The following is a 56,633-nucleotide window of genomic DNA, read 5'->3' as shown; positions in this document are numbered from 1 at the left end:
GGGTTTTGCAGGCAGCGACAGACCGTCTTGCCATCCACCAGATGTTTCGCTGCAACCAAAACTTCGTTCGCCTCAAACAACATCGACACACGTTCTTCGCGGATTAGCAAACGGTGCTGTGGCGAAATCAGCAGCCGACCATGTTCACCCAAGGCATTTGGCGCAACCTCGATAGGGGCGTTCTCGGGGGTCACCGCAGTATGACAACTGCCCGCCCAGCGCACAGGCTGGTATCCGTGATCGCGGGTCAGAACCAGATCACCAGCGACCAGCTGCTCCACCGGCAATGGTCCACGTGCAGTATCAACGCGGGTGCCGGCAACAAAACATGGAACAGACGATACGGTGACATACCCCGCAGCTTCTGCGCCAGAGCCATCGACAACGGTATATGTAAAGGTGCTTTCATCATCGACATCAGCGGCTGTGATTTGCAGCGTGCCGTCGGGGTTCAGACTGATCTGTGTGCCAGAGGCCAGCGTAATGACATTTCCCGCCACCAACGGCTGATTGTTGATATGGGTCAGTGTCAGCTGGCCACCATCATAGGTGCTGTCATTTGCAAGGACATCCAGCGTACCTTCGGAACCGACCTGCAGGTCAATTTCATCGTCCAATACCGTAATCGAACTTTGAATACTGTCGGCCTTGATCATCAGGTTGCTGTCATATGCGGTATCGCCTGCGTCAGCGATCCCAATCTCAAGCGTGTTCAACTCACCAGGTTTGACCGGCGCCCGCAGGGTCAGGGTGATGGTCATCCCGTCCATTTCGGTATTGTAGTCACCGTTCGCGTTGTCGATGTACCAGTCGGGATTGCTATCTGGGTTGATCTCATCGATCGAGATTTCACTGTCACCAAGGGTCAATTCTGCCTGCTCGCCGTTGACCCAGATGCCAACAGCATCGTTGAAACCGGAATCGACCCATTCCAGATACTCTTCGGATGAAAAGGTTAGCTGCATCGACAGGGTATTTCCCTGTGGGATAAACTCTGCCTCAAAGATGGCGGCGTCAAAGGTTTCAACGCCAGCGATAGAGTTTAGCCCTGCATGGTTGTCGACACCGTTTGTATCGGTCGTGGTCTGCGTGGATTTGTTTGCAGCCCCCCACGCATTGGTGATCTTGTGCGCCTTGCCAGTGGACAGGATAACGCCACTGTCTGAGGGCGCCACGCCCGGCATTGTCTCATCGGCACCGGAATAGATCCCCGATGAACGGGCATCCCCATGATAGGTGGCGTCCTGAACGGTTACACCAGACCCGAAAATAGCATCGGCCATCTGATTTGCAGAGGCATTTACATTGACGCTCAACTTGCTTGCAGCAACCATTTCAGAACTCGTACGCTTAATTCATGCTAAATATTTATCATTAAAATTTATCATTGATCCGCCGCAAACTCTGCACATCAAACGTAGAGCCCACCCCCCTTTTTTGCTGGCACGATATGGGGGTTTGTTCGTAGCGCACAAATCCCAAAGTTTGGGTTATGAGGAACGCACCCCTGCAAAAGGTGGTGCGCCGCCAATGCAGAAACGAATCCCATAAAAGCGACGGAAACCAAATGGAGCTGCGTATCAGTGGGAAATCTAGCATTAAGAGGACCCCACATGTACCGAATTGCCCTACTTGGCGTTGCCATCATCATTGGCGGCTGTGTTCAATCCTCCAAGGCAGGCAGCGACACCTCGCATAGTCATGAACACGCTCATTACCACAGTGCCAGCCACGTCCAAATGTCGATCAAGGGCGATCAGCGTTGCATTCGCTCACAGGCCACACCCGCACATAGCGTCGGACAATTTCCGACGCGCGGGAACCCGCATAGCTTCCGCCCTCAGGACCTGACTGTTTGTGTCGACGCTACGCCCGAAAAAACCGGCCAGGTGACTCGCAGCACCAGCGCTTCCGGCATCACGCTGTCGGGCATCCTACTGCGCCCCGGCACTGCCGAATACTATGATCCAAACGGGCGCCGCGGATTTTCGCGTGACCGTTCCAGCGGTTGGCGGGTTGAAGGTATGGGCGCCGCCAGCCAATTGGGCATGGATCACGCCAATGCCCACGTCGATCACCGCGGGCTTTATCATTACCACGCCCCAGCGGACATCTGGACAGCAGACCTGATCGGTGGTGATAGCGCCAGCCTGATTGGCTATGCGGCAGACGGATTTGAAATCCACTATATTGGGGATCAGGCGCGCAGCAGTTGGCAACTGAAATCCGGCACCCGCCCCGCAGGCGCGAACAGCCCAGGTGGACGCTATGATGGAACCTACGAACAAGACTATGCCTATCGCGCAGACAGTGGCACGCTAGACGAATGCAACGGCGCAACGGTCGAAGGGCGGTATGTCTACTTTGCCACCGATACATATCCCTTCTTCCCGCGCTGTTTCAAAGGGACTGTTAGCCGTGACCTGCAACGGCGCCGGTAACTGGATACACTGACTAAAGGCCGCGGCTTCGCGCTTGATCCACTGATCCTATCAGCGTATTGGCATGGCCCATGACCGAGAAAAAGAAACAAAAGAAACCGTCGCGCCAGCAGGTCTATACGCTGCTGGTGCAGGTTGGCCGCAAGGATGGCGATGGCCTGCCCGAAGGGGCCACAGGCGGCGCCCTGATGATCTATGCCAGCGGCGTAGACGAAGCAGAAGCTGTGCGTGAAACCGTGGCGATCCTGAAACAGGCCGATCTGGCGCCGTTGGATGTGACCGGCTATGGCACGCTGGACGAACGTCTGGAACAGGGCCACGACATCAATGATGAAGAACGCGCACTCATGGCCCGCGCCCTCGAGGAGAACTCTGTCATTGTGGCGCAAATGACGCCGTTTTTTGATGGCGAAGATCTGAGTGATCTTGACGGCGAAACGGTCCAGTAAATACGCCGGTTGTGCGCGTCTTCAGGCCGCGCGCAACTCTGCCAGCGTGATCGCTTCGAACTGATCCAGCAAGGGACAGCTTGGCGCCAGATGCTCTGGCAAGCGCGCGCGCTCCACCTCGGACAGCAGCGATGCGCGCATTAACGCTGCATCGCGCCGTTTGCGGCCCAAAAACAGGGTTTCCAACAGCGCACCTGCGGCAATACAGGGCTCATTTCCCGGGGTCACGAATTGATAATACCGCAGCGTATCCCCAACACGTGGCCGAATGGCAGACACCCCATTGACCAGATGAGTCGCGGGAATACGCACGTGGGATCGACCAAAAAGATATTCCACAGCCGACCCAGCTGTGCGCAGATATTGTTCCGCACCGACCACCAGATCGCGTTGCAGCCCAAAATAGGGGGCCCGCAACAGAACCGGCGCAAAACTTCCAAGGCTGGGCACTTCGCGAGAAATAACGTGCAGCACAGGCACCAGTTCACCGCTGCCCGTACGCAGCAGGTCACCACGCCGAATGCGCGCTGCGGCGCGATATCCCCGATCGGTCAACACAGGCACCTGTGCTGTCAGGCTGGGCATAGGCCCGATCGGCTCCACGGCATCCGAAACAGCAAAGAACAACACGCTTCGATCCATCTGGCGCTGCAACGGATCCAGCGTCATGACCTGTAGATCATTCAACAACAGCGGCTTGGGGTCATGCAGCTCTTTCAAGAACACACGCCCTGACCGGATACGTTCGATTGCCAAACGCCCCCAGCGGGCAGGCGCATCCCAACTGTAGGTAACGCGCAACTCTTCGGCCTGTGTGACCGCATCATGCTCCAGAACAGTATGAAAAACATCGCGCCCCTGCGTGATGACCAACGCGATGCCACCCGTCGGTAATTCCTGCACAGAGAGCGAGCTGATCCACGGATGGTCGCGGTGATACCCCAGCAAACGGCGTGGACGTCCGTCGCCGGGCAGGCGCATTTCAAACATCAGGGAACCGCGCACCAACAGGCTATTGGGCGAAAGATCATGGCGCACAGGGCGCAGGTCATCCGCTGCCGATGCGCCGATCCCTGCGAGGTCAAATACCTGCCGTGTTTGATCTGATAGCGCGATCCAACCCATGGCTCAGGCAACCTGCTCCTGTGTTGTCGCGGGACCCTCTGCGTCAGGATGCAACAAGCTCGCCTCAAATCGGCGCAGCGCCTTGCGAGCTGTCGGCCCGTACCCCTCACCAGTGGTGGGGTCAATTTCAGGGAACAAGGTGCAGATTTCGTTCATGATGTCCTGTTCCAAAGCACTGGCCATTTGCGGCCCTGGCAGGAAGCTTTCGGTTTCCAAACCTTCTGACCATAGGATCTGATGACGATCGAACATCAGATGCACATAGGTCACATCCCCCCCCGCGATCTGGCGCACGTTGACACCATCCACCAACTCTTTGGCGGCAACCAGCACTTCGGCTTCGCCAAACAGCAGCTCGCTGCGTGGATCGTTCAACATCACCCGATGCAACGGCGAGACCCACAGGTCGCTATGCTCTCCAAAGGTGCCACGCCGAATATGAATCGGGGCAAAATCCCCTTCTGCGGCAACAGTACGGGACCCGATCCAGCGCACTGGCTGTGCGCCATCATCCTTGGTCAAAACCAGATTGCCGACCTGCAAATGCTCTACCGCGATTTCACCCTCTGGGGTTTTCACGCGCGTGCCTTCGACAAAGCAAGGCACCTGATTGATCGTCACAAAGGCCGTATCGCTGACGCCGCCACTAGTTTCGGCGGTGTAGGAAAAGGTTACGCTTTCCAGATCACCGTCTGCCAGCACCGTGAGGGTGCCATCAGCATTCACCTGCAATTGCTGACCTGTCGCCAGCGTAATCACCGATCCCGCCGATACAGCCTGACCGTTGATGTGGGTCAGGGTCAATGTGCTGGTGCCGTCACCATCGTTGGCCAGCACATCAACTGTTTTGGAAAACCCCGGCGCCACATCGACACTGTCGTTGGTCGCTATAAACGCGGTCTGCACGCTGTCGCCGGCAATCAGCAGGGTCGAGTCATAGCTCGAATCGGTCACATCTGCGATGCCGATCCGCAGGGTGTTCACATCACCGACGTTAACGTCCATTTTCAGCGTCATCGTGGCGGTAAAACCGTCCATTTCAGTATTATACTGATCGTTCAGGTTCGAAATGAAGAGCGACTCGTTGTTGCCCGCGTTGATGTTGAGCGGGTCGATGTCCCCATCCCCAATCGCCAGATCAACCTGTTCGCCATTCACCCAAACGCCGATAAAATCCTGATAGAGACTGCTGACGTATTCAGGATATTCCTCGGACGCGAACACAAACTGGATCGTCATCGTGTCGCCGGTCGGGATAAAGGCCACATCCAGAAACGCCGCATCGTAAGTGCGCGTACCAGCCGCCGCATTGAAATCTGCGTTGTTATCAACACCACGCGTGTTTGAAGAGGTGCTACCCGAAGTGTTGGTGTTAAACGAACCACTGCTGCGGGTGAAATTGCTGGTGCGCCCAGTCGACAGAATTACCCCAGTGTCACCCGGCGTGACGCCATCTGACACGTTGTCACCGTCCGAATACGTTCCCGAAGAGCGCCGATCGCCAGAATAACTGGCATTCACCACTGTGACGCCATCACCAAAAATTTCCTGCGCCATCTGAACAGCGCTGGCGTTGTTGTTAATCGGCAGTTCCTGCGCAATCGCCATATGCTCACCCACCCCTTTCAGCGGGCAGCACGCAGCCAGAGCAGCCCAGACATCACGTCTGGATCATCCTTTGAAATCTCTGCTCATCTGGGCCTTTTGGCCTCTGTGATTCTTGCGCCCTGCCTCGGGTCATTTTCTTTGACTATACATACTTTTGAGACTGGCGTTAAGATTCTGTTTACCTTGAAAAAAGTCGCATGGCGTTTGTGACGCTTCTGCATCGCCTGCCCGCAAAGCATGGTTTTGTTGCCCTTTGGCCCAAGACGCGCTAGCCCTTGGCCCAATGCAAGGAGCCCCGTCATGTCGCAATCTCATCCCTCTCCCATTTGTCCGGTTGATCTGTCGGCCAAACTGATTCAGTGCCCTTCGATCACGCCCTTGGAAGGCGGAGCGCTGGTCCTGTTGGAGGAACTATTGAGCGACGCGGGCTTTAGCTGCACACGGGTAGATCGCGAAGGCATTCCAAACCTTTACGCCCGCTGGGGCGATAAAGGCCACGCGCGCAGCTTTGGGTTCAATGGTCACACCGACGTGGTCCCCGTAGGGGATGAAGCCGCATGGACCAAACCACCGTTCTGCGGTGAAGTAGAGGATGGCATACTCTGGGGGCGCGGTGCGACTGATATGAAAACCGGCGTTGCCGCCTTTGCCGCCGCAGCGGTGGATTTTGTGCGCGACAAGGCGCCCGATGGATCGGTCATTCTAGCGATCACCGGCGACGAAGAAGGTGATGCGGATTTCGGCACCACCGCGCTGCTGGACTGGATGGACCAGAACGGCGAAGCAATGTCGGCCTGTTTGGTAGGTGAACCCACCTGCCCCAACCATATGGGCGAGATGATGAAAATCGGCCGTCGCGGCTCGATGACCGCATGGTTCACATTCACCGGCAAACAGGGCCATGCGGCCTATCCTCATCGCGCCAACAACCCGCTGCCCGCGATGGCGCGGTTGATGGATCAACTCGCCAGTCATGAATTGGATCAGGGCACCGATCACTTCGATCCCTCGACGTTAGCGGTGGTGACAATGGACACCGGCAACCCCGCAACCAACGTGATCCCCGCCAAATGCACTGCAGCGGTGAACATTCGTTTCAACGACGCCCACACGGGTGCAGATTTGACGGAGTGGCTGCAAGAGCAAGCAAACAAAATCACCGCCGACACCGGTGTTGAAGTGGATATGGTGGTGAAAATCTCCGGCGAAAGCTTCATCACCCCGCCCGGTCCGCTGTCTGATCTGGTTGCAAAGTCGGTGGAGGCTGAAACCGGCGTTGTGCCGGAACTATCCACCACCGGCGGCACCTCGGACGCACGTTTCATTCAGGCGCATTGTCCGGTGGTCGAATTTGGTCTGGTCGGCAAAACCATGCATCAGGTGGATGAGCGTATCGAAGTGGAGCAGATCCACCAGCTGAAGGCGATCTACAGCCGCATCCTAGCGGACTACTTTGCATGAACTGGCAAATCGCGCCCACCGAGGATCTGACCACCTGCTTCGCCCTGCGCCATGAGGTGTTTGTGCTGGAACAAGGCGTGCCTTTGGCCGAGGAGCAGGATGCACTTGATGCAACCGCGACGCATATCCTTGCCAGCGTAGACGGCACGCCGAAAGGCGCTGCACGCATCCTGTTTAATGGCGATGTTGCCAAGGTGGGCCGCGTTTGCGTGATTCAATCCGCACGCGGCACGGGTCTGGGCGCGGCGATCATCCGCGCCTGCATCGACATCGCGGCAGCGACACCCGACATCCGCACCGTCAAACTGGGCGCGCAGGTCAGCGCCATCGGGTTCTACGAAAAACTGGGCTTCAGCGCCTTTGGTCCGGTCTATGACGACGCTGGCATCGACCACCGCGATATGAAGATGGAGCTCCCCAAATGACAACACGCCGCCCACATCTGGTGATCATGGTCAAGGAACCCCACCCCGGTCGGGTGAAAACCCGTCTGGGCCGCGATCTGGGCATGACCACGGCCGCATGGTGGTTCCGCCATCAAGTGCAGTCGCTGCTGCGCCGGATCGAAGATCCGCGTTGGGACACGGTGCTGGCCGTTGCGCCGGATGTGGAGGGCATGAATAGCCGCGTCTGGCCCGCCCACCTGCCGCGCATTCCACAGGGACGCGGCGATCTGGGCGACCGGATGGGCCGCGTGTTCCTGACCGCGCCGGTTGGGCCTGTTTGCATCATCGGCGCGGATATTCCCGGCGTCACCCGCGCCCATATCGCCCGCGCCTTTGCCGCGCTTGGCAATCATGACGCTTGTTTTGGTCCTGCACCTGATGGCGGCTACTGGCTGGTCGGGATGAAACAGGCCACCCGCCCGCCGCGCACCCTGTTTCAGAATGTGCGCTGGTCCACTGAACACGCGCTGGCGGACACCATGGCCAGCCTGCCCGGCAAACGCATCGCCCTGATTGATGAGCTGGACGATGTGGACACGCTGGCGGACTTGCAGGCGATGGGTAAATAGCACTCGATAGAACGCTTAAGCCTAGCGCCGTTCCGAGGGGGCGGTTCGGGCCGGAGGCACGCCTTTGGCGTGACGCAGCCCAACAGTTCCTGTTGGGCGGGACATCCTTCGCTGGCATTCCGCCTCGCCAAACCAACTCCACTAAAACGCATAATCGCGTGACGCCCCCGCCGTCCCGTGCTACCTGCGCCTTATGAGCAAGCTGCCAACCAAGGCCGAGATCATCGAATGGATCTCGGACAACCCGACCCTCACCTCGAAACGTGACATCGCCAAGGCCTTTGGCATCAAAGGGGCTGCGCGTATCGACCTAAAGCGTATCCTCAAAGAGCTGGAGGCCGAGGGCCACTTGCAAAAGCGCAAGAAAACCTTCCGCGATCCTGACAAACTGCCGCCCGTTTCTGTGATCCAGATCACCGAGGCCGACAGTGACGGTGACCTCTACGCCCGTCCGATGGAATGGCAAGGTGAGGGTGCGGAGCCACGCATTCTGATGAGCCTGCGCGCCTCGGACCCAGCACTTGGCCCTGGGGATCGCATTCTGGGCCGTCTGGCTGAGGTGAAGGGTGAGAACCATCAATATGAGGCCAAGCTGATCCGCCGCATCGGCACCAACCCGCAGCGGGTGCTGGGCGTGTTCCGCAAATCCGCCGAGGGTGGCCGCATCCTGCCCATCGACAAGGGCGACCAAAAGGAATGGCTGGTCCCCGCTGGTGCCACGAACGGCGCCAAAGAAGGCGAGCTGGTCGAGGCCGAACAATCCGGACCCAAGGGTCGCATGGGCCTGCCGCGCGCACGTATCGTGTCGCGTCTGGGTGATCCCAGCGCGCCCAAGGCCGTGTCACTGATCGCCATCCATCAACACGGCATCCCCGATCAGTTCCCTGATGCCGTGATTGCTGAGGCAGACGGCAAGAAACCCGCCGTCCTGACCGGCCGCGAAGACATGCGCGACATGCCACTGGTCACCATCGACCCCGCAGATGCCCGCGACCACGACGATGCCTGCTGGGCGCATGCTGATGATGATCCGAAAAACAAAGGCGGCTATGTCATCTGGGTCGCCATTGCGGATGTCGCCCACTACGTCACGCCCGGGTCTGCACTTGACCGTGAGGCGCGCAAGCGAGGCAATTCCAGCTATTTCCCCGACCGCGTGGTGCCGATGCTGCCCGACCGCCTGTCCGGCGATCTGTGTTCCCTGCACGAAGGCGTGCCGCGCGCCTGTATCGCCGTACGGATGCAGATTGACGCCACAGGTGACAAGATCGGCCACCGGTTTGTGCGCGGCCTGATGCGATCTGCCGCGTCGCTGAATTACCAAGAGGTGCAGCGCGCCCGTGATGGCGACGTAAACGAAAAATGCGCGCCGCTGATGGCAGAAGTGATTGATCCCCTCTACGAAGCTTACGATCTATTGGTCAAAGCACGCGCGCGCCGTCAGCCGCTGGATCTGGACCTGCCAGAGCGCAAGGTGGAACTGTCTGACGCCGGTGAGGTGATCAGCGTCAACTTCCGCGACCGTCTGGATGCGCACAAGCTGATCGAAGAGTTCATGATCCTCGCCAATGTCGCGGCTGCCGAGACGTTGAGTGCGAAGAAATCGCCGCTCCTCTTCCGTGTGCATGAGGAACCAAGTCCCGAAAAATTGGATGCACTGCGGGAAACCGCGCAGACCTCTGGCCTGACGCTGGCCAAGGGGCAGGTGTTGCAGACCGCGCATCTGAACCGTCTGCTGGCAGCGGCGAAGGATGGCGATTTTGCCGAGCTGATCAATATGGCCACCCTGCGGTCTATGACGCAGGCCTATTACAGCCCGGCAAACTTCGGCCACTTCGGTCTGGCACTGCGCAGCTACGCGCATTTCACCTCCCCCATCCGGCGCTATTCGGACCTGATCGTACACCGCGCGCTGGTGTCCTCGCACCAATGGGGCGATGACGGCCTGACCCCGCAGGATGCCGAGGATCTGGAAGGCACCGCCAACCACATCAGCGACACCGAACGCCGCTCGATGATGGCGGAACGCGACACCACAGATCGCTATCTGGCGGCCTTCCTGTCGGAACGGGTGGGCAATGAATTTGCCGGTCGCATCAGCGGTGTGGCGAAGTATGGCGCCTTTGTGCGGCTGGATGATACCGGCGCGGACGGGCTGGTGCCTGTGCGATCGCTTGGGAACGAGTTCTTCCACTTCGACCGTGATAGCGGCACGCTGATGGGGGCCGATAGCGGCTTCACCCTCGCACTGGGCCAGAAGGTCACGGTGAAGCTGACAGAGGCTGCGCCCGTTTCAGGCTCGATCGCGTTGGAGCTGATTTCGGTCGAAGGCGATGAGGTGCCGCGCGGTGGGCGTGGCGGCTACCGCAAGGGACGCGGCAAAGGTGGCGGCAAAGGTCACCCCGGCAAACGCAAGCTGACCCGCGCCAAGAAGAAGACCGCGAAGGTCCAGCGCAAGGTTAGCCGCACCCGCCGCAGCTAAAACGTCACATCTGGCGCGGCACCTGCTGCGCCAGCACTTCCTTCAGGACATTGGCGACCTGATCGCGGCGGGGATCTGTGCCGTGCAGACCCAATGTGATCTGTGGCAACGGATAGGCGCGCATCATCTCGCGGTTGATCCGCACATCTGGTCCAAGACTGGATGCCCCCAACACCGTCACACCAAGCCCAGCTGCAACTGCACTACGGACGTAGCCGACACTATCAGCAATCAACACATCGCTGATTAACGACTGGTCCCGCCCCATCGCTTCGGCGGCGGCAGTGCGATAGGCACAGGGCGCCCGCATCATACATAGTGGCACAGTATCACCGGGGTGCAGTGCGGGACCATCCGCAGGTTCAATCCACACCATCGGATCCGTCCCCAGATAAAGGGATCCACCCTCCCCTGGCTCGTGTAGGGCCAACGCCAAATCAATCTGCCCTGCCGCCAATGCGTCACGCAAAGAGGAACTAAGCCCAACCCGAAATGACAAATCCGCCCCTGGCAAATGCCTCTCCATCGTTTGCAGTAGGTCCGGCATGCGATGCGGCGCGAAATACTCCACAACACCGATCCGCAACGCACCTGACACATCAGGGCCACGCATTTCTGCCAACAGGCGTTCACTTGCCTGCAACATATCCCGTGCTTTGGGCAACAGACGACGCCCCGCCTCTGTCAGCTGCACGTAACGGCTGTTGCGGTTCAGCAAAGGCTGTTCCAGCAACTCCTCGAGCTTGCGAATGCGCACAGACACCGCGGATTGCGATCGCCCTAGGCGCGCGCCTGCCTCGGTGAAGCCGTTCACTTCGGCGACGGTGACAAAACAACGGAGGAGGTCAATATCAATATCTTGCATATAATTTGATTTTCATATTTGCGAGATATGATCAATTCATTTTGTTTATCTTCTAACCCGACGTAATGAAGACTCAAGCAAATCGGAGAAACACAATGCGCGCGATTACATATTCAGAATTTGGCCCAGCAAACGATGTCTTGAAACTGGTCGACCTACCAACTCCGGAACCGGCCCCAGGCGAAGTGCTGGTGCGGCTGAAAACATCTGGCGTGAACCCGTCCGACATTTCTGGACGTTCTGGCATGCGCCCAGGCGTGACCAAACCCGCCTACCCGCAGATCATTCCACACAGCGACGGCGCGGGCGTGATCAAGGCCGTCGGCGAAGGTGTGGATCCCGCCCGGATCGGTCAGCGGGTGTGGATCTGGAACGGCCAATGGCAACGCGCCTTTGGCACTGCGGCTGAGTTCATCGCGCTACCGTCCGAACAAGCGGTGGCCCTGCCCAACAACACCACCTTTGCAGAAGGGGCTGTTCTGGGTATCCCAGCAATGACCGCGACCTATTGCGTGCTGGGCGGCGGTGACGTGGCCGGAAAAACCCTGCTGGTCAGCGGCGGTGGTGGCACCGTCGGTCGTTTGGCAGTGCAAATCGCCAAAGCATCCGGTGCGCGGGTGATCGCCACGGCAGGCAGTGCAGCACAACAGGATGCGGCACGACAGGCTGGTGCCGATGCCGTGCTGGGCTACAATGATCCAGATCTGGCCGCTGGTATTCTGGCCGCCAACGACGGCAAGCCCGTCGACCAGATTGTCGAGGTCGAATTTGGTCCAAATGCTGAGGTGAACACCGCTGTGATCGCCGAACGTGGCCGCATTGTCGCCTATGGATCAGCCAAGGACCGCGCGCCGGTGCTGCCGTTCTACCCGCTGATGTTCAAAGGTGTGACGCTGGAAATGGCGCTGGTTTACATCCTGTCGGACGACGCCCGCCGCAAGGCAGAGGCGCAGCTGACCGCGCTGTTGGAGCAAGGCGCATTGGATATTCGCATCTCTCACACGCTGTCGTTGGAAGACTGTGCCGAAGCCCACGACATCATCGCCAGCGGCCAACGCGCAGGATCGGTCATCCTGAAAATCTGATCCCAACAGCGCCAGCACACGCTCAGGCGCATTCCTGCCATTCCCCCCTGTGCCCGCGCATTTCGCTTGCGCGGGCCTTGTCGCGCGCTACCCTCTTGCCCAAGTTCGTTTGAAAAGAACACAATCAGAGGCAGAGGTGATGATGCAGTTTGGCGCGAAACTCCGCAGATCCCTAATCACAGCCGCGATCATCGTGGCCCCCGCATCCCTGACAGCCATGCCTGTCGATGTATCCCTGCGCCCCGCGGCGCGGCCAACTGTCGTTGCGGCGCCAATCCCTGTGACCAGCTCTGCCAAAGAGGCAGCGTTCCAGCGCTGGATCCGTGGTTTCCAGCCGCGCGCACGGGCGGCGGGGATTTCCGACCGTACCTTCAACCGCGCGTTTCGCGGTGTCACCTTTGACCCCGATGTGATCAAACGCGACCGCAATCAGAGCGAGTTTACGAAGTCGATCTGGGACTACCTCGACAGTGCGGCGTCAGACAAACGGGTGAAAAACGGCCGTGCCGCGCTGCGCGAACATCGCCGCGTGCTGGATCAAATCGAACGCCGATATGGCGTCGACAAAGAGGTGGTGACAGCCGTCTGGGGCCTAGAAAGTGCCTATGGCGAATATCGCGGTGATCACAACATCATCCGCGCGCTGGCGACGCTGGCCTATGACGGGCGGCGCGGACGGTTCTTTGAAAAACAGCTGATCGCGGCGCTGAAGATCCTGCAAACCGGTGATACGACCCCTGCCAAACTGAAAGGCAGCTGGGCCGGTGCGATGGGCCATACCCAGTTTATACCAACCTCTTATCAGGCCTTTGCAGTGGATTTCACTGGCGACGGACGGCGCGATATCTGGTCGGAAAATCCGGCTGACGCGTTGGCGTCGACTGCCGCGTACCTGAAAAAGCACGGCTGGGTCAGCGGACAACCTTGGGGGGTTGAGGTGCAGCTGCCGCGCGGGTTCAACTATGCGCTGGCCAGTCGCAAGATCAGCAAATCCCCCAGCGAATGGGCCCGCCTTGGCGTGCGCGACATGCAGGGCGGCAAAGTGCGCGATTATGGATCCGCCTCCATCCTGCTGCCTGCGGGGCATCAGGGCGCGGCCTTTATGATCTTCAAGAATTTCAAAGTGATTTCGCGCTACAACCTCTCCACCTCCTACGTGATCGGGGTGGGCCATCTGTCTGACCGGCTGAAAGGCAGTGGCCCGATTGCCGCCGACTGGCCCCGCGATGACCGCGCGTTGAAATTTGCCGAACGCAAAGAGATGCAAACCCTGCTAACCCGCAAAGGGTTTTCAACCGGCGGTGTCGACGGTCGCGTTGGCCCGATGACTCAACGCGCCATCCGCGCTTATCAGTCCTCTCGCGGGGCGGTGCCGGACGGATTTGCATCGCTGCGTTTGTTGCAAAGCTTGCGCAGATAACACTTTCCTTTTCAAACGCTCTCTGACACGGTGCGCGCGTTCTCAGGGCGGGGTGAAATTCCCCACCGGCGGTAACGGCGCACGCGCCGAAGCCCGCGAGCGCCACCTTCGTCACTGGAGGTGGGTCAGCAGATTTGGTGCAACTCCAGAGCCGACGGTCATAGTCCGGATGGAAGAGAGCGACAGTCAGGAACCCCGCCCACAGGCGCGGTGCCTTTTCTGTTCGTGACAAACGCCTTGGGGGGATGTGTCGAAACAGGAAAGGACTATGACATGACATCCACCCGCTACGCCTTCATCAAGGCCAACTGGCACGCCGATATCGTCGATCAGGCGCTGGCCGGTTTCTGCGAATTGATTCCCGCCGAACAGGTTGACGTCTATGACGTCCCCGGTGCCTTTGAAATGCCGCTGCTGGCGCGCGATCTGGCCGCCACTGGCCGCTACGCCGCTGTTGCGGCTGCCGCGCTGGTGGTGGATGGCGGCATCTACCGCCATGACTTTGTGGCGCAGGCCGTGGTCGATGGGCTGATGCGTGCAGGCATGGACACCGGTGTGCCGGTTCTATCCGTCTCACTCACCCCGCACCATTTCCAGGAAAGCGCCCATCACATCGCCATCTACCGCGACCATTTCGTCGAAAAGGGACGCGAAGCTGCACGCGCCGCCCTGATGATCGGCGAAACCCGCGCCAAACTGGCGGGCTAAGCGCCTTCCGTGCTTCCGGCGCCACACACCAACAGTGGTGCCGGATCGCAGCCTTGAAACCCTTAGGCGGTTTCGACACCCTCGCGGGCATGACTCGCGCACTTCTCCTCCGCAATCGCAATTACCGTCTGTTGTTCACAGCAGGTGCGTTGACCAACCTTGGTGACGGCATGGTGGCGCTGGCGCTGCCGTGGCTGGCATCACTGATGACCCGCGATCCGGTGGCGATTGCCGCTGTCGCCGCCGCTGGACGACTGCCTTGGTTGCTGATGTCGGTGCCTGCGGGGGTGATAGTGGACCGCAGCGATCAACGGCGGTTAATCGCACAGGCGGATATGCTGCGCGCGGCCATTGTCGGCGCGATCCTGATCCTGGCGCTCAGCGCGCCCTCCGCTGGCGCGATCTGGCTACTCACAGGCCTCGCCTTCCTCCTCGGCGCGGCAGAGGTGCTGCGCGACAACGCGGCGCAAACCATCCTGCCTGCGCTTGTGCGTCAGGAGGATCTGGAGCAGGCCAATGGCCAGATGTGGAGTGCCGAGCAACTAGCAGGTCAATTCATAGGCCCACCCCTTGCGGGCCTGCTGATCGCGGCCGGGATCGCCCTGCCTTTCGGCGTCGATCTGGCCGCGCTGGTACTGGCGGCGGGCTGTGTCTGGCTGATCCGCTACACCCCTGATGCGCCGGTGATCCAACCGTTCTGGCACGCGCTGAAAGAAGGTGTTGCGTTTATGCGCAGTGACCGGATGCTGCTGCGGTTGGCGATTGTGTTGGGCATTTCTAATTTCCTCGCCACCGCCGTGATCACCGTGCAGATACTGTTCGCCCAGGATGTGCTGGGCCTTAGCCCCGCCGGATATGGCACCGTATTGTCGGTAGAGGCCTTGGGCGCTGTCACCGGCAGCCTGCTGGCCCCGCTGGCGATCCGGCGGTTGGGCCTGCACCCTTGCCTCTATCTCGCGATTGCCGCTTGGGCCATTGGATACGCAACTGTTGGCCTTAGCAATCACCCCGCCACCATGGCCACGGCGCTGTTTATTGTGCTGGCCGCCGCAATGCTTTGGAACGTCATCACCGTCAGCTGGCGCCAACGCCGCATTCCGCCACAGCTGTTGGGGCGGGTGAACAGCATCTATCGCTTCTTCGGCTGGGGCTCGATGCCCTTGGGTGCCTTGGCGGGCGGTGCAACCGTGCGCCTACTGGAACCTGATCTGGGGCGCGAAATGGCCCTGCGCGCACCCTTCCTGCTGGCCGCCACCTGCTGCGCCGCACTGCTGATCTACGCCCTGCTACGCCTACGACTGGAGGAGTGAACAGCCCTTTTCAATGATCCTTAAATACTAAAATCCCACAGCAATTTAAGCGCAAGGCTGAGGGAGGTGAGGACCAACAGAGGCTTGATCACCCGTGCGCCCTGTTTCATCGCCATGCCGGCGCCCAGACGCGCGCCGATGATCTGCATTCCTCCCATCGCAAGGCCCAGCGCCCAAAGCGGTTGCGCCACCACGGCAAAGGCCGCCAGCCCGCCCGCGTTAGAGGCGAAGTTCAACAATTTGGTATGCGCCGTCGCCTTCAGGATGCCAAAACCGCCCAGCATCACAAAGGCCAGCATGTAGAAACTGCCCGCCCCCGGTCCCAGCAGGCCATCGTAGCCCGCCACCAGCGGCACAGCGGTGGCATGGAACATCAACGGCGATAGACGACTTGGGCGGTCCATGTCGCTCAACCCCGGCCGTAGCGCGAAAAACAACGCGATGCCGATCAAGAGCACCGGAAGGATCATACGAATCCAATCGGTCGGCAGGACCGACACCAACAGCGCCCCGCAGACCGCTGCGCCGAACGCAATCAACGCCACTGGCGCCTGTGCCCGCAGGTCCACCTGACCGTTGCGCGCATAGGCAAAGGCCGCGGTGCCCGCGCCGAACATGCCCTGCACCTTGTTGGTCGCCAGTGCCTGAACGGGCGGCACACCAGACAGCATCAGCACCGGCACAGTGATCAACCCGCCACCCCCGGCAATGGCGTCAATGAACCCAGCCGCAAAGGCCGCTGCCAGCAGCAGGGCCAGCAACTCAATACTTAGATCAATCATGAAGAGCTTTCAGATGGTCAGGTCGCGAAATCACTACGGGCATAACCCTGAATGAACAAGAGCGCGGTCAGATCACCGTGGTTAATACGGATCTGACATTGTGCCGCCACAGACGGTTTGGCATGCAGCGCCACACCACTGCCTGCGCGGGATAGCATGCCCAGATCATTGGCCCCATCGCCCACGGCAACCACCTCATCCTCACCAATACCCAGCTTGGCGGTGATGCGTTCCAGCTGATCCACCTTCGCCTGTTTACCAAGGATCGGGCGGCCCACGTCACCGTTCAGCGCGCCATCTTCGACGATCAGAGTGTTGGCGTGGTTTTCGTCAAACCCCAGCTCTGCCGCGACCTTGGCGGTGAAGGCGGTGAAGCCCCCCGACACCAGCGCCGCATAGCCCCCGTTGGCCTTCATCGTCGCCAGCAGTGCCTTGCCACCCGGCATATAGGTGATGCGTTCTGCCAGCACCCTTTCGATGATCGCCTCTGGCAAGCCTTTCAGCAGACCCACACGTTCCAAGAGCGCACCTTCAAAATCCAATTCGCCATTCATGGCGCGGGCGGTGATATCTGCGACACGTTCACCAATGCCTGCCTCTGCCGCCAGTTCATCAATGCATTCCTGCTGAATCATCGTACTGTCCATATCGGCCAGCAGCATCTTCTTGCGGCGTCCCTCCAGCGGCTGCACGATCAGATCAACACCAAGGGTTTGCAGATCCGCCCAGACGTCCCACTGATTCCCCGGCAGTGTTTCCAATGTGAACTCTGCAGCTTCATCCGCCGACAGCCACACCGCATCACCACCGCCCCAAGCATTGCGCAGGTTTTCCACCAGTGCGGGGTCCAGTTTTACCTGTGCGGGATTGGTCAAAAGGGTGGCGATGAACATGGTCAAAACTCCTGTCTGTTAAGGCCGCTTAGCGGATGTGTGGCGCGATTTCCAGCCTCTCGTAATGCAGTTTTCCCAATGCAGCCAAAGTTTCCGATCCGCAACATTTGCGTCGCGCAGAAACATCAAAGTGACGCTTTTGGGATATTTTGACGGTTGCACTTAGGAAAACCGCCCTCTATCCTAGTCTGTGGGACACCTCTCCCCAACGAGAGGCATTTATCTGGAAGGATAGCAGTAATGGCTACTCACGCTCCGGCCACGCGGCCGGCCAATCCGCGTTTTTCTTCGGGCCCCTGTGCCAAACCCCCTACATTTGATGTGACCAAACTGGCGGATGCCGCTCTGGGCCGCAGCCACCGTGCCGCGATTGGCAAGGACAAGCTGAAGGCCGCGATCGAAGGCACCCGCGAGGTTCTGGGCATCCCCGCCGATTACAAGATCGGCATCGTTCCCGCATCCGACACCGGTGCGGTTGAAATGGCCCTGTGGTCGATGCTGGGCGCACGCAAGGTTGAAATGCTGGCGTGGGAATCCTTCGGCGCGGGCTGGGTCACCGACGTGGTCAAACAGCTGAAGATCGACGCCGAAGTGAAAACCGCCGACTATGGCCAAATCGTTGATCTGGCCACCGTGGACACCAAGAACAACGATGTTGTGTTCACCTGGAACGGCACCACCGCCGGTGTGCGCGTGCCCAATGCCGATTGGATTGCCGACGACCGCGACGGCCTGACCATCTGCGACGCGACCTCCGCCGCCTTTGCGATGGATCTGCCGTGGGACAAACTGGATGTGACCACCTTCAGCTGGCAGAAAGTGCTGGGCGGTGAGGCGGCGCATGGCATGCTGATCCTCAGCCCGCGCGCGGTTGAACGTCTGGAAAGCTACACGCCACCGTGGCCGCTGCCGAAAATCTTCCGCCTGACCAAAGGTGGCAAGCTGATCGACGGTATCTTCACCGGGGCCACTATCAACACGCCGTCGATGCTGGCGGTTGAAGATTACCTGCTGGCGCTGGACTGGGCCCGTTCGGTTGGTGGTCTGCAAGGGCTGATCGCCCGCGCCGATGCCAACGCGCAGGCGGTGTTTGATTTCTGCGACGCGAAACCGTGGCTGGCCAATCTGGCCGAGGATGCGGCGACCCGGTCCAACACCTCTGTCTGCCTGAAGTTCACGGATGACCGTATTCAAGACGGCGCGGTATTCGCCAAGGCTGTTGCCAAACGGCTGGAGGCTGAAAACATCGCGTTGGACATCGGGGCCTATCGTGATGCGCCTGCCGGTCTGCGGATCTGGTGTGGTGGCACGGTGGAAACCGCCGATGTGGCGGCCATGCTGCCGTGGCTGGAATGGGCCTTCGAGGCCGAGATCGCCGCGCAAGGTTAAAAGCACGCCCGGCGGCACCGCCGGGCAGCGCCCGACCGCCCCCACGGGCGGGCGCTTCGCTCCCACCCTCGGTCGGTCGCTGCTCTCAGCATCACTGACATCTTCTTTTCTTACCGCGCATATCGCGGCCCGACATAAAGGACGCTTAAAAATGGCTCCCAAAGTACTCGTATCCGACAAACTCAGCGAAACCGCCGTGCAGATCTTCCGTGATCGCGGCATCGACGTGGACTTCCTGCCCGACGTGGGCAAGGACAAGGAAAAGCTGGCCGAAATCATCGGCCAGTATGACGGCCTTGCCATCCGCTCGGCCACCAAGGTGACACCGACCATTCTGGACGCCGCCACCAACCTCAAGGTCGTAGGTCGCGCCGGTATCGGCACCGACAACGTCGACAAGGATGCCGCGTCGAAAAAAGGTGTGATCGTGATGAACACGCCTTTCGGCAACATGATCACCACCGCCGAACATGCCATCGCCATGATGTTCGCCGTCGCCCGCCAACTGCCAGAGGCCAGCGCCTCCACCCATGCAGGAAAATGGGAGAAGTCGAAATTTATGGGCGTTGAGCTGACCAACAAAACCCTCGGCGTCATTGGCGCTGGCAACATCGGTGGCATCGTCTGTGACCGTGCCCGTGGCCTGAAAATGAAAGTGGTCGCTTATGATCCCTTCCTCAGCGAGGAGAAGGCGAAGAAAATGCAGGTTGAGAAGGTGGAGCTGGACGAACTGCTGACCCGCGCCGATTTCATCACCCTGCACGTGCCCTTCACCGAGCAAACCAAAAACATCCTCAGCCGCGAAGCGCTGGAAAAGACCAAGAAGGGCGTGCGCATCATCAACTGTGCCCGTGGTGGTCTGGTGGACGAAGAGGCGCTGGCCGATCTGCTGAAATCCGGCCATGTGGCTGGTGCGGCCTTTGACGTGTTTGCCGTTGAGCCTGCGAAAGAGAACGTTCTGTTCAACCTGCCCAACGTGGTCTGCACCCCGCACCTTGGCGCATCGACCACCGAGGCACAGGAAAACGTGGCGCTGCAGGTGGCAGACCAGATGTCGAACTACCTGCTGGACGGTGCCGTTGAAAACGCGCTGAACATGCCGTCGATGACCGCCGAAGAAGCTAAGGTCATGGGCCCATGGGTCAAACTGGCGGGTCACTTGGGTGGTTTCATCGGTCAGCTGACGGATGAACCGATCAAAGCGATCAACATCCTTTATGACGGTGTGGTCGCTGACATGAACCTGCCGGCGCTGAACTGCGCCGTGGTGGCGGGCATCATGAAAAAGGTGAACCCAGATGTGAACATGGTGTCGGCCCCCGTTGTAGCCAAAGAGCGTGGCATCAAAATCTCGACCACCAATCAGGACAAATCGGGCGCCTTTGATGGCTACATCAAAGTGACCATCGTGACGGACGAACGTGAACGCTCCATCGGGGGGACCGTGTTCAGCGATGGCAAGCCGCGCTTTATCCAGATCAAAGGTATCAACATCGACGCCGAGGTGGGTGAACACATGCTCTACACCACCAACGAAGACGTGCCGGGCATCATCGGTACACTGGGTAGCATCTTTGGTGAGGCGGGTGTGAACATCGCAAACTTCACCCTTGGCCGCGCCGCTGCAGGTGGGGAGGCAATCGCGCTCCTCTATGTGGATGCGCAGGTGGATGCCACCGTGCTGGGCAAACTGGCTGACACCGGCATGTTCAAGCAGATCAAACCGATGCAGTTCGACGTTCACTGATCTGGCATCTTTGCAAACACTTCAGGCGCGGCCCCTATGGGGTCGCGCTTTTGCGTTGAAAAACAGGGGGCATACGCTGGGTTCGCCTTTACCCTTTGGGAAAAATGCCGTTAGGTCCAACAGGCAAAGCGCCTGCAGGCTGCAATAAGGGGCGCAAGGGGGACAGATGAACACCGCACCGATTTATGCAATCGGCGACATTCACGGCCATTTGGATCAGCTGGACCATGCGCTAGCGTTGATCGAACAGGACGGTGGCGTGGACGCGCGGGTGATCTTCCTCGGGGATCTGGTAGATCGCGGGCCAGACAGTTGCGGGGTCATCGAACGGCTGGAAACCGGCATTTATGAAGGTCGTAACTGGGTGGTGCTGAAGGGCAACCATGATGCGATGTTTCAGGCGTTTTTGGAAAATGGCGAAGTGTTCCATCCGCGCACGCGCCTAGGCCGATCCTTTGTAGATGACAACATCGGCGGGCGGGCCACGTTGCGATCTTATGGCGTGGATGTCAGCATCGAGGATCCGCAGGACCTAAAGGTCGCTGCACTGGAACACGTCCCTTATCGCCACCTCAGTTTTCTGCGCAGCCTGCCGCGGTATCATCAGCAAGACGAAATGCTGTTTGTCCATGCCGGCATCCGCCCCGGCATAGCCCTGGAACTGCAAGATCCAGAGGATTTCTGTTGGATCCGTCAGGAATTTCTGGATCATACGGCCCCACATCCGTGGCTGGTGGTGCATGGGCATACCGCGATCCTGCGGGCCGAACATTGCGGCAATCGGGTCAATCTGGATTCTGGTGCTGGTTTTGATCGTCCCATCACCGCCGCTGTATTCGAAGGCGGCCGGGTCTTTGAACTGGGCCCTTTTGGGCGCCAACCCCTAGAACCCCTTACCGATTCAATGTGGTAACTACGTAGAGCGTCGCAACAACAGGATTATGACGGAACGTCTTCGTATCAATTCAAAACCAATAAGCTAGTTTGCCCCCAGTTTTACTTGGGAGGCTCCTCATGTCTGATATCGTAATCCTTGACGGTGTACGCACCGCAATCGGCACCTTTGGCGGTTCTCTGGCGGGCGTGGCCCCCATTGATCTGGGTGCCACCGTAACGCGCGAAGCAATGGCGCGCGCCGGTGTCGAAGGCGGCCAGATCGGCCACGTCGTTTTTGGTCACGTGCTGAACACAGAACCGCGCGACATGTATCTAAGCCGTGTTGCCGGGATGGACGCAGGCATCCCCGAAACCACCCCGGCCTATAACGTGAACCGTCTGTGTGGTTCCGGTGCACAGGCCGTTGTGTCAGCCACCCAAACGTTGATGCTGGGCGATGCCGATTTCGCAATCGCAGGCGGCGCCGAAAGCATGAGCCGCGCCCCCTATATCCTGCCCGACCACCGTTGGGGGTCGAAAATGGGCGACGCACGCACCATCGACATGATGCTGGGCGCGCTGAACTGCCCGTTCGGCACCGGCCACATGGGTGTGACTGCTGAAAACGTAGCGGATGAGCATACCGTGACTCGCGAAGAAATGGACGCCTTCGCACTGGAAAGCCAGAAGCGTGCCGCAGCCGCGATCGAAGCGGGGTACTTCGACAGCCAGATCGTGCCGGTTGAGGTCAAACAGCGCCGCAAGATGGTGTCCTTCGCCACCGATGAGCACGTCAAAGGTGACACCACCGCCGAAGTGCTGGCCGGCCTGCGCCCCGCGTTCAAGAAAGACGGCCGCGTCACCGCAGGTAACGCATCCGGTCTGAACGACGGTGCCGCCGCACTGGTTCTGGCCCGCGCTGAAGCCGCCGAAAAGGCCGGCCTGAAGCCGAAAGCCCGCATTCTGGGTTACGCCCACGCTGGCGTTCGTCCCGAAGTTATGGGCATCGGTCCGGTGCCTGCGGTTGAAAACCTGCTGGCCAAAACCGGCCTGTCGGTCAGCGACTTCGACGTGATCGAAAGCAACGAAGCCTTCGCATCGCAGGCCATCGCCGTAAACAACGGTCTGGGTCTGGACACTGCGAAGGTGAACCCGAACGGCGGCGCCATCGCACTGGGCCACCCTGTTGGTGCAACCGGTGCCATCATCACCGTGAAAGCCCTGCACGAGCTGGAGCGTGTTGGCGGGTCCAAAGCGCTGATCACCATGTGCATCGGCGGCGGTCAAGGCATCGCCATCGCGATCGAGCGTCTGTAAGGCTTGATTGCATCACAGAATGAGGAAAGGGCTGCTACGGCGGCCCTTTTTCTTTTGGTGAGAGCGGAGAGTATCGACGGCGCGCAAAGCAAGAAGGGCCGCGCCTGACCTTGGGGAGGCGCAATTCCGCACTGTTTGCAACGCGAAACGCTTCAACACTCACGTTGGTCAAATTTGCCACTGTTATCGCAAGTGCGCCTTCCCAGGGGGAAGGTCAGGCGCGGCCCGGGCTGACGCCCGCGCCAAAATCACGCTTAAACCCCGCGCGATCCGCCCATGTGGGTTTCACCGCGTTTTTTCGCCAGTTCGATCTGTTTCTGGCGTTCGCGGAAACGGGCTTTGTCGGCCTCTGTTTTCTCATCAATGCACAGATGGCAGGTCACGCCATCTTCATACTCTGGTCGCTTCAGATCCTCTGGCAGGATCGGGCGACGGCATGCGTGGCACAGCACATGCGGTCCCTCGGCCAGTCCGTGACCCACAGACACCCGACCGTCAAAGACGAAACATTCGCCTTCCCAGCTGCTGTCTTCCTGTGGCACCTCTTCGAGGTATTTCAAAATGCCACCCTTCAGGTGGTAGACGTCCTCGACCCCCTGCGACATCAGATAGTTGGTCGATTTCTCACAGCGGATGCCGCCGGTGCAGAACATCGCGATGCGTTTGTTGTGAAAGCGTTCTTTGTTCGCCTCCCACCACGCGGGAAAATCGCGGAAGGTGTCGGTTTCAGGATCCACCGCGCCCTCAAAGGTGCCGATGGCGACCTCATAATCGTTGCGGGTGTCGATCACCGCCACATCGTCGCTGCGGATCAGGTCGTTCCAATCCTGCGGATCGACGTAATGACCAACCTTGGCCAGCGGATCGACATCCGGCTGGCCCATGGTGACGATCTCTTTCTTCAGCTTGACCTTCATACGGGGGAACGGCGCATCCTTGGCGGTGCTTTCCTTCCATTCCAGATCAGCACAACCCGGCAGGGCACGTACATGCGCCAGCACCGCGTCGATGCCGTCGCGCGATCCGGCGATGGTACCATTGATCCCCTCGCGCGCCAGCAGCAGCGAGCCGGTAACACCTTTTTCAAGGGCCAGCTCCAGCAGCGCAGGTTTCAACGCAGCAGGGTCAGAGAATCGGGTGAAGTGGTAGAGGGCGCAAACGATATACATGCGGCGGCGATACACCTTTCACCCCAATGAAACAAGACCCCTGAAAGGCGCGGCTCAGCGCCCCGCGGCTGCCAATGCCAGACCATCGACAACGGCGGTAAACACCTCGGACGTTTCGGGCTGTGCATCAGGCAGCAACGCCTCCATCCGCTGCTGCACCACACCCAGCAAAGAGGAGCCACCTACGTAAACAATCCGGTCCACACTCGAAGGCGCGACATCTGCCTGCGCCAATGTCTCAGTCGCACAGGCAGCGATCTGGTCGGCGTAGCCTGACAGCTCTGCCTGCATCAGGTCGCGCATCAGGGGGACGTTCAGACCTTTTTCCACCGGATCAAGGCGGATGAGACCCTCACCCTCGCCATTTGCGCGGATCTTGCCCGCCTCTACCGCGTAGGCGACATCATGGCCTAGGTGCATTTCCAACACCTCGCCCAAACGGGCAAACAGCTGCGGATCGCGCGCCAGTCGTTCCCAGCGGCGCACATCACGCAATATCGCGGGGCCATAGACAAAGGTAATCTTTTCCCAACTGGCCAGATCCTGAAACAGGGCGCGCGGGGCACGGTGACTGCCCGCACCCATTTCATTGCCAATCTCTGCCCCATAGCCCATGAGCGGCATCACATGTCCAAGGCTCAGTGCCTTATCAAAATCGGTGCCGCCCAGTCGGATACCTTGGGACGCCAGCACGCGAAACCCATCGCCATCGCGGTCACATAGGGTGAAATCCGACGTACCACCGCCAATATCCACGATCAGGCTGCGCCCATGCCCACCTGCGGCCAATGCGGCCGCTTCGGGTTCGGGCAGGAAATCAACGGTTTTGAATCCCGCCATGCGGTAGGCCTGTTCCAGATCCGCAAGCGCCTGCGCATTGCGCGCCGCGTCAGCGGAATGGAACCGCACCGGACGACCCGACAGAACGCCGGTCACATCCTGATAAATCGCTGCCTCTGCCCGCTTGCGGATCTCTTCCAGAAACCGCGCGACCACTTCGATCAGCGACAGTTTTTCATTCATGAACTGCCGCTTTTCCTGCGCCAGCGGGGTGCCTAGAACGGACTTCAACGCGCGCAGAAAACGCCCCTCCTCTCCCTCCATCATTGCGCGGGCGGCGGGACGACCGTAAAGGGTGCGGCGGTTGGCGAAATCCAGAAACACTGCGGTGGGCAAGGTCTGCTCCCCCGCCTCCAGCGGGATTACGAAAGGCCGCCCGTTCACCGCCACAGCCGCCGCCGTGTTGGAGGTGCCAAAATCAATGCCCAGAACCGTCATCGCGCTGCCCTTTCCATCCCTCTTACGAAAGAGCGCAGAAATACGCCCCCGTGCCGCGCGTTGCAATTGAGGATTACCCCAAAACAGGGCAAAACATCCACAACAGAGGAGTTTTCGATGACCCAAGCCCTGATCGTGATCGACGTGCAAAATGATTTCTGCCCCGGTGGTGCGCTGGCAGTGCCAGAGGGCGACCTGATCGTCCCCGGCATCAACGCGCTGATGGATCAGTTTCAGACGGTGATCCTAACGCAGGATTGGCATCCGGCGGGGCATTCGTCCTTCGCGTCCAGCCACGCGGGCAAGGCGCCGATGGAGATGATCGACATGCCCTACGGCCCGCAGGTGCTGTGGCCCGATCACTGCGTTCAGGGCAGCGAGGGTGCGGCGTTTCACGCTGACCTCAACACCACCCGCGCCGATCTGATCATCCGCAAGGGCTATAACCCGGCGATCGACAGCTATTCCGCGTTCTTTGAAAACGACCAGACCACGCCAACAGGGCTAGAGGGCTACCTGCGTACCCGTGCCATCACTGATCTGGTAATGGTGGGACTGGCGACCGATTTCTGCGTCAACTTCTCGGCGGTAGATGCAGCCAAACTAGGTTTCAATGTCAGCGTCAAACAGGATCTATGCCGCGCTATCGACTTTGACGGGTCCCTCGCTGCAGCGCAGGCGGGGATGCAGGCCGCTGGGGCCAACCTACAGTAACACCGTATAAACCCTGTTATACATTGGAATAGTTGCGCACTGGGCGGCCCTCTGTTTTGTTGACTAAATTCAACAAATGGCGTTGTCCTAGCAACTATTTCGCTACGTTTGCGCCACCCTGCCGCCAGGGGGGCATAATGACGGCGCTAGAAAGAACCCAACGCGGATTGATCCTTGGCCTGTGCAAACACACGGGCCGCGCGCGTTTGTCCGGCTTCAACCGCGCCCGAACGATCGACACGCAAACACGGCGTTTTACACTGCAGGATGGCGCTGAAACCGCATATTTAGGCGCGTCTCTCACCGCATCCGACCTGCATCAGCGCATCAACTCTCTTGCGGTAACAGCAGGTGCAACGGGTGTGATCAACGCAACAGCGGGCTGCATATTGCCACGCCCACGCGCTCTGTCGGGTCTATACATCACCGAATGCGAGTTGGAGGTCGATCCGGACTTTGCCAGCCGGTTGCTAACAGCCCCAGAACGGTATCTGACGCATCTTTCCCCACTAAACGATCATGTGACTGCAGACGCCCTACCGCAGGATCTACGCACGCAATGCTGGCATCTGGTGACTGGCGATGAAGCCACCGAACAGATGGGATTTGCACCGCGCAGCCTACTGCAAATGCTTGGGGTGCGTCACCAACCACTGGGTGATGTTACGGCCCTGACCAACTGGCTATTTGACGACATGCCGGTTGGGCCGGGTGGCCTGCAGCCCGTACAACCCCTGTTACCTCAAAATCCGACACATGATGCGATCCTGCCAAACCAATTGGCGCGTTACAGCGCGGACCAGTCAGGGCAGCGTCTGTTGATGATCCAGTGCCCAGCCTGCACCGAGAAATTCGCCTTCCCCACTGGTAAATATCTTGAACGCTCTCTAAAACTTCGGTGCCCGAGCTGTGCATCGGTGTTTTTGGGGGAAGTCCTGCGCTCGGATCCGGACTTGTAAGCCGCCGCCACCCCCGGTGAAATGTGACGCACTGAACGAATGTCACAGCGCAACAAAGGGCCGTCAAATAAGGACTGTTTCATGGTCGATATCGCCACCCGCGTCTGGAACCACAAATGGAAGATTGATCCAATTGTGCGATCCCTCATTGATACGGATTTCTACAAGCTGTTGATGTGCCAATCGGTGTTTCGCAACCAGCGCAACACGCGGGTGCAGTTCAGCCTGATCAACCGTTCCAGCGATATTCGTTTGGCCGAGTTGATTGATGAAGGTGAGCTGCGGGAACAGTTGGATCACATCCGGTCGCTGTCGCTGACCCGTGGCGAAAGCACCTGGCTGCGCGGGAATATGTTCTACGGCAAGCGCCAGATGTTTCGGTCCGACTTTATGGAGTGGTTCGAGCAGCTGCGCCTGCCTGACTACCAGTTGGAAAAGCGCGATGGTCAGTATGAACTGACCTTTGAGGGCAGCTGGCCAGAGGTGATGCTGTGGGAAATCCCCGCCCTGTCCGTCCTGATGGAACTGCGCTCGCGTGCGGTGCTGAAGGATATGGGCCGGTTCGAATTGCAGGTGCTTTATGCGCGCGGCATGACCAAGCTGTGGGAAAAGATCGAACGCCTGCGACAGGTGGACGGATTGCGCATCGCCGATTTCGGCACCCGCCGCCGTCATTCCTTCCTGTGGCAGGACTGGTGCGTGCAGGCGATGACCGAAGGTTTGGGCAACGCCTTTGTCGGCACCTCCAACTGTCTGATCGCCAAAAACCGCGATCTAGAGGCGATCGGCACCAACGCCCATGAACTGCCGATGGTCTATGCCGCATTGGCCGAGGATGACAGCGCCCTGCGCCAATCCCCCTACAAAGTTCTAGCCGACTGGCAGGAAGAGCATGACGGCAACCTGCGCATCATCCTGCCCGATACATACGGCAGCGAAGGGTTCCTGCAACACGCCCCCGACTGGCTGGCCGGATGGACCGGAATCCGCATTGATAGCGGCGATCCCGCCACTGGCGCGGAAACCGCGATCAACTGGTGGAAATCGCGTGGCGAGGACCCAACGCAGAAGATGGTCATCTTCTCCGATGGGCTGGACGTGGAAAAGATCGAAAAGCTGCATAATCAGTTCGCCGGTCGTGTGCGTCCCTCGTTTGGCTGGGGCACACTGTTGACCAATGATTTCCGCGGTCTAACCCCGAACGATGCCCTGTCACCCTTTTCGCTGGTATGCAAAGCGGTGGCGGCAGATGGCCATCCTACGGTGAAACTGTCAGACAACCCAAACAAAGCTATGGGACCCGCCGACGAAATTGAACGCTACAAGCGAGTCTTTGACATCGGACAGCAACAGGCAATGGATGTGGTGGTCTAATCCATGATGGCATGGGAACTGGCAGGCTGGGCGGAATACTGCGTGGCCTTTGTTGTGTTTTTTGCCGCGCATAACATCCCAACACGTCCCTCTGTAAAAACAGCGATCACCGCACGGATCGGTGCGCGTGGGTTTGGGATCGGATATGGCTTGGTGTCATTGGTGGCGCTTTATTGGTTGCTCATGTCAGCAGGCCGCGCCCCGATTGTGGAAGTATGGGCGTGGGCACCGTGGCAGAATATGGTGCCTGTTATCGCGATGATCCCTGTTTGTGCCATCCTCTGTTTTGGGCTGGCACGCCCCAACCCTTTTTCCTTTGGTGGGCGCAAAAACGATCAATTTGATCCCCGTGAGCCCGGCTTGATCCGCCTGATCCGTCACCCTGCACTCGCTGCGCTGGCACTTTGGGCCGCAGCACATACGGTCGCGAATGGTCATTTGGCCCATGTCATCATGTTTGGCGTTTTTACCCTATTCGCACTGCTGGGTATGCGAATGATCGACCGCCGCAAACAGCGGGAGATGCCCGATTGGTCACAACAGCTATCGGCAATGCGCGCCAGCAGCCGACGTTCAACCCCAAGGCACTGGGGCAGCTTTACCATCCGCTTGGGCCTATCAATCCTGCTTTATATCGCTCTTCTACGCGGTCACGGCCTCATTATTGGGGTTTACCCATTGGGCTGACCTGCGTCGTAGCGGCAATGATTGCCTCTGCGTTGGGGTATGGTAATTATATCGGAATCTCCAATCCCCGCAGTGTTAGCCTTACAGATCGGACGTCCCTTGGAAAAAACAGCCAAAGATGCACGATATGCCAGTACACTTGGCAAAGGGCTAATCATTCTGCGCGCATTCACGCCAAGTGATGGCGCGTTGGGAAATCGTGAAATTTCGCGCAGAACCGGGTTCCCATCCGCAACCGTATCGCGACTGACCTACACGTTGGCGCAGCACGGTTTCCTGATTCAACAGCATCCGTCAGAAGCATTCAAGCTGGGGCCTGCGGCAATCGCTGTGGGCTATACCGCGCGCGAAGGGTTTTCGTTTTTCCAGCAGGCTGATCCAATCATGCAGGATCTGGCCGAACAGACATCGACGCTGGTGGCGGTATGTGTTCAGGATGAAAGCGACGCCATTATGGCCCGGATCTGGCGACCTACCCGGCGCCCCTCAATCTGGCTCAGCGAAGGGCACCGCTTGCCCTTGGACAACAGTGCGCCCGGACGTGCCCTGCTGGCCAGCCGCCCGGTGAGCGATACCGACAGCGACGCAATCAAACTGGATCGACAAACACTCATCGCGCGTGGCTTCGTGACCTCAATCGGGGGTTGGAACCGCGAAATCAACGCCTGTGCCACCCCCTTTTCCCCTGATCCAATGGGATTGCCGTTTGCCTTTCTGTGCGGCGCACTGGGGGAAAGCCTGGGAGAACCCCGGCTGTTAAACGAGGTTGGACCAGCATTGCTGTCATCCGTCACCCGACTGAAAGCCGCAATGGGCCTCGCCTAAGGCGTTCCCTCCACAAACGGATCCAAACAGCACAGGCGCGCAGCAAGGCGCCTGCGTTTTGGCTTGTGAATTGATGTCTCAATACGCTCCGCATAATGGAGCATTAAACCACATATTGACGCATACAGGAAACTTCCCCTAAATCGGCGGGCACGTAAGTTACGGGAGGAACTTATGAAACGTCTTCACGAATTGGTTCAGCGCCAGACGGTGGCTGCGCAAACCGACACTGTACCCCAGCCAACCCCGAACCTCGCTGTTATCGACTATGACGAACGGCGCTATTCCTACTGCGATCTCCACAGGCTATCGGACGTAATGGCCGAACGTCTGGCAGCGCACGGAGTGCGCGCGGGCGATCGCGTTATCGTACTGTCGGAAAACTGCACTACACATATCGTCGCGATCCTTGCCCTGAGTAAGTTAAATGCCTGGATCGTGTTCATGAACGCCCGTGTCACCGATACAGAATTGGATCGCGTACTGAATGCATCTGGCGCGCGCTGCATCATCTACACCCCGGAGGTTTCCCCCAGTTCGGCAAAACATGCCGACACTTTCGGCGGGGTCGATCTGGGGCAACTAGACTGCGGAAAGCTGCTTGTCTCGCCAGTGCGAGATGTAGCCGTGGAACCGTTAGATGACAGTGACGAACAGGTCTGCGCCATGTTCTACACTACAGGCACAACGGGCGCGCCCAAAGGGGTGATGCTGAGCCATGCCAACCTGCTGTTCATGGCGCAAGCGTCCGCGCAACTACGCTCCCTGTCGCCGCAGGACCAACTGCTGAGTGTTCTACCCGGCACCCATGTTTTTGCCTTCGGATCCAGCCTGCTGTCCGTTTTGAATGCGGGTGCAACTATTCGCTTGATGCCACGGTTCGATCCCACTGCTGTCCTGACAGCCCTGACCGAAGGTGCAACGCTGTTTTCCGCGGTACCGCAAATGTATGCGCTGCTACTGAAACAGCTGAAAACAGATGGGCTGAGCACCGCACCCAATACGCTACGCTACATGTCATCCGGCGGCGCCCCACTGGACCCGAGCTGGAAGCAAGAGGTGCAAAACGCCTTTGGCTGCCATCTACACAATGGGTACGGCATGACCGAAGCATCCCCCATCGTGGCTGCAACCGGCACAGGTGAACAACGCAGCGACACGTCTGTTGGTCGTGCCCTGGCAGGAACAGAAGTGATCATTCATAACCCCAACGCAGAAGGCGTGGGCGAAGTTTGGCTGCGTGGCCCTAATGTCATGAAGGGCTACTACGGCAATCCCGCAGCCACTGCTGAAACAATCACTGCTGACGGGTTTCTGCGCACAGGGGATTTGGCCACCATGGACCCCGACGGCGCCCTGCATCTGGTCGGACGATGCAAAGAGCTGATCATTCATTCCGGTTTCAACGTCTACCCGCCCGAAGTCGAGGCCGCGCTAAACGCGCACCCTAACATTGTGCATTCTGCGGTGGTGGGACGCGCGCGAAATGGCAACGAAGATGTGCTAGGCTTTGTGACGCTGCGCGACCCGGATCAGCACGAAGATCTGCGCAACTGGTTACGGGACAAACTGGCGCCATATAAGATCCCATTGCATATCGTTGTGGCCGATGCTCTGCCGCAGGCCAGTACGGGCAAGATCCTCAAGGCGAAGCTGCTACCGGTTTTCGACGCGGAACTGACTGAACTGGACAAAGGCCTGGACGCTTGACGCCAAAAGGCAGGACATGACCCGCCCCAAACCACAAACGGCGGTGCTATCTGCACCGCCGTCTCAGATCTAAGATCGACTCATCGCCTCAGTCTAAGCGCGCACACGCTTGACCGCTTTGCCGTTTTTCCAGAACCGATACATCACACGCAGGGCGGGCCAAACACCGTCCGCTTTGGTTTGAACCTTTTTGCCTTGGGCAATGCGTTCGATCTGCATGGTGTACCAACTGATTTCCATGATCGCCATTGCGTCAATTTTCTTGAGGCCCGACCGGATCGGCGCAACAGGCGACGTATGGTTGGGGTTTTGGATGATCTGGGTCCCAAACTTGGGCTCAACCGCAAAGGGACGGGCAACACCCGCCATATCCATTGCGCCAGACGCCAACGCATCAGAAATACCAGCCGACGACCGGAATCCACCAGTAACCACCAATGGCGCGCCAATTTGGGATTTCACCTTTTCTGCATACTCCAGAAAGTAGGCTTCGCGCTTCTTGGTGCTTTCCATCTTCTCCTCCTGCTTCCCTTTCCGGTTCACCGGATTTTCCCAAGAACCGCCAGAAATTTCGATCAGGTCGATGCCCAACGCATCAAGCGCCTTGGCGACGTTGATCGAATCCTCTTCGGTGAAGCCACCTTTTTGAAAGTCGGAGGAGTTGATCTTGATCCCGATGTTAAACTCAGGACCTGTTTTGGCGCGGATACGACGGTAGATCTCTTCGACAAAACGGAAGCGATTTTCAAACGAACCGCCCCATCTATCAGTCCGGCGATTGTGATGCGGCGATAGGAACTGACCAATCAGATAGCCATGAGCCCCGTGCAATTGCACACCGGTAAACCCAGCATCTTCCAGACGGACGGCAGCCTCTACAAAGCGATCAGTAATGCCTTCGATCTCGGCGTCAGACAATTCGCGTGGCGGTACGAACATGTCATTGGGGATCGGCACAACCGATGGCGCAACAGGGGCGTCGTTCACCATTTTAGGTGACTGTTTGCCCGGATGGTTCAGCTGCGGCCAGATATGGGTGTTGGTGCGTTTTCCGGTAGCCGCCCATTTGCGCAGCAGATCCATGTTAGCATCCAGCAACGCATCTACGACCAACGGTTCGTTCATATGCGCGCCATCCACCATCATATTGCCCGTAATCAACAGGCTCGCGCCGCTGTTGGCCCAAACATCATATAGGGCAACATGTTCGGGCTGCACCTTGCCATCGGGCGTTGCCAAAGCTTCGTTCATCGACGCTTTGCAAATCCGATTGCGCAGCACCGTCCCCGAGCGAAGGATAAGATTATCCTGAAGAGCGGCCATTCCTTGGTCTCCGTTTGTGTCCCGCAATCTGTCTGATTGCAGGGTTTCTTGAATTCACTGAGCGACCGCTATCCGGCGGTTCGCCCGATTTTTTTTTAGGACGTGGCCGTTCCAGCCTGCCCGTATGTTTGGGTGACGTCGTTGATGCGGCGGAAGATGAAAATGAACGGCAAAACAACGATATACATGGTGATCGAGTAGATGGCCGACGGCAGAGCCAAGGCGCTGATTTCAGCTGTGGCGCCCATTATCGCTGTGCCCAGCGCGATCCCCAGCGGGGCATTTTGCACCGCGGTTTCAATGCCCAGGGTTTTCGACTGTGTTTTACTGACGCCCAACGCGCGACCAGCGAACCACCCCAACGCCATCAAACACAACGGCAGCGCCAGCAGAACTGGCCCAAGGGTTGAAAACCACTGCAGCACCAGCGCTTGGTTGCCCCCGAACAGGAAGATCAGCAAAATAACCCACAAAGTCACCGCTGTATTGTTGAACGCCTTTTCATAGCGGACCGCAAAGGACGTGAAAATCGCGCGCACCAAAACGCCGCTTAGCACTGGTACTGTTGTCAGCACGAACGTGAACACGGCCAAATCAGCGATCGACACCTCTGGCGCCTCAGCCCCCATGAAGTGAACAATCGAGAATGCGGCGAGCGGCGGCACGGTAATAAAGGCAATCAAGCTTGTCGCAGCTGTCAGCGATACAGCCAACGCCAGATCACCTTTGGACAATTTGCTGATCACATTGGAACTGACCCCACCGGGGCAAAAGGCCACCAGCATGGTACCTGCCGCCAGGACAGGTGGCAGATCGAAAGCCAGCAACAGCACAAACGCCACAACCGGCAGCAATACGATCTGGCACATTACCCCGATCAAGATCGCCTTGCCGCCTTTGAACACCCGACCGAAATCAGCAAAAGTCAGCCCGAGGCCGAGCGAAAACATGATGAACGCCTGCGCGAGCGGCAATATCACCTTTACTGCGAATTCCATTTCATCCCTCCCTGAATTTGATCCGCACGCATCCGCGCGCGATCCCCCACGTGCCTCCCAACACGTGGGTTATGCGATGTAGTCGACGGCAAATGTGTAGTTGCCCAGAACGTGACGCATCTCGTCGATGCCGGACTTTAGCTGCAGCTTGGCGACCACGCCGCGTTTGCTATCTTGCACAACATCCAATGCCGCGATCTCTGAACCGGTGGCTTGGGCCTCAGCGCGGATAGCGCGTTCAATTTCCATCATGTTCAGGGTGGGCTTGTGGATCTTGCCCACCGCGGTCAGCGGCAAAGCATCCAAGCGGACGAAGTCTTTGGGCACCGCAGCGCGTTCGCTGACGTGGGTCATGGCGAAGTCTGCAAGATCATCAATCGACAGGTCGTTTCCGGTTGTGGATTCGTAGTACAGAACGGGCAATTCGCCTGCTTTGACATCGGGGCGCCCCACCGCTGCAGCCATTGCGATACCCGAATGTGCATGCATGGCCTCTTCGATAATTTTGGGGTCAATGTTGTGACCACCGCGAATGATCAGCTCTTTCTTGCGGCCGGTCATCCAGAAATAGCCGTCGCTGTCCTGGCGCGCCAAATCGCCAGAATTGAACCAACGCCTCCCCTCGATCTCAAAGAAGATGCCTTTGTTCTGGCTTTCGATCATGTAGCCTTCGAAGACATTGGCGCCTGAAATCATGATCACGCCTGCCTCATCTACATCGGCCCAGCGCTCAAACGTATCGTCATCACGCAAAATGGCGCAGCGCATTTTCTGATAAGGCAACGGCAAGCCAATCGACCCGATCCGCACCCCGCCCTCGGGATCGGTCGGGTTCAGGGACGACGCAACTGCGCCTTCGGTCATGCCGTAGCCTTCGACGATGGGCACACCGGTTTTCTTGACGAAATTGTTGAACAATTCGACAGGCATGGGGGCTGCGCCGCAGACCCCGAACCTGATCGACGAAATATCCAAACCATCGCGCGGCAAATCCAACAGCGCCGCATAAACCGTCGGCACCCCAGAGAAGGTGGCAAATTTGAAATGGTCCGCCATCTTCCAGAAGTTTTTGATCACCCCATCGCCACGATAGCCCTGCGGTGTCGCCAGAATAACATGTCCACCCGTCATTAAGGGCAACAGGCCTGTGACCAGAATGGCGTTTGAATGGAACAACGGAAGACCGACAAAAATTGCAGCCCCTTGGTTAATGTGCTCGGGGTTGTACTGGGACACAGCCCAGCAATCGAACACCTCAGAAAAATGGGTGCGGCGTGCGATTTTCGGCAGGCCAGTCGTCCCCCCGGTACACAAGAGGGTGGAAATATCCTCCCCTTTGGGCGGCTCAAACGTCAGCGCATCCGCCCGCGCACCAGAGATCAGTTTTGACAAGCTAGTCACGGGAACCACACGATCTGCGACCTTCAACTTGGCCGCACGCAGTTTGCCCAACGTGCCAAAGATCGCGGCGGCAGGCCCATCCATCCAATCGAAAACAGAACAGGTGATGACCTGACGAATGCTAGGCACGCTAGGAAGTGCGGCAACGCATTTCTGCCACAGGTCGGTTTTGGGTGTTTTTTCCAAGGTCACCAACACCTGCACATTGGCCACCCGCATCAGATCTGCAATCTGGTCAGCTTCCAGCAAGGGGTTGATGGCCAGAACCTGCCCCGCAGCGGATCCCCCCCAAATGACGTAGTGCGTTTCCGGCAGGTTCGGCAGCACAAAAGCCACCACATCGTCGCGCCCAATGCCGATCGACCGCAGAGCATTTGCTGTCTGGTTTACCTTGGCCATCAGTTCAGCATGGGTCAGGGTGTATGACTTCTCATACGCTTCACCCGAAATGAAAAAGGTCAGCGCCGGGCTATGCGGGTTAAGTTGCGTACCCTTTTGCAACGCCTCATAGGTCGTCGCAGGCATATCGTGATCCAGAAATGGCGTTTCTTCAAATGCCTGGATTTCCTGATAGTTTGTAAAACCCTGAGCGAAACCGTTCATGTCGTCCATCTATGTCCCGTATCCTCAACCATACCTCCGGCATGCCGCGGAAAACGGTTCCCGGGGCCTGTGGGTACGGCTGAGCCTCCCATTGTTATGCAGCATCATGCTGCACCAAGTGTTGTGAAGGTTGACCGCGGCCCTACCTCCATGACCGCGGTACTTGTTTACCCTTTGGTTATTTGATCTTGCGTTTGCGGAACCGCAGGTTTTGCAACTTCATCAACCCCTTGAAGCTGGCATTGCCCCAAGGCGGCGCCACAAATGCAGTCGCATTGATCTTGCCCTTGCGCAGCACACCCTTGGCCTTGGAGAAGGTCCGGAACCCTTCTTCGCCATGATAATGGCCCATGCCTGACGGGCCGATACCACCAAACGGAATGTCATCCACGCCGACATGCATGACCGTGTCGTTGATGCAAACGCCACCCGAATGGGTTTTGGCCAGAATGTCATCGCCCCGCGCCTTATCCCAGTCAAAGTAATACAGCGCCAAGGGACGCGGCCGGGCATGAACATAGGCAATTGCATCGTCCATCGTGTCGTAAGGGATCACTGGCAAGATTGGGCCAAAGATCTCTTCCTGCATCACCAACATGTCATCTGTTGCCCCCAGAACAATGGTCAGGGGCATCTTGCGCGTCCCAGAAAAATCCTCATTCTTCGGATTGATGCGGATGATCTCGGCGCCCTTTTCTTCTGCGTCTTTCAAATAGCCCTCAAGACGCTGTTTCTGCCGGTCGGTGATGATCGCGGTGAAGTCCGCATTGTCGCGCACCGCCGGATAGGCCTTGCTCATTGTGTCCGCAAATTGCGTGGCAAAGGCGTTTACCTTATCTCTGGGGCACAGCACATAATCCGGCGACACACAAATCTGACCTGCGTTGAAGCCTTTGCCAAAACCGATGCGACTGGCCGCTTCGTCCAGTGGATAGTCTGGATGAATAATAGCGGGCGATTTGCCACCCAGTTCCAGCGTAACTGGCGTCAGGTTTTCTGCCGCCGCCCGCATTACAATTTTGCCCACCTGCGTGGACCCAGTGAACACCAGATGATCAAAGGGCAATTTGGTAAATTCGGTGGCAACGTCGACACCCCCCGTTACCACTGCAACTTCGTCCTCGCCAAAAGCCTCGCTCAAGAGCGATTTCATCAGCTCACCCGACGCTGGCGCAAATTCCGATGTCTTGATCATCGCACGGTTGCCAGCTGCAATCGCCCCAACCAACGGTGACAGCCCCAAAAAGAAAGGAAAGTTCCAAGGGACCACAATCCCAACCACACCAACGGGTTGATAATGCACTTCGACGCGGGCTGGCATGGTGGTCATCGGCGCATGACGGCGCTGCGGCTTCATGAATTTCTTCAGGCGTTTGCGATAGTACGCAATCCCCTCGAGGATCGGCCCAATTTCCGCCAGTTGCGTTTCAGCCGCCGCGCGCGAAGAGAAGTCCTTGTTGCAGGCAGCGATGATACGCGCCCGATTGTCGACCACTGCATTATGCAGTTTGTCCAAACGACGGATCCGCGTGGCACGATCAGGCATCGGATCCGCCAGCGCCGCTTTCTTTTGTACCAGCAACAGCCCCTCAAGATCGGGCATCTTGGTTTCAACAGGTGTCAAATGTGGTGCAGACATGTGCAAATCTCCAAATTCTTTATTCACGCAACTTTGGCGATACCCATGGCCGCATGCAGTGCGTTCTTACGCTCGAGCCAGTCGCCTTCGTCGCCAGGGGCCGGCATGGTCATCGCCCCCTCTACAACCCAGTTAAATTCAACGCCGATCAATTTCACGAAAACCTGCGTCGGGTCTATGCCAGATGTTTTGGCCACCTCTGCATGCAAGGTTTTGTTCAGGTCTTCATACAATTGGCGCCCCCGATTTCCGCCAATTCGCACGTTGCCATTCAACCCCAGCACACACCCACGGCGCATTCGATAACCAGTCATGAAAATCACATTCACAAATTCAGGCGGCGCCCCAGTCAGTCCGCAATGCACATCCGTGATCGTCTGCGCGATCGCAAATCGCAAATCTTCGGCGAGCGGTTTGCGCGTGGCAATGGTATAAAGTGGCATGTCTTCCTCCCCGAAAAATGCACATTACTGATTGAAGCGAGTGATCAGGATGCCGTGACGCATCTTGGACACCAGAACCCGAAACATTATCTTGGACAGGTACAGAAAACGTCCCGCGGGCGAGAACCGTTCCAAATTGCCCTTCACAACCTCATCAAAGCGCTTGTTGTCGAACGCGACAAAAGATGTCTGATCCGGGTGCTGCCCCGAGATCGCCCGCCAGCGTTTATCCAGATCCAGCAAGAACGCCTCGCGCTTGTCGCCGCAAAACCCATCAGGCACCGATACCGAACAGGCCGAAGAACGCGACCAACGGCGATCGGTGATGGTGTGCTGACGATCTGCGACATTCCAGATGATGGTGAGCTTCCCATCGCTGACATGCTGTGCGTAAACCTCACGCAATGTTGCTTCGAGCTGCTTGATCTTCTCCAGTGGGATTTGCCCCTCCTGGATGGCGATAAGTGATTTCATGTTGTCCTCCCACCTCGACGCTAGCACTGCAAGAAGCGGTGGGTCGATGTTAGAACTCGCCATTAAATTGACATTTTACGCCATTTTGTGTAAGCTAAGTACATGATCAGCCATCCCCGCAATCGACGCCCCGGCAGCCTGCGAATCCTGTGCGAATGCGCACCGGACTACGGCGTCACTGCGGAACAATGCCTGTCTGGAACGGGCCTAAAACTCGCCGACCTTTATGACAGCGGAAACAAAATCACGATCACTCAGGAATTTGCTGCCATCGCAAATTTCCTGAACCTCACGGAAACCCGACATGGAATCGGGATCGAGATTGGCCGCCGGATCAAACCAGAGGTTCTAGGCATTTGGGGTTATGCCCTGCTGACCAGCCCAACGCCGCGTGTCAGCATCACAACCGCCATCAAATACTATGAGCTGTCTTTTCTGATCGCACCAATGGACCTGCAAGAAGTCGGTGACGAGGGACACCTGATCTTTGACGTGTCCAGCCTGCCCTCTCAGATCAGGAAATTCATCCTTGAACGGCACCTGACTGTGCTGCTGAACTTTACCAGCACAATGATCCCACAAATGATGGCAGAGCCAGTCATCTTCCGCACGACCGAATACACCCCAGACTTCGCCGCCACACTGGAGGCGGAACTAGGCCTGACCGTTGTGCCTGATGCCGACACCAACACCGTTGTCATGCCGCGCAAACTACTGGACGAACCCCTGCCTCAGCACAATCCCGAAGTTCTAGCAGTTTGTCTGAAGCAGTGTGAGAACCTGCAAAGCCAGATTGCCCAAAACAGCTGGAGCGCCCGAACCCACGACGCCATCTTGGCCGAATTACACGGCTCTCCGACGCTACAATCGATTGCGCAAACACTCGACACCAGCGAACGGACACTGACCCGTCGTCTCGCCGAAGAAAAAACAACATTTCGCACACTGTTGCTGCGGGCCCGTCTGGCTGTGGCACACGAACTGCTGACCACGACAACTTTGTCTGTTTCAAACATCGCCTGGCGCGCCGGCTACGCCGAGCCGTCCAGTTTCATCCGCGCGTTCAAAAAAGAATACGGCACCGCCCCCGGCCAGCTGGCACGTACCAGTCCAAAGCAATAACACAAGCGACGATCTGGCGACCCCGGCAGGATTCGAACCTGCAACCTGCCCCTTAGGAGGGATGTGTTCATAGTGCTTGTCAACGGCGGAGTAAAATTCGGCCATTGTGGCGGAGCAAAAGTCGGCCAGTTTGGGGCGAGCGCCTTGGAGCGTGCGGCCCTCATATAGCAAGCCCGGTCCAAGGCGCATTGGCCGTCAGGCCAATTCTGTGAGGTTCATTTGTTAGCGGCGGCGAGGCGGGCGCGGCTTTGATTGAGGCGGTAGCTTTCGCCGTTCATCTCGAGGATGTTGACGTGGTGTGTCAGCCGGTCCAGCAGCGCGCCGGTCAGGCGTTCGGTGCCGAAGGTTTCGGTCCACTCCTCGAAGGGCAGGTTGCTTGTGATCAGGGTCGACCCTCGCTCGTAGCGCTGTGAGATCAGCTCGAACAGAAGCTCGGCGCCGGTTTTGCTCAAGGGGACGAATCCCAGCTCGTCGATGATCAGCAGTTTGACCTTGGCGAGTTTGCGCTGGAGTTGCAGGAGGCGTTTTTCGTCGCGGGCCTCCATCATCTCGTGCACGAGGGCTGCGGCGGTCACGAAGGCGACAGGCAATCCTTTCTGGCAGGCAGCCAGTCCCAGCCCGAGGGCGACATGGGTCTTGCCGGTGCCGGAGGGACCGAGCGCGATCACATTCTCCTTGCGTTCGATCCATTCGCAGCGCGCCAGCTCCAGCACCATCATCTTGTTGAGCGACGGGATCGCCTTGAAGTCGAAGCTGTCCAGGCTTTTGATGGTCGGGAACTTTGCGGCCTTGATCCGGCGTTCCACCATGCGCCGTTCCCGGTCGATCAGTTCCAGCTCGGTCAGCCGGGCCAGGTAACGCACGTGATCTACGCCTTCAGCGGCGCAGATACGGGCCTGCTTGTCATGTTCACGCAGGAACGTGGGCAGCCGAAGCGTTTTGAGATGGTGGGCCAGCAGCAGTTCGGGTGCATCCGTCATGCCCCACCTCCTGCCAGCAGGCTCATGTAGGATGCGGCGGAGGTGGTGGTGATGTTGGTTCTGGGCAGGAAGGGATAGACATCCAGATCCAGCCTCGGAGGCCTTTGCTCGACCCTGCACAAGATCAGGTGCTTGATTGCATCGAAGCTGACCGCTCCCATTCGCAGGGCATCTTTGACGGCAAGATGCAGCACGTCAATCTCGAAGCGCTCCAGAAGGCGCAGGACCTGCACATACTCGCGCTTGCCGGCCTTTCCCTGCCGGGCTTCCAGCAGTCGGCGCAGGGTTTTGAACGCTTCGGGCAACTCCCAGCCCTGCAGAGGCGCGGCCTGATCGAAGGACATGATCTTGCGTTCGATCAGCGCCAGGTAATGCAGTGGATCAAACACCATGTCGCCGGTGTCATAGGAGCGCGAATGCTCAGCGATCACCTCGGCGCCGCAGCCGATGACAACCCGGGTCACGAAGCCCTTGATCCAGACCGCACGGTGGCCGTAGGCAACCGGCACCGAGTAATCATTGCCGCGATAACGCACCACCGATGTCGATGTGACCTGGCCACTTTGCAACTCACAGGCCTCAAAGGGGGTGCCGGGCAAATCCCGCATCGCCGCGAGATCGGCCTTCAGCCGTTCCCCGATGCTGACCTTGTGGCCACGCAGAACATCACCCTGGCGCTTGCGGCACTGCTCTTCCAGGTGAGCGTTGAACGCGTGCCAGTCCGGAAAGGACGGGATCGGCACCATGAAGTTGCGACGTCCGTAGCCGACCAGCCCCTCCACGGCCCCTTTGTCATTGCCCTTGCCGGGACGGCCATAGCGGTCCCGGATCACGTAATGCGACAACATCGCGCTGAACCGCTGGGTTCTTTGCCGGGAGCCATCCGGCAGAATCCGGGCCACCAGACAGCGGTCATTGTCATAAAGAACCGACTGGGGAACCGCGCCGAAGAACGCAAAGGCATGGACATGGCCGTCAAGCCACGCCTCGGTATTGGCCGCAGGATAGGCCCGGATGTAGCATGCGTCGCTGTGCGGCAGATCGAGGGCAAAGAAGTGTGCCTTCTGCTCGACGCCGCCGATCACGACAAGCGCTTCACCAAAATCGGCCTGTGCATGACCGGGCGGATGGCTCAGCGGCACGAACATCTCCTTGCCGGTCCGCTTCCGGTCTCGAACGTAATCCTTGACGATGGTGTAGCTGCCATCAAAACCGCACTCGTCCCGCAACCGCTCGAAAATACGCTTGGCGGTGTGACGCTGCTTGCGAGGGCGGCTCCTGTCTTCAGCAAGCCATTGGTCCATCTGGCTGGTGAACGCATCCAGCTTCGGGCGCCTGATCGGCGCTGTCCGCCGATATCCCGGCGGTTCCGAATAGGCCAACATCTTCGCAACACTGTCCCGGCTGATCCCAAAATCCCGGGCAATCTGACGCCCGCTCAATCCATCCTGGAAATGAGCGTGACGCACCTTCAAATACAAGTCCACGGTGTATATCCCCAAGCCCTCCCGAAATCCGAAAGGGCAAAAGTGGACGACTTTTACGCCGCCCGCGACAACACTATGCCGTCGCTACCGTGGCCGAGTATTGCTCCGCCGTTCACACTCAAAGAGTTCTGTTTGTTTTCGAAGGTCCCGTGCCTTATTGCCGGAAATCTTCACTTCCCAGAAGTCCTGGCGCGATTTCGGGAGGCGAAAAAGATGGCAATCCTCGTGCCCATGCCAGAAACAGCCATTCACGAATAGCGCTGTATTGTAGCGTGAAAGGACAAGATCTGGTCGACCGGGAAGATCTTTCCGATGAAGCCTGAATCTGTAGCCAGCGCGGTGCAGTAATTGCCTTACCAGGATTTCCGGCTTCGTGTCCTTGCCTTTGATGCCTGACATCATTCGACTACGAGCCTCCGAGGACACGATGTCGACCATCAGGTTTTCCTTGTCCGGATATTGGCCTCTCTAAGCATCTCGCTTGCTATCGCTCGGATCACAGGGACTGCAACAGAATTCCCGAACTGCTTATAAAGTTGAGATCTGCCGACCCGATCGATCACGAATTCTTCGGGAAATCCCTGCAACGCGCGGGCCTCTTCAGGAAGGAGCTTACGCGGATTTCGCCCCAAATCCGACTGATCAATGAGAATTTCGCTACCATCCTTATAGTATCGCGCACTCATCGTGCTGCAATACTCGGACGTCCGATCAAAAAGGCTGTACCCGAACCCCTTGCCATTCGCACGGTTCCGCTCTTTGCGTTCCTTGTGCCCAGTCCAGAGGTTATCCGATATAGTGAAGTCCCTAGTGCGCTCGGGATCATCGACGAGGATATCTTTGAGAGGTACTTTCAACTGATAGTTCTCAATGATCCTGCCGAACATCTCCTTGATCCGCTCGTGATTGGCCGGCGCGCCTTTATCGCGACGGATACCCACGATATAGATACGCTCACGGATCTGGGGCACACCGAAATCCCGCGCACGCAAGACTTCGAAATCGACATCATAGTCAAAATGAGTTCCCAGACTGGCGCGAGCTTCTTCTGACATCATGACATCACTTGGGATTTCCGCAGAGGCTTCGCCCCTTAAAATCGCCATGATGGTCTTCAACGTGTCCCCACCATTGTGACCTTTTAGTTGCTTTACGTTCTCGAGCAAAAAGGCTTTCGGATGATGTGCGGCAAGAATTCTCTGTATTTCGAAGAACATCGTGCCACGTGTATCTAGAAAACCCTGCTTCCTTCCGGCTTGTGAGAAAGCTTGGCAGGGAAAGCCGGCAAGAAGCACATCATGATCAGGAATTTCGGACGCCGTGAACTTTGTAATATCCCCGTTCCTCTGAGGAACCTCCCCGAAATTTGCCGCATATGTGACTTTGCTATGCTTGTCGATTTCCGCTGTGAATACGCACTTCCCGCCAAATTTCTGAAACGGAATGCGGATACCCCCGATGCCAGCAAAAAGATCAATAAACTGAAAGGAGCCTTTTTTGCGGTCGTCCTTGAATGGGATAGTATCAGGCAGGTTCTCGATTGCACGTTGCTTCGTTGGACTTATTCGCCCGCACCCGCGCTCCCATTGCTTCACCATGTCAGCTCCATCCGGCCCTAGGCCGAGGAGCGTCGCCATGACTCGATAGTCAATGCGCAGCCGCTTTCGCGTTGTCGCCAACTTCTCACGGCATTCAAAATCTGAGCTCACAGAACTTCCAGTCTCAACGTTTTTCTTCATCAATATACGACATTTCCTTCAACCTCCAGGGCGCGCTGGTGATAGTTTGATCATTTGACAGTGGGCCAACTTGCCGCCACAACCACCTGCCCAACCTCCAGATCCATCGCATTCAGATCCAGCTCACGGATCACGTACTGGCCGGCACGGCCTGTAATGTGGCGGCGGTAGGTTTTGCCTGTTTGGTCGATGAATAGACAGCGAATGTCGTTGTAATCGCCCCAGACGCCGGCGATGGCCATCAGAGGAATGTCTTCCGGCAATCGGTCGACTCTGTCATAGCCGCGATAGTCGATGCCGTATTCTAGGGCTTGCCTGAAACCGAGGGTGAATTGGGGATGGTCAAATTGCATGAGGTGCCTCTCTGCGGCTTGGGAATTTGTCAAAGCGAATGCCCTGCGCTGCGGTGACTATCCCGCGCGTCTAGCTCTCGTTCAGCCGCTTCTCGGCGTCTTTCGCTAGTTTCCAGCTGGTTTCTAATCCCGCCTGAAGCGTCGCGTAATTCTGCTCCTCGCGCAGCAAGTCGGCCAATGTGGTGACGGACATGAGATGTGATTTCATCAATAGCGCCACGCAATGCGCCAAGCCATTCACCTTGCTTTCGATCCTGCTGGTCGAGCGCTTCTCCAAGGCGTGCAATTCCGTGGCTGAGCTCTCGCAGGCCGTCACCAACCGCTCGACGGATGCGAGCAATTCGCGCTCCAATGCTGTCAGGGGCGTTGTCGGTGGATTGGTCATCTAAGGCTCCTTGATCTCGATGCAGATGATTGGCGTTTGCGCCATCGTGCAGGTCTTCAGTTCGGTCCGGTTCGGGTCCAGCGTCACCCATGTTTGCCCAGCCTGTTCGATCCGTGTCAGGCCAAGCCTCGCCATCTCCGAGCGCGAAATCAAACCCGTCCAAAGCCAACTCGCGATCAGCACCATCGCGATCCAGGCTGAGACCATCCCCACGATCACCCACGGCGAGATCGTCAACCAGCGCCTGATCGTCTCGCTCCGCCTCTCCAACTCGCTCCTGCTGTCGCTCAGAAAGAACCTGATATCGGTCTCGATTGTATGCAGCGCGCTGGTCGCAATGCTGCTGAAATCGCTCCTGAAGCTCTCCAGTTGAGATGCCATCAAGGCGGCGTGGTCGCTGCGTACTGTCTCCAGGTCCGCGTTCAATTTCTCGGCGAGGCGGTTCGGCTTGCCAGTCGTCATGGAAAATCTCTCCTTTCAATCGCCAGCGCTCGCCGGTGTCGGGGTCTTTGGCGGTGATGTAATTCTTGCTGGCACGGGGGATATCAAAGCCTGCATCGGCCAAAGCATCGATCATGCTGGCGCGGTCGGTGATGGTGCCGACGCTGATCTGATCGAGTATCCATTCGTGTAGCGCCTCGCGACCTTGCGCGCGCGTCGGCGCTTCAATCGTCGCTCTCACTTCACGGGCGCGTTCTGGGTCCAAAGGGTCTGCCCAACCGTGGGTCTTGTTCATCAGATCACGCAGGCTGGAAAAGGCGTTCTCATGCCCTGGAGGCGCGATGTTCAGCGCCTTGCCAGAGCTGAGCTCAAGGCGCGGCGTGCAAAAGTGCAGCTCGATGTTGCCCTCATGCGAGTGGCGCACCCAAAGGCAATCGTATTGATCCCTGTCCAGCCCGGCAAAGGCCAGAGCCTCAAATAGCTCAATGGCCTCTTGCTGGGCGTCGGGACTGGGATCATCGCTGTCGGCAAAGCTGATCACGCCTGCGGTGTAGCTCCATTTGTTGGGGCTCGCATCGATCAGGTCACGGGTCTGGTCTGGATTACCGTGCAGTACCTCGGGCAGCGGGTCGCGGATCTTGGTTTGCGGCTGGCCAGTGTCGTCACGGATCAGATTGCGGTTCTCGTCATAGGCCAGAACTGCACGCGCTGTCAGGTAGTCGACGGGGGCCGCACCGCCGCCTGTGCCGGTGGAGAAGAACGAGAGGATCATTCTCCACCGGCAGTGTGTTCAGCCACAATCCGCGCCATCTGCCGTTCGATGATCACCAGCTGAGCAGCGACCTTGAGCGCATCGATCTGGCTCGCGCGGCCGGATTTGACCGCGCCGTTGATCCAGCGGGAGAGCTGATTGAGGTTGCCGCCGACACGGGCAATCGCAAAGGTCAGCTTCGGATCAACGCGAGGGACGGGCTTGCGCCGACGTGCCTCGGTCAGCCCCAAGGCCTCGCGCATCAACGTGGCATTGGGCAGGCCAGCAGCCCGCGCCTTGGCCACAAGCGCAGCCTTTTCCGACGGCGTGCATCGAAAGATCACGGTCTCGGAAAGGCCTTCTTTGACGCCGCTTGCGCGCGTCTGGTTGGGGTTTGAAGGGGAGTCTTGCCGCCCCTCACAAGTCCCGCCGATGTAATCGGTGGGTAACCTTGCTCTCTGCTCTTTGTGGGGATCGATCGCACTCATTCTCTGAGCCCCGCCGCTTCGATTTCAGCAGGGCTGACCAGGTTTGCGGCCAGCAACGCAGTCACTTGGCCCGGCGTGATATGGCGGCACAGTGGGTGTTTGTCTGTGACCCAGTCGGCCAAGCCTTTCAGCAACTCAGCCTCTTTGGCCTTGCCCGCTTCTCGCGCCTCCTCGACGTCGTGAAGGTATTTCAACCAACGGCCAGAGGTGAACCAATTGTCGGAGAAACATACCTTTGATCGGGTGAAGCCTTCGCTCTCGCTCGCGTAAGCCCGCACTGCTTCCTCGAAGCCCTTCGCGTCCACGCCGTCGGCCAGCGCTTGGCGAATTTGTGAGAGGCAAACCGCTTTGCTGCGAATACGATCCTCGGGATAGGCGGACAGAATCTTTTCCGAAATTTCATCCTCCATCTCCGCCTTCGCGTGCGAAGGATCTGGTTTTTGATATGGTTTATATCTGTTCTTATAGGATTTGCCCTCTGGGGCAGATGGCTCGCCCTCAGGGGCAAATGCATCATTTTCCCTTTCGGTCGGATCGATTTGCCCATTTGGGCAAATGGAGTTGCCCAGGGCATACCAACAGGTCCGATCATAGCGATCATCGCTGAAATTGCCCTTGATGATCAGATCTGCGCTGACCAGTTTTTCGAGCGCTGTTCGGATCTGCTTTTCGCTCAGATAGGGGAACAACTCGCCAAAGGCCGAGATCGAATTGTAGGTCCAATACCGCCCGTCTCGAAGGTTACGGCGATTGGCTTGGTTCTTCTCGATCCAGAAGGTGATGTTCTGGAAAATCACCGCCGCGTTCAGGCCAACACGTCCCGCGATTTCGGGATCAAAGCTATGGCGGCTCATGGTTGGCCCCCGAAATACGCACAAACGTGCGAATTTTGTACAGGTTTTGTACGAGAAATCGTCCGTTTCAGCCGATTTCGCCGCGAAGGCCGACGGGCGTTTCTGCACGCATCCGCACAACATCCTGTAAATAAGTCATATTTTTCAGGTGGTTTTGGCGACCCCGGCAGGATTCGAACCTGCAACCTGCCCCTTAGGAGGGGGCTGCTCTATCCAGTTGAGCCACGGGGCCGTCTGCAAGAGGTGTATTAGACTCTGACTGTGGCTTGAACAAGGCCGCAGGATCGCGCTAACAATATGGAAATCCTTTTATTCAGGAACATGCGATTGAGCCAGAACGAGAACCGCCCCCTTACCCTGCGTGATGTGTCTGAGGCCTCGGGTGTGTCGGAAATGACCGTCAGCCGCGTGTTGCGCAATCGCAGTGACGTCAGTGAAGCAACCCGCGAAAAGGTGCTGCAGGCTGCCAAGCAACTGGGATATGTGCCCAACAAAATCGCGGGCGCACTGGCCAGTCAGCGCGTCAATCTGGTGGGCGTGATCATTCCGTCAATGTCCAACATGGTCTTTCCCGAGGTGATGACCGGCATCAGCCGCATCCTGGAGGATACGGATCTGCAGCCGGTTGTCGGCATTACAGACTATCTTCCAGAAAAAGAGGAAAAGGTTCTCTACGAAATGCTGTCTTGGCGTCCCTCTGGGGTGATTATCGCGGGACTGGAACATTCGGATGCCTCTCGTGCGATGCTGCGGGGTGCAGGCATTCCAGTGGTTGAGATCATGGATGTAGACGGCGACCCAATTGATGCAGCCGTTGGCATTTCGCACCGCCGCGCAGGTCAGCAACTGGGCGAGGCCATTCTAGCAGCAGGCTACAAGCGCATCGGTTTCATGGGCACCAAAATGCCGCTGGACCACCGCGCCCGCAAACGGTTCGAGGGCATGACGCAGGCCCTGGCCAAAGGCGGTGTCGAGGTCGCGGATCAGGAATTTTATTCAGGTGGGTCTGCGCTGGCCAAGGGGCGTGAAATGACCGCCGCGATGCTGGAACGCACGCCGGATCTGGATTTCCTTGCCTACTCGAACGACATGATCGGCGCAGGTGGTTTGCTGTACCTGATGGAACAGGGGATTGATGTACCTGGTCAGGTAGGCTTGGCAGGGTTCAACGGTGTTGAGCTGTTGCAAGGTTTGCCCAAACAACTGGCGACAATGGACGCCTGCCGGGCCGAAATTGGCCAGAAAGCGGCAGAGATCATCATTGAGCGCATCGCAAACCCCGATGCCAACGCCGCTAGTCATGTGGAACTCACACCGAAGCTAAGCTTCGGGGATACGCTGCGCCAGCCCTGATATCAGGCAACATCCGAATACACCTAAGGCGCCAACTGGCGCCTTAGTGCGTTTTTAGACCATGCGGATCACGTCTTTATCAACGGCAAGCATGTAGCCTTTGCGCGCGATGTTCTTGACCAACAACTCGCTGACCATCTGATTGCCCAACGTGTCGCGCAGGCGCTTGATACGGGTCGCGCCTGCCGCCTCTTCGCAGTTAGACGCATCTTTACCTGACACCATCGCCTCAATCTCGGCCCCAGACAGCAGGTCTTCATCCATCCGCGCCTCTGCCAGCACGGACAGGGTTTCCATCGCGGCGCCGGTCAGCTTGAACCCCATATTGTTGAGATAAACAGTGTTCTCATCGCGGCTGATCAGCAGAGATGACACCTGAATGCCCGCCTGTTCGATCTGCGCCATGCGGCGGTTCATCATCACCAGCATCACCAGAAACACCAAGGCCGCCACCAACATCGCGGTGGCAAACACCAGCAGCACAAAGATCACCATCCGATAGCTGGTCAACGTGTCGGAAAAGGCGGTGCCCGATTGGGCGAGGATTTCCAGCAGCTTGATTTCCGCCGCATTGGTCAGATCATCATTTTCAACAAAGATCCGTTCCACCCGCATGTTGAACGCATTGGCATCCGGCAGGGTCAGAAACAAAAACAGCGCCGCCAGAACCAGCAGCAACACAATCGCGGCAATTCCAAGGGTGACAATCCGCGTGCCAGAACGGCGCGCATCAGTAGCGGAGGAAGTAGCGTCCTGCACTGTCTTTCCTTTCTTGCAGACCCTCATCACCAAAGACTGACACCACATTCAGCAGCGTCCAGCCATCCCGCGCCAAACGCGGTGCCAGTTCACCCTGTGCCGCACCTTTGGAACAGCCACCGCTTAATTCAGCAACGCCGTAGTGCAACTTCAGTGGATTGTCCTGCTTGGCCTTGTAGTCGGCATAACAGCCAGCCTGAGCTGCCTGTGGCAGCGCCGCCATGAGGCCAAGCGCGAAGGATATGGAAAGGATCTGTTTCATGCCCCCACAATGCGTACCTCACCCGCGTTATTCAATAACCAAAGGGGTCAAAACCCCCTGATATCGGATAACAGGGGGCCGTTATTGCCTGTCTGAGCCCCCCCGACCCAAGTTTGGATCACAGCCCAACACGGCACGTCCCCGCCGCCACCGGGCATCCACACGAAACCGCTCACACAACAGACAGGAAACGCCATGTCCCGCAAGTTTATCGCCACAATACTGGCCGCCTCTATCGCCATCACCTCCTTCGCAGCTGCCCCCGCTCGTGCCGCCAGTGACGAAGATGTTGCCAAATTCCTCTTTGGGATCGCCACGCTGGCCATCATCGGCAAAGCGATCAGCGACAACGATCGTGGTCGTGATCATGATGTCGTGGTCCGCCCGAAACCTAACAATCGCAAGGTGCTGCCGCGCCGCTGCTTGACCCGCGCAGAAACCGCAGTGGGTAATAAGCGGGTCATGCGCGCGAAATGCCTGAACCGCCATTATGCCCGCGCGGACCGCCTGCCGCAGTCCTGCCGCCTGCCGTACTGGACCCACAAGGGCCGCAAACCGGGTTATCTGATGCGCTGCCTGCGGGATCGCGGTTACCGTGTGAACCAGCACTAATCAGGCTTGATCAGCGCCTGAAAACCGGAAACACAGGGGGCATGACACAGCCCAAGCCTACCCCCGATTATAGTTTTGAAACCGACGCGCAGGCAGCTGGCCTCCTGCGCGTCGCTGGTGTGGATGAGGTGGGCCGCGGCCCACTGGCGGGCCCGGTAACCGCCGCTGCGGTGGTACTGGATCCAGCCCACATTCCTGATGGGTTGAACGATTCAAAACTGCTGACACCGAAACGCCGCGTGGCACTTTTGGAACAGCTCTTGGAACATGCCGATGTTTCGGTCGCTCATGCCAGCGTTCAGGAAATAGACCAACACAACATCTTGCGTGCCAGCCACATCGCGATGGTCCGCGCGATACAAGGTCTGCAAACCCCGCCCGATCTGGCATTGATCGACGGAAACATGGTGCCGGATGGTCTGAACATACCCGCAAAAACGCTGGTAAAGGGCGATATGCGCTCTGTTTCTATCGCCGCCGCCTCGATCGCAGCAAAAATCGCACGTGATGAGATCATGCAACAGTTGGCCACCCAATTCCCGGGCTATGGCTGGGAAAACAACGCAGGCTATCCAACCCCCGCGCATAAGGCAGCATTGGTTGAATTGGGGGTCACCCCGCACCATAGACACAGCTTCAAACCGGTGCACAATATCTTGTATCAAGAGTGAAATCTAACGCGCTGATACAAAAAACAAATTGACCCGACCGCCCGAATGACTCATTTTTATCCCCAACCAAGAGCGCAAAAATGCGCCGGGTATTGAGGCAGAAAATGACGAGCAAACAAAAACAGAAGGGCGCGCCTGCGCTCCCTCTAAACGCGATTCTTGAAGGCGACTGCATCGAAATGATGAACAGCCTGCCCGAAGAGTCGGTTGACCTGATCTTTGCGGACCCCCCGTATAACCTGCAGCTGAAGGGTGATTTGCATCGCCCCGACAACTCCAAGGTGGACGCAGTTGATGATCACTGGGACCAGTTTTCATCCTTTGCGGCCTACGACAAATTCACCCGCGAATGGCTGGCCGCTGCACGCCGCATCCTGAAACCGAACGGCGCAATCTGGGTGATTGGCTCCTACCACAACGTTTTCCGCATGGGTGCTGAGTTGCAGAACCAGGGCTTCTGGATCCTGAACGACGTGGTCTGGCGCAAATCCAACCCGATGCCGAACTTCCGCGGCAAGCGCCTGACCAACGCGCATGAAACGCTGATCTGGGCGTCGAAATCGGAAAAAGCCAAATACACCTTCAACTATGAAGCGCTGAAAGCGCTGAACGAAGGCATTCAGATGCGTTCTGACTGGGTGCTGCCGATCTGCAATGGTGGTGAGCGCCTGAAGGATGAGAACGGCGAGAAAGCGCATCCGACGCAAAAACCCGAAAGCCTGCTGCATCGCGTGATCCTTGGCACCACCAACCCCGGTGACGTGATCCTCGACCCGTTCTTTGGCACCGGCACCACTGGCGCTGTGGCCAAGATGATGGGCCGCAACTACATCGGCATCGAACGCGAAGAGGCCTACCGCAAGGTTGCCACCAAACGTCTGGCCGCCGTGCGCCCCTACGACAAAGAAGCACTGCAAGTGTCCACCAGCAAACGCGCCCAACCACGCGTGCCCTTCGGCCAGTTGGTTGAACGCGGCTTCCTGCGTCCGGGGGACGAGCTGCATTCGCTCAACAAACGCCACAAAGCCAAGGTGCGCGCTGACGGCTCCATCGTGGGTGGTGAGGTCAAAGGTTCGATCCATCAGGTTGGCGCTGCGCTGGAAGGCGCACCCAGCTGCAACGGCTGGACCTACTGGTGCGTGAAGCGTGACGGCAAAGAGGTGCCCATCGACGACCTGCGACAGCAGATCCGTTCGGAAATGGGCAACTAAGCCGACCAATACCCAAAATTATAAGTTACCGCCGGTGCCTGTAGCCTGACAGCCGGCACAAACTGCCCCGCCCATCCGGCGGGGCTTTTTTAGTGTATACGACAGCACGCTCAGAGCCGTGGTTTGGGCAAGGTGCCCAGCTTGTAGGGCGTCCAATCCTCGACCTCGGGATAGAACTTCCGCCGCCAGTCACGTACGCGGGGGTTCATCCGACGACGCCAAAGCGGCGGGATCATCGCCAGCACCGTCATGATTGGGTAGCCATAGGGAAACTGCGGCGCTTCTTCGGCATCATAGTTTTGCAACAGCGGGAACCGGCGATCCGGTTTATAGTGGTGATCGCTATGACGCTGCAGATTGATCAGCAGCCAGTTCGTGGCCTTATGCGCCGCGTTCCAGCTGTGGCGGGGTTTGACGTGTTCGTATTTACCGTCACCTAAATGTTTGCGGGTCAAACCGTAGTGTTCGACGTAATTCGTCAGCTCCAATTGCCAGATAGCGCTGAAGGCCTGCACCGCGAACAGCGCCAGCCCCTCGAAACCGCCCAAAGCAATCGCCAGCGACACGGTAACCAATTGCAACACCGCATAGCGCCAGAACGGATTGCGGCGCGACCAGACGGGCCGCTTGCCCCGTGCCAACAGCGCCTTTTCCGCGCGGAACGCCGATATCCAGCATTGCGGCAAGACGCGGAAGAAAAACCGGTGGAACCCCTCATTATACCGCGCGGTCACGGCGTCGGCGGGGGTGCCTACATGGCGGTGATGCACCAGCAGGTGTTCAGAACGGAAATGCGAGTAAAGAACCGTGGACAGCAAGAGATCGCCCAGCCACCGCTCCCACTTGTTCTTCTGGTGCATCAGCTCATGGCTGTAGTTGATCCCAACCGTGCCAGAAATGACGCCGATGCCGAAGAACAGCACCACCTTCTCCACCCCGCCCAGATGGTCCGCACGGGTGGCGTAGTAAATCATCCCGAAAATCACCGCCGCCTGTAGCGGGAACCAGATCCATGTGATCATCCGATACCACAGCAACGCCTCATCCGGCGTGTTGGGATCGGCGTTATCAAGGTTAAGACCCGTCACAAAATCAAGGAAGGTGAACAACCACCACGCCCACAGCGGCAACAACAGCGTATAGAGCCCGCCCTGCGTCGCGGCGATCAACGCAATTGGGATCAATGTCAGCGACAACCAGAAGGGCAAGGCGCCGATCAGGCTTAGTCTTTTCGGGGTTGCGTCGGCTACCGGCGGGATCTCAGGACGGTCGGTCATGACCCATTGTCGAACGCGCCAACCGCAAGGTCAAATGCCTTTCGCATCACGGTGGGCAAATCGGACGGGCGAAAGGACGCAGGCTCGATAAATTGTCCGACCTCTGGGTTTGTGCCCATCGCTACATTCGCCACCCGTACCTCTAGGATCAGGTGGAAATGGGTGAAGGTATGACGCGCCTCTGCTCCCAACCGTTGCCAGTCAGCGGTGAGCGGCGGCGCCTCTGCCGCGCCCTCCTCGGACCAGGCACCACCGGGCCAGCCGAGCATCCCACCCAACAGCCCCTTGTCCGGGCGCCGTTCCAACAGATAGGCGCCATCGCTACGACGTGCGATATAGGCAATGCCCAGACGGGTTGGCTTGGGCTTCTTCGGGGTTTTCTTTGGCAGTTCCGCCGCCGTGCCCTCCACCCGCGCGACACAGGGGTCGCGCCACGGGCAAATGCCACAGGCCGGATTGCGCGGGGTGCAGATGGTGGCCCCCAGATCCATCACCGCCTGCGCATAGTCACCGGGCCGTGCCTGAGGCGTCAGGGCGGTGGCCAGTTCTGTCAGCTGCACCTTGGACCCCGGCAAGGGATCATGCACATCATGCAGCCGCGCCATGACACGTTCGACGTTGCCGTCGACCACCACCTCTGGCAGGTCATAGGCGATCGAGGCAATGGCCGCGCCTGTATAGGGGCCAATCCCCGGCAGTTTCAGCAGACCGGCCAGCGTGGTGGGAAACACCCCACCGTGATCGGACACCACCACACGGGCGCATTTCAGCAGATTGCGCGCGCGGGCGTAATAGCCAAGGCCCGCCCATTCGCCCATCACATCGCCATCCTCCGCCGCGGCCAGATCCTGCACCGTCGGCCAACGGGTGGTGAAACGGTGGAAATAGTCGCGCACAGCCGCCACAGTCGTCTGCTGCAACATCACCTCTGACAGCCAAACCCGATAGGGATCGGGGCGCACGCCAGCCACTTTATCCGCAGGGGGCACCCGCCACGGCATCGCACGGGCATGCACATCATACCACGCCAGCAATTCCCCAGAATTCGCGGGCTTCCGCCTATCGTCACGCAATCTTTATGTCCTGCCCTGTTCTATTCACTGGCATCCGCCTACAGCACACCTAAAATAGAGCCAAGACCGAGGAAAGAAAGCATGGCCGAACGGCGCCCCAAAACCACACGCAAATTCACCCGCGGATTTGCCCGCACCGGATCGCTGTTGCAGCAACAAATCCGGCAGGCGGGGGAATCGCGTGGCTTTGCCGTGACGCGCCTGTTGACCCATTGGCCGGACATCGTGGGCGAAGATCTGGCCGCTATTGCCCGTCCCGTTGATGTGAAATACAGCCGTCAGGGCTTTGGCGCGACGCTCACCGTTTTGACCACCGGCGCGATGGCCCCGATGGTCGAAATGCAAAAAGAGCAGATGCGCGACAAGGTGAACGGCGTCTATGGCTATAATGCGATTTCCCGCGTTCGGGTGACACAGACCGCGCCCACCGGCTTTGCCGAAGGGCAGGCGGATTTCAGTTACGCCCGCAAAGAACAACCCAAACCCGAACCCACCCCCGAAATCCGGGCCGAGGCCGCAACACTGGCCGCCGGTGTCGGGGATGACGGATTGCGTCAGGCGCTGGAACGACTGTCCCAAAGCGTTCTGACCAAAATGAATTCTCAAGAGAGGTAAGCAGATGAACCGCAGACATGCACTGAACCTGATGGGCGCCACCGCCGTTGCCGCAGCCACCGGCGCGCTGATCCCGTCCTTTGCCGCCGCACAAGAAACTGCGGAAAGCGGCATTGTGGAAATGACCCTTGGGTCGGATGACGCGCCGATCACGCTGGTGGAATACGCATCCTTCACCTGCCCGCATTGCGCCACCTTCCACAACAACGTGCTGACCAAAATCAAGGCCGAATATGTGGACACCGGCAAGGTGAAGTTCGTCTACCGCGATGTCTATTTCGACCGCCCGGGCCTGTGGGGTGCGATGATGGCGCGCTGCGAACCCAGCAAGTTCTTTGGCATCGCAGATATGCTCTATGCCGATCAGAAATCCTGGATCGCGGGTGGTAACTTGACAGAGATTGACCAAAACCTGCGCAAAATCGGTCTGGTTGCCGGTCTGGACAAGGCCAAGCTGGATGCCTGCATGTCTGATGCTGAAAACGCGCAGGCCCTTTATGGCTGGTTCCAGAAGAATGTCGAAGCGGATGACGTGCAAGGCACGCCCACGCTTCTCATTGATGGTGTGAAACATTCCAATATGAGCTATACGGATCTCAAAGAGATCCTTGACGAAAAATTGGGAATGTAATGACTGCACCACTTGCCGGGCTCAAGGTTGTTGAGCTCGCCCGTATCTTGGCCGGCCCTTGGGCCGGTCAAACCCTGTCCGACCTAGGCGCCGAGGTGATCAAGGTCGAAAGCCCGGCCGGTGACGACACCCGCCAATGGGGCCCCCCGTTCATCGAACGTGAGGGCGACACCTCTGCCTCTTACTTTCACAGCTGCAACCGTGGCAAATCCTCCATCACCGTCGATTTCCGTACGCCCGAGGGGCAGGAACAGGTCCGCGAACTGGTGCGGGATGCCGACATTCTGATCGAAAACTTCAAGGTTGGCGGTCTACAGAAATACGGCCTCGACTACGACAGCCTGAAGGCAGTCAATCCGCGGCTGATCTACTGTTCGATCACTGGCTTTGGCCAAACAGGTCCATATGCCCATCGCGCGGGCTATGATTATATCATTCAGGGCATGTCCGGTCTGATGTCGATCACCGGCGATCCCGATGGGCAACCCCAGCGCGTGGGCATCGCGGTCACCGACATTTTCACTGGCGTTTATGCGGTCAGTGGCATTCTGGCGGCGCTACATCAACGGCACATGACTGGCGTTGGGCAACATGTGGATATGGCACTGATGGACGTGGCGGTTTCTGTCACAGCGAATCAGGCAATGAACTACCTGACGACAGGCACGCCACCGGGCCGCACCGGCAATTATCACCCAAATCTAACGCCTTATCAGGTGTTTGACTGTGCTGATGGCCATATCATCATCGCCACCGGCAACGACGGGCAGTATCAGCGTCTGTGCCGCCTCTTGGGCCTAGATTGGATGGCAGAAGCACCGGAATTTCTGAAAAACGCGGATCGCGTCGCCAATCGGGACCGGATGATCGACCTGTTGATGGCTGAAACCCGCAAGCGCAGCAAGGCCGACCTGCTGGCTGGCTGCGAGGCAGAGGGTATTCCCGCCGGTCCGATCAACGACATGGCTGAAGTGTTCGAAGACCCGCAGGTCAAGGCAC

54 protein-coding genes, 1 tRNA gene and 1 riboswitch (2 of these 56 cut by a window edge) are annotated in these 56,633 nt (G+C 58.3%); of the genes, 28 read left to right on the top strand and 27 right to left on the bottom strand.

The window, feature by feature from the left end; translation table 11 throughout:
• Positions 1-1,334, bottom strand: the 5' portion of a protein-coding gene (locus TM5383_RS08220) for a choice-of-anchor L domain-containing protein (RefSeq protein WP_058318562.1). 235 nt of this gene lie to the left of the window's left edge; the window shows 1,334 of its 1,569 coding nt (coding positions 1-1,334); its start codon is at positions 1,332-1,334; its stop codon lies beyond the left edge, outside the window.
• A 279-nt stretch (positions 1,335-1,613) separates the two neighbouring features.
• Between TM5383_RS08220 and TM5383_RS08215 the strand changes: the two genes are divergently transcribed.
• Entirely contained in the window at positions 1,614-2,441 is an 828-nt protein-coding gene (locus tag TM5383_RS08215) for a YHYH protein (RefSeq protein WP_058318561.1), read from the top strand.
• A gap of 71 nt (positions 2,442-2,512) precedes the next feature.
• Positions 2,513-2,890 (top strand): DUF8846 family protein, encoded by a 378-nt coding sequence (locus TM5383_RS08210; protein ID WP_058318560.1) that lies wholly within the window; start codon positions 2,513-2,515, stop codon positions 2,888-2,890.
• Between the two features lie 21 nt (positions 2,891-2,911).
• Here the strand turns inward: TM5383_RS08210 and TM5383_RS08205 are convergent, their stop codons facing one another.
• Entirely contained in the window at positions 2,912-4,015 is a 1,104-nt protein-coding gene (locus tag TM5383_RS08205; RefSeq protein WP_058318559.1) for a Hint domain-containing protein, read from the bottom strand.
• Between the two features lie 3 nt (positions 4,016-4,018).
• On the bottom strand, positions 4,019-5,623 hold the full coding sequence (locus TM5383_RS08200; RefSeq protein ID WP_058318558.1) for a Hint domain-containing protein: 1,605 nt from the start codon (positions 5,621-5,623) through the stop codon (positions 4,019-4,021).
• Positions 5,624-5,923: 300 nt separating this feature from the next.
• Here TM5383_RS08200 and dapE point away from each other — a divergent pair, with 300 nt between their 5' ends.
• The 4 genes from dapE to rnr all read left to right on the top strand — a co-directional run bounded on the left by dapE (position 5,924) and on the right by rnr (position 10,581).
• A complete protein-coding gene (dapE, locus tag TM5383_RS08190; RefSeq protein WP_058318556.1) occupies positions 5,924-7,084 on the top strand; it encodes a succinyl-diaminopimelate desuccinylase in 1,161 nt (386 codons plus the stop codon).
• Entirely contained in the window at positions 7,081-7,509 is a 429-nt protein-coding gene (locus tag TM5383_RS08185; RefSeq protein WP_058318555.1) for a GNAT family N-acetyltransferase, read from the top strand. Before dapE ends, TM5383_RS08185 begins: the two co-directional genes overlap by 4 nt.
• Positions 7,506-8,099, top strand: a complete 594-nt coding sequence (locus TM5383_RS08180; RefSeq protein WP_058318554.1) for a TIGR04282 family arsenosugar biosynthesis glycosyltransferase — start codon at positions 7,506-7,508, stop codon at positions 8,097-8,099. The genes TM5383_RS08185 and TM5383_RS08180 overlap by 4 nt, the downstream gene beginning before the upstream one ends.
• Positions 8,100-8,292: 193 nt before the next feature.
• A complete protein-coding gene (rnr, locus tag TM5383_RS08175; protein WP_058318553.1) occupies positions 8,293-10,581 on the top strand; it encodes a ribonuclease R in 2,289 nt (762 codons plus the stop codon).
• 4 nt (positions 10,582-10,585) lie between these two features.
• On the opposite strand, the gene TM5383_RS08170 is transcribed toward rnr, so the two are convergent.
• Positions 10,586-11,446, bottom strand: coding sequence for a LysR family transcriptional regulator (locus tag TM5383_RS08170; RefSeq protein WP_058318552.1), 861 nt, complete (start codon positions 11,444-11,446; stop codon positions 10,586-10,588).
• A 95-nt stretch (positions 11,447-11,541) separates the two neighbouring features.
• Here TM5383_RS08170 and TM5383_RS08165 point away from each other — a divergent pair, with 95 nt between their 5' ends.
• The 4 genes from TM5383_RS08165 (at position 11,542) to TM5383_RS08150 (ending at position 15,969) form a co-directional block, all read left to right on the top strand.
• Positions 11,542-12,531 (top strand): NADPH:quinone reductase, encoded by a 990-nt coding sequence (locus TM5383_RS08165; protein ID WP_058318551.1) that lies wholly within the window; start codon positions 11,542-11,544, stop codon positions 12,529-12,531.
• Between the two features lie 139 nt (positions 12,532-12,670).
• Complete coding sequence (locus tag TM5383_RS08160) at positions 12,671-13,951, top strand: lytic murein transglycosylase (protein WP_370695969.1); 1,281 nt, start codon at positions 12,671-12,673, stop codon at positions 13,949-13,951.
• A 34-nt stretch (positions 13,952-13,985) separates the two neighbouring features.
• Positions 13,986-14,136, top strand: a riboswitch (FMN riboswitch).
• Positions 14,137-14,224: 88 nt separating this feature from the next.
• Positions 14,225-14,659, top strand: a complete 435-nt coding sequence (locus TM5383_RS08155) for a 6,7-dimethyl-8-ribityllumazine synthase (protein ID WP_058318550.1) — start codon at positions 14,225-14,227, stop codon at positions 14,657-14,659.
• 89 nt (positions 14,660-14,748) lie between these two features.
• Positions 14,749-15,969, top strand: coding sequence for an MFS transporter (locus TM5383_RS08150; RefSeq protein WP_058318549.1), 1,221 nt, complete (start codon positions 14,749-14,751; stop codon positions 15,967-15,969).
• A gap of 20 nt (positions 15,970-15,989) precedes the next feature.
• On the opposite strand, the gene TM5383_RS08145 is transcribed toward TM5383_RS08150, so the two are convergent.
• The gene (locus TM5383_RS08145; protein ID WP_058318548.1) at positions 15,990-16,751 is read right to left on the bottom strand and encodes a TSUP family transporter; all 762 of its coding nucleotides are present in this window, start codon (positions 16,749-16,751) and stop codon (positions 15,990-15,992) included.
• A 17-nt stretch (positions 16,752-16,768) separates the two neighbouring features.
• Positions 16,769-17,644, bottom strand: a complete 876-nt coding sequence (serB, locus tag TM5383_RS08140) for a phosphoserine phosphatase SerB (protein ID WP_058318547.1) — start codon at positions 17,642-17,644, stop codon at positions 16,769-16,771.
• Positions 17,645-17,884: 240 nt separating this feature from the next.
• Here serB and TM5383_RS08135 point away from each other — a divergent pair, with 240 nt between their 5' ends.
• The 4 genes from TM5383_RS08135 to TM5383_RS08120 all read left to right on the top strand — a co-directional run bounded on the left by TM5383_RS08135 (position 17,885) and on the right by TM5383_RS08120 (position 22,973).
• Positions 17,885-19,033: a phosphoserine transaminase gene (locus tag TM5383_RS08135; RefSeq protein ID WP_058318546.1), complete on the top strand. Its 1,149-nt coding sequence runs from the start codon at positions 17,885-17,887 to the stop codon at positions 19,031-19,033.
• 151 nt (positions 19,034-19,184) lie between these two features.
• Positions 19,185-20,780, top strand: coding sequence for a phosphoglycerate dehydrogenase (gene serA, locus TM5383_RS08130; RefSeq protein ID WP_058318545.1), 1,596 nt, complete (start codon positions 19,185-19,187; stop codon positions 20,778-20,780).
• Positions 20,781-20,946: 166 nt separating this feature from the next.
• Positions 20,947-21,693: a metallophosphoesterase gene (locus tag TM5383_RS08125; RefSeq protein ID WP_058318544.1), complete on the top strand. Its 747-nt coding sequence runs from the start codon at positions 20,947-20,949 to the stop codon at positions 21,691-21,693.
• A gap of 101 nt (positions 21,694-21,794) precedes the next feature.
• Positions 21,795-22,973, top strand: coding sequence for an acetyl-CoA C-acyltransferase family protein (locus TM5383_RS08120; protein ID WP_058318543.1), 1,179 nt, complete (start codon positions 21,795-21,797; stop codon positions 22,971-22,973).
• Positions 22,974-23,227: 254 nt separating this feature from the next.
• Here TM5383_RS08120 and trhO read toward each other — a convergent pair whose 3' ends face one another.
• Positions 23,228-24,142, bottom strand: a complete 915-nt coding sequence (gene trhO / locus TM5383_RS08115; protein ID WP_058318542.1) for an oxygen-dependent tRNA uridine(34) hydroxylase TrhO — start codon at positions 24,140-24,142, stop codon at positions 23,228-23,230.
• Between the two features lie 54 nt (positions 24,143-24,196).
• Complete coding sequence (locus TM5383_RS08110; RefSeq protein WP_058318541.1) at positions 24,197-25,420, bottom strand: Hsp70 family protein; 1,224 nt, start codon at positions 25,418-25,420, stop codon at positions 24,197-24,199.
• A 117-nt stretch (positions 25,421-25,537) separates the two neighbouring features.
• Here TM5383_RS08110 and pncA point away from each other — a divergent pair, with 117 nt between their 5' ends.
• From pncA to TM5383_RS08080, 6 genes are all read left to right on the top strand, one after another.
• Complete coding sequence (pncA, locus tag TM5383_RS08105; RefSeq protein WP_058318540.1) at positions 25,538-26,134, top strand: bifunctional nicotinamidase/pyrazinamidase; 597 nt, start codon at positions 25,538-25,540, stop codon at positions 26,132-26,134.
• Positions 26,135-26,271: 137 nt separating this feature from the next.
• Positions 26,272-27,093, top strand: coding sequence for a zinc ribbon domain-containing protein (locus TM5383_RS08100; RefSeq protein ID WP_058318539.1), 822 nt, complete (start codon positions 26,272-26,274; stop codon positions 27,091-27,093).
• A gap of 81 nt (positions 27,094-27,174) precedes the next feature.
• Positions 27,175-28,467, top strand: a complete 1,293-nt coding sequence (gene pncB / locus TM5383_RS08095; protein WP_058318538.1) for a nicotinate phosphoribosyltransferase — start codon at positions 27,175-27,177, stop codon at positions 28,465-28,467.
• Positions 28,468-28,470: 3 nt separating this feature from the next.
• A complete protein-coding gene (locus tag TM5383_RS08090) occupies positions 28,471-29,154 on the top strand; it encodes an NnrU family protein (protein ID WP_076400248.1) in 684 nt (227 codons plus the stop codon).
• A 99-nt stretch (positions 29,155-29,253) separates the two neighbouring features.
• Positions 29,254-29,979 (top strand): IclR family transcriptional regulator, encoded by a 726-nt coding sequence (locus TM5383_RS08085; RefSeq protein ID WP_058318537.1) that lies wholly within the window; start codon positions 29,254-29,256, stop codon positions 29,977-29,979.
• Between the two features lie 174 nt (positions 29,980-30,153).
• Complete coding sequence (locus TM5383_RS08080) at positions 30,154-31,689, top strand: class I adenylate-forming enzyme family protein (RefSeq protein ID WP_058318536.1); 1,536 nt, start codon at positions 30,154-30,156, stop codon at positions 31,687-31,689.
• A 93-nt stretch (positions 31,690-31,782) separates the two neighbouring features.
• Here TM5383_RS08080 and TM5383_RS08075 read toward each other — a convergent pair whose 3' ends face one another.
• From TM5383_RS08075 to TM5383_RS08050, 6 genes are all read right to left on the bottom strand, one after another.
• Positions 31,783-33,012 carry an NADH:flavin oxidoreductase/NADH oxidase family protein gene (locus TM5383_RS08075; RefSeq protein WP_058318535.1) on the bottom strand — a complete coding sequence of 410 codons (1,230 nt, stop codon included), beginning with the start codon at positions 33,010-33,012 and terminating at the stop codon, positions 31,783-31,785.
• Between the two features lie 95 nt (positions 33,013-33,107).
• Positions 33,108-34,010 (bottom strand): bile acid:sodium symporter family protein, encoded by a 903-nt coding sequence (locus tag TM5383_RS08070; RefSeq protein ID WP_058318534.1) that lies wholly within the window; start codon positions 34,008-34,010, stop codon positions 33,108-33,110.
• A gap of 69 nt (positions 34,011-34,079) precedes the next feature.
• Positions 34,080-36,023, bottom strand: a complete 1,944-nt coding sequence (locus tag TM5383_RS08065) for an acyl-CoA synthetase (protein ID WP_143570300.1) — start codon at positions 36,021-36,023, stop codon at positions 34,080-34,082.
• 169 nt (positions 36,024-36,192) lie between these two features.
• A complete protein-coding gene (locus tag TM5383_RS08060; RefSeq protein ID WP_200798738.1) occupies positions 36,193-37,617 on the bottom strand; it encodes a coniferyl aldehyde dehydrogenase in 1,425 nt (474 codons plus the stop codon).
• Between the two features lie 59 nt (positions 37,618-37,676).
• A complete protein-coding gene (locus tag TM5383_RS08055; RefSeq protein WP_058318532.1) occupies positions 37,677-38,096 on the bottom strand; it encodes a hypothetical protein in 420 nt (139 codons plus the stop codon).
• Positions 38,097-38,120: 24 nt separating this feature from the next.
• Positions 38,121-38,570: a hypothetical protein gene (locus tag TM5383_RS08050; RefSeq protein ID WP_058318531.1), complete on the bottom strand. Its 450-nt coding sequence runs from the start codon at positions 38,568-38,570 to the stop codon at positions 38,121-38,123.
• Positions 38,571-38,672: 102 nt separating this feature from the next.
• Between TM5383_RS08050 and TM5383_RS08045 the strand changes: the two genes are divergently transcribed.
• Positions 38,673-39,692, top strand: coding sequence for an AraC family transcriptional regulator (locus TM5383_RS08045; protein ID WP_058318530.1), 1,020 nt, complete (start codon positions 38,673-38,675; stop codon positions 39,690-39,692).
• Positions 39,693-39,907: 215 nt separating this feature from the next.
• Here the strand turns inward: TM5383_RS08045 and istB are convergent, their stop codons facing one another.
• The 9 genes from istB to TM5383_RS07995 all read right to left on the bottom strand — a co-directional run bounded on the left by istB (position 39,908) and on the right by TM5383_RS07995 (position 47,402).
• The gene (istB, locus tag TM5383_RS08040; protein ID WP_058317429.1) at positions 39,908-40,672 is read right to left on the bottom strand and encodes an IS21-like element helper ATPase IstB; all 765 of its coding nucleotides are present in this window, start codon (positions 40,670-40,672) and stop codon (positions 39,908-39,910) included.
• Entirely contained in the window at positions 40,669-42,168 is a 1,500-nt protein-coding gene (gene istA, locus TM5383_RS08035; protein ID WP_139246466.1) for an IS21 family transposase, read from the bottom strand. The genes istB and istA overlap by 4 nt, the downstream gene beginning before the upstream one ends.
• Positions 42,169-42,243: 75 nt before the next feature.
• On the bottom strand, positions 42,244-42,597 hold the full coding sequence (locus TM5383_RS16555; RefSeq protein ID WP_076400147.1) for a very short patch repair endonuclease: 354 nt from the start codon (positions 42,595-42,597) through the stop codon (positions 42,244-42,246).
• Positions 42,597-43,898 (bottom strand): DNA (cytosine-5-)-methyltransferase, encoded by a 1,302-nt coding sequence (gene dcm, locus TM5383_RS08025; protein ID WP_082645434.1) that lies wholly within the window; start codon positions 43,896-43,898, stop codon positions 42,597-42,599. Before dcm ends, TM5383_RS16555 begins: the two co-directional genes overlap by 1 nt.
• A 50-nt stretch (positions 43,899-43,948) precedes the next feature.
• Positions 43,949-44,251, bottom strand: coding sequence for a hypothetical protein (locus tag TM5383_RS08020; RefSeq protein WP_058318528.1), 303 nt, complete (start codon positions 44,249-44,251; stop codon positions 43,949-43,951).
• Positions 44,252-44,280: 29 nt separating this feature from the next.
• Positions 44,281-45,849: a relaxase family protein gene (locus TM5383_RS16550; RefSeq protein WP_076400145.1), complete on the bottom strand. Its 1,569-nt coding sequence runs from the start codon at positions 45,847-45,849 to the stop codon at positions 44,281-44,283.
• Complete coding sequence (locus TM5383_RS08005) at positions 45,846-46,172, bottom strand: plasmid mobilization protein (protein WP_231725079.1); 327 nt, start codon at positions 46,170-46,172, stop codon at positions 45,846-45,848. The genes TM5383_RS16550 and TM5383_RS08005 overlap by 4 nt, the downstream gene beginning before the upstream one ends.
• Positions 46,173-46,312: 140 nt before the next feature.
• On the bottom strand, positions 46,313-47,113 hold the full coding sequence (locus TM5383_RS08000) for a hypothetical protein (protein WP_231725078.1): 801 nt from the start codon (positions 47,111-47,113) through the stop codon (positions 46,313-46,315).
• 212 nt (positions 47,114-47,325) lie between these two features.
• Positions 47,326-47,402: transfer RNA gene (locus TM5383_RS07995), tRNA-Arg, on the bottom strand.
• 95 nt (positions 47,403-47,497) lie between these two features.
• Here TM5383_RS07995 and TM5383_RS07990 point away from each other — a divergent pair.
• Complete coding sequence (locus TM5383_RS07990; protein WP_058318847.1) at positions 47,498-48,523, top strand: LacI family DNA-binding transcriptional regulator; 1,026 nt, start codon at positions 47,498-47,500, stop codon at positions 48,521-48,523.
• Between the two features lie 54 nt (positions 48,524-48,577).
• On the opposite strand, the gene TM5383_RS07985 is transcribed toward TM5383_RS07990, so the two are convergent.
• Together TM5383_RS07985 and TM5383_RS07980 are read right to left on the bottom strand one after the other, a co-directional pair.
• Entirely contained in the window at positions 48,578-49,309 is a 732-nt protein-coding gene (locus TM5383_RS07985; RefSeq protein ID WP_370695966.1) for a winged helix-turn-helix domain-containing protein, read from the bottom strand.
• On the bottom strand, positions 49,254-49,544 hold the full coding sequence (locus TM5383_RS07980) for a hypothetical protein (protein WP_058318523.1): 291 nt from the start codon (positions 49,542-49,544) through the stop codon (positions 49,254-49,256). The genes TM5383_RS07985 and TM5383_RS07980 overlap by 56 nt, the downstream gene beginning before the upstream one ends.
• Before the next feature lie 195 nt (positions 49,545-49,739).
• On the opposite strand from TM5383_RS07980, the gene TM5383_RS07975 reads away from it, so the two are divergent.
• From TM5383_RS07975 to TM5383_RS07965, 3 genes are all read left to right on the top strand, one after another.
• Positions 49,740-50,156: a hypothetical protein gene (locus TM5383_RS07975; RefSeq protein WP_058318522.1), complete on the top strand. Its 417-nt coding sequence runs from the start codon at positions 49,740-49,742 to the stop codon at positions 50,154-50,156.
• Between the two features lie 41 nt (positions 50,157-50,197).
• Entirely contained in the window at positions 50,198-50,827 is a 630-nt protein-coding gene (rnhB, locus tag TM5383_RS07970) for a ribonuclease HII (protein ID WP_058318521.1), read from the top strand.
• 104 nt (positions 50,828-50,931) lie between these two features.
• Positions 50,932-52,038 (top strand): site-specific DNA-methyltransferase, encoded by a 1,107-nt coding sequence (locus TM5383_RS07965; RefSeq protein WP_058318520.1) that lies wholly within the window; start codon positions 50,932-50,934, stop codon positions 52,036-52,038.
• Positions 52,039-52,148: 110 nt separating this feature from the next.
• Here the strand turns inward: TM5383_RS07965 and TM5383_RS07960 are convergent, their stop codons facing one another.
• Positions 52,149-53,315, bottom strand: a complete 1,167-nt coding sequence (locus TM5383_RS07960) for an alkane 1-monooxygenase (RefSeq protein WP_058318519.1) — start codon at positions 53,313-53,315, stop codon at positions 52,149-52,151.
• Positions 53,312-54,388 carry an A/G-specific adenine glycosylase gene (gene mutY, locus TM5383_RS07955; protein ID WP_058318518.1) on the bottom strand — a complete coding sequence of 359 codons (1,077 nt, stop codon included), beginning with the start codon at positions 54,386-54,388 and terminating at the stop codon, positions 53,312-53,314. Before mutY ends, TM5383_RS07960 begins: the two co-directional genes overlap by 4 nt.
• A gap of 81 nt (positions 54,389-54,469) precedes the next feature.
• Between mutY and TM5383_RS07950 the strand changes: the two genes are divergently transcribed.
• The 3 genes in view from TM5383_RS07950 to TM5383_RS07940 are tightly spaced (at most 4 nt apart) and all read left to right on the top strand, a layout consistent with a single transcriptional unit that may run on beyond the window.
• Positions 54,470-55,003: a DUF721 domain-containing protein gene (locus TM5383_RS07950; RefSeq protein WP_058318517.1), complete on the top strand. Its 534-nt coding sequence runs from the start codon at positions 54,470-54,472 to the stop codon at positions 55,001-55,003.
• 4 nt (positions 55,004-55,007) lie between these two features.
• Entirely contained in the window at positions 55,008-55,634 is a 627-nt protein-coding gene (locus TM5383_RS07945; RefSeq protein WP_058318516.1) for a DsbA family protein, read from the top strand.
• Positions 55,634-56,633, top strand: the 5' portion of a protein-coding gene (locus TM5383_RS07940) for a CaiB/BaiF CoA transferase family protein (RefSeq protein ID WP_058318515.1). Its footprint extends 119 nt past the window's final position; 1,000 of the gene's 1,119 nt are visible here — the first part of the coding sequence; it begins with the start codon at positions 55,634-55,636; its stop codon lies off the right edge, out of view. Before TM5383_RS07945 ends, TM5383_RS07940 begins: the two co-directional genes overlap by 1 nt.

Origin of the sequence: Thalassovita mediterranea, from assembly GCF_001458435.1 — a bacterium.
GTDB lineage: Bacteria > Pseudomonadota > Alphaproteobacteria > Rhodobacterales > Rhodobacteraceae > Thalassobius > Thalassobius mediterraneus.
Note: the sequence above shows the minus strand (reverse complement) of the source record. Positions and strands in the feature narration are given on the sequence as shown.

Excerpts from the sequence above, each read along its gene's own strand:
- TM5383_RS08155 (WP_058318550.1), top strand. The coding sequence starts at position 14,225 with ATGACATCCACCCGCTACGCCTTCATCAAGGCCAACTGGCACGCCGAT.
- TM5383_RS07950 (WP_058318517.1), top strand. The coding sequence starts at position 54,470 with ATGGCCGAACGGCGCCCCAAAACCACACGCAAATTCACCCGCGGATTT.
- TM5383_RS08125 (WP_058318544.1), top strand. The coding sequence starts at position 20,947 with ATGAACACCGCACCGATTTATGCAATCGGCGACATTCACGGCCATTTG.
- TM5383_RS08165 (WP_058318551.1), top strand. The coding sequence starts at position 11,542 with ATGCGCGCGATTACATATTCAGAATTTGGCCCAGCAAACGATGTCTTG.
- TM5383_RS08205 (WP_058318559.1), bottom strand. The coding sequence starts at position 4,015 with ATGGGTTGGATCGCGCTATCAGATCAAACACGGCAGGTATTTGACCTC.
- TM5383_RS08110 (WP_058318541.1), bottom strand. The coding sequence starts at position 25,420 with ATGACGGTTCTGGGCATTGATTTTGGCACCTCCAACACGGCGGCGGCT.
- TM5383_RS07945 (WP_058318516.1), top strand. The coding sequence starts at position 55,008 with ATGAACCGCAGACATGCACTGAACCTGATGGGCGCCACCGCCGTTGCC.
- TM5383_RS08100 (WP_058318539.1), top strand. The coding sequence starts at position 26,272 with ATGACGGCGCTAGAAAGAACCCAACGCGGATTGATCCTTGGCCTGTGC.
- serB (WP_058318547.1), bottom strand. The coding sequence starts at position 17,644 with ATGTTCATCGCCACCCTTTTGACCAATCCCGCACAGGTAAAACTGGAC.
- rnhB (WP_058318521.1), top strand. The coding sequence starts at position 50,198 with ATGACACAGCCCAAGCCTACCCCCGATTATAGTTTTGAAACCGACGCG.
- TM5383_RS16550 (WP_076400145.1), bottom strand. The coding sequence starts at position 45,849 with ATGATCCTCTCGTTCTTCTCCACCGGCACAGGCGGCGGTGCGGCCCCC.
- TM5383_RS08050 (WP_058318531.1), bottom strand. The coding sequence starts at position 38,570 with ATGAAATCACTTATCGCCATCCAGGAGGGGCAAATCCCACTGGAGAAG.
- TM5383_RS07965 (WP_058318520.1), top strand. The coding sequence starts at position 50,932 with ATGACGAGCAAACAAAAACAGAAGGGCGCGCCTGCGCTCCCTCTAAAC.
- TM5383_RS08215 (WP_058318561.1), top strand. The coding sequence starts at position 1,614 with ATGTACCGAATTGCCCTACTTGGCGTTGCCATCATCATTGGCGGCTGT.
- TM5383_RS08200 (WP_058318558.1), bottom strand. The coding sequence starts at position 5,623 with ATGGCGATTGCGCAGGAACTGCCGATTAACAACAACGCCAGCGCTGTT.
- TM5383_RS07980 (WP_058318523.1), bottom strand. The coding sequence starts at position 49,544 with ATGAAACAGATCCTTTCCATATCCTTCGCGCTTGGCCTCATGGCGGCG.
- serA (WP_058318545.1), top strand. The coding sequence starts at position 19,185 with ATGGCTCCCAAAGTACTCGTATCCGACAAACTCAGCGAAACCGCCGTG.
- TM5383_RS07975 (WP_058318522.1), top strand. The coding sequence starts at position 49,740 with ATGTCCCGCAAGTTTATCGCCACAATACTGGCCGCCTCTATCGCCATC.
- trhO (WP_058318542.1), bottom strand. The coding sequence starts at position 24,142 with ATGTATATCGTTTGCGCCCTCTACCACTTCACCCGATTCTCTGACCCT.
- TM5383_RS08090 (WP_076400248.1), top strand. The coding sequence starts at position 28,471 with ATGATGGCATGGGAACTGGCAGGCTGGGCGGAATACTGCGTGGCCTTT.
- TM5383_RS08185 (WP_058318555.1), top strand. The coding sequence starts at position 7,081 with ATGAACTGGCAAATCGCGCCCACCGAGGATCTGACCACCTGCTTCGCC.
- TM5383_RS08160 (WP_370695969.1), top strand. The coding sequence starts at position 12,671 with ATGATGCAGTTTGGCGCGAAACTCCGCAGATCCCTAATCACAGCCGCG.
- TM5383_RS08045 (WP_058318530.1), top strand. The coding sequence starts at position 38,673 with ATGATCAGCCATCCCCGCAATCGACGCCCCGGCAGCCTGCGAATCCTG.
- TM5383_RS08070 (WP_058318534.1), bottom strand. The coding sequence starts at position 34,010 with ATGGAATTCGCAGTAAAGGTGATATTGCCGCTCGCGCAGGCGTTCATC.
- TM5383_RS08135 (WP_058318546.1), top strand. The coding sequence starts at position 17,885 with ATGGCTACTCACGCTCCGGCCACGCGGCCGGCCAATCCGCGTTTTTCT.
- TM5383_RS08210 (WP_058318560.1), top strand. The coding sequence starts at position 2,513 with ATGACCGAGAAAAAGAAACAAAAGAAACCGTCGCGCCAGCAGGTCTAT.
- pncA (WP_058318540.1), top strand. The coding sequence starts at position 25,538 with ATGACCCAAGCCCTGATCGTGATCGACGTGCAAAATGATTTCTGCCCC.
- TM5383_RS08170 (WP_058318552.1), bottom strand. The coding sequence starts at position 11,446 with ATGCAAGATATTGATATTGACCTCCTCCGTTGTTTTGTCACCGTCGCC.
- TM5383_RS08065 (WP_143570300.1), bottom strand. The coding sequence starts at position 36,023 with ATGGACGACATGAACGGTTTCGCTCAGGGTTTTACAAACTATCAGGAA.
- TM5383_RS08075 (WP_058318535.1), bottom strand. The coding sequence starts at position 33,012 with ATGGCCGCTCTTCAGGATAATCTTATCCTTCGCTCGGGGACGGTGCTG.
- TM5383_RS08145 (WP_058318548.1), bottom strand. The coding sequence starts at position 16,751 with ATGATTGATCTAAGTATTGAGTTGCTGGCCCTGCTGCTGGCAGCGGCC.
- dcm (WP_082645434.1), bottom strand. The coding sequence starts at position 43,898 with ATGAAGAAAAACGTTGAGACTGGAAGTTCTGTGAGCTCAGATTTTGAA.
- rnr (WP_058318553.1), top strand. The coding sequence starts at position 8,293 with ATGAGCAAGCTGCCAACCAAGGCCGAGATCATCGAATGGATCTCGGAC.
- TM5383_RS08055 (WP_058318532.1), bottom strand. The coding sequence starts at position 38,096 with ATGCCACTTTATACCATTGCCACGCGCAAACCGCTCGCCGAAGATTTG.
- TM5383_RS08080 (WP_058318536.1), top strand. The coding sequence starts at position 30,154 with ATGAAACGTCTTCACGAATTGGTTCAGCGCCAGACGGTGGCTGCGCAA.
- TM5383_RS16555 (WP_076400147.1), bottom strand. The coding sequence starts at position 42,597 with ATGGTCGACATCGTGTCCTCGGAGGCTCGTAGTCGAATGATGTCAGGC.
- dapE (WP_058318556.1), top strand. The coding sequence starts at position 5,924 with ATGTCGCAATCTCATCCCTCTCCCATTTGTCCGGTTGATCTGTCGGCC.
- TM5383_RS08020 (WP_058318528.1), bottom strand. The coding sequence starts at position 44,251 with ATGCAATTTGACCATCCCCAATTCACCCTCGGTTTCAGGCAAGCCCTA.
- TM5383_RS07960 (WP_058318519.1), bottom strand. The coding sequence starts at position 53,315 with ATGACCGACCGTCCTGAGATCCCGCCGGTAGCCGACGCAACCCCGAAA.
- TM5383_RS08060 (WP_200798738.1), bottom strand. The coding sequence starts at position 37,617 with ATGCCCGATCTTGAGGGGCTGTTGCTGGTACAAAAGAAAGCGGCGCTG.
- TM5383_RS07985 (WP_370695966.1), bottom strand. The coding sequence starts at position 49,309 with ATGAGGGTCTGCAAGAAAGGAAAGACAGTGCAGGACGCTACTTCCTCC.
- TM5383_RS08180 (WP_058318554.1), top strand. The coding sequence starts at position 7,506 with ATGACAACACGCCGCCCACATCTGGTGATCATGGTCAAGGAACCCCAC.
- pncB (WP_058318538.1), top strand. The coding sequence starts at position 27,175 with ATGGTCGATATCGCCACCCGCGTCTGGAACCACAAATGGAAGATTGAT.
- TM5383_RS08150 (WP_058318549.1), top strand. The coding sequence starts at position 14,749 with ATGACTCGCGCACTTCTCCTCCGCAATCGCAATTACCGTCTGTTGTTC.
- istB (WP_058317429.1), bottom strand. The coding sequence starts at position 40,672 with ATGACGGATGCACCCGAACTGCTGCTGGCCCACCATCTCAAAACGCTT.
- TM5383_RS08120 (WP_058318543.1), top strand. The coding sequence starts at position 21,795 with ATGTCTGATATCGTAATCCTTGACGGTGTACGCACCGCAATCGGCACC.